43 protein-coding genes, 1 tRNA gene, 1 other RNA gene and 3 pseudogenes (1 of these 48 only partly in view) are annotated in these 43,484 nt (G+C 53.9%); 29 read left to right on the top strand and 19 right to left on the bottom strand.

Going from position 1 to position 43,484, the window contains the following annotated elements; translation table 11 throughout:
• The first annotated feature begins 150 nt into the window (after positions 1-150).
• From QZ725_RS11630 to QZ725_RS11590, 9 genes are all read left to right on the top strand, one after another.
• On the top strand, positions 151-1,152 hold the full coding sequence (locus QZ725_RS11630) for a glycosyltransferase family 2 protein (protein WP_293779675.1): 1,002 nt from the start codon (positions 151-153) through the stop codon (positions 1,150-1,152).
• Entirely contained in the window at positions 1,149-1,556 is a 408-nt protein-coding gene (locus QZ725_RS11625) for a GtrA family protein (RefSeq protein ID WP_293779673.1), read from the top strand. The genes QZ725_RS11630 and QZ725_RS11625 overlap by 4 nt, the downstream gene beginning before the upstream one ends.
• Entirely contained in the window at positions 1,553-2,377 is an 825-nt protein-coding gene (locus QZ725_RS11620) for a ChbG/HpnK family deacetylase (RefSeq protein ID WP_293779671.1), read from the top strand. The genes QZ725_RS11625 and QZ725_RS11620 overlap by 4 nt, the downstream gene beginning before the upstream one ends.
• A gap of 160 nt (positions 2,378-2,537) precedes the next feature.
• Positions 2,538-3,563, top strand: coding sequence for an AraC family transcriptional regulator (locus tag QZ725_RS11615; protein WP_293779669.1), 1,026 nt, complete (start codon positions 2,538-2,540; stop codon positions 3,561-3,563).
• Between the two features lie 38 nt (positions 3,564-3,601).
• The gene (locus QZ725_RS11610) at positions 3,602-4,156 is read left to right on the top strand and encodes a carboxymuconolactone decarboxylase family protein (protein ID WP_293779667.1); all 555 of its coding nucleotides are present in this window, start codon (positions 3,602-3,604) and stop codon (positions 4,154-4,156) included.
• Positions 4,156-5,229, top strand: coding sequence for an acyl-CoA dehydrogenase family protein (locus tag QZ725_RS11605; RefSeq protein ID WP_293779665.1), 1,074 nt, complete (start codon positions 4,156-4,158; stop codon positions 5,227-5,229). Before QZ725_RS11610 ends, QZ725_RS11605 begins: the two co-directional genes overlap by 1 nt.
• Positions 5,219-6,058, top strand: a complete 840-nt coding sequence (locus QZ725_RS11600; RefSeq protein ID WP_293779663.1) for an ABC transporter ATP-binding protein — start codon at positions 5,219-5,221, stop codon at positions 6,056-6,058. Before QZ725_RS11605 ends, QZ725_RS11600 begins: the two co-directional genes overlap by 11 nt.
• 19 nt (positions 6,059-6,077) lie before the next feature.
• Positions 6,078-7,319 carry an ABC transporter substrate-binding protein gene (locus QZ725_RS11595; protein ID WP_293779661.1) on the top strand — a complete coding sequence of 414 codons (1,242 nt, stop codon included), beginning with the start codon at positions 6,078-6,080 and terminating at the stop codon, positions 7,317-7,319.
• Positions 7,319-8,095 carry an ABC transporter permease gene (locus QZ725_RS11590; RefSeq protein WP_293779659.1) on the top strand — a complete coding sequence of 259 codons (777 nt, stop codon included), beginning with the start codon at positions 7,319-7,321 and terminating at the stop codon, positions 8,093-8,095. Before QZ725_RS11595 ends, QZ725_RS11590 begins: the two co-directional genes overlap by 1 nt.
• A 142-nt stretch (positions 8,096-8,237) precedes the next feature.
• Here QZ725_RS11590 and QZ725_RS11585 read toward each other — a convergent pair whose 3' ends face one another.
• Entirely contained in the window at positions 8,238-8,405 is a 168-nt protein-coding gene (locus QZ725_RS11585; protein ID WP_293779657.1) for a hypothetical protein, read from the bottom strand.
• 351 nt (positions 8,406-8,756) lie between these two features.
• Positions 8,757-9,911, bottom strand: a complete 1,155-nt coding sequence (locus QZ725_RS11580) for a DNA topoisomerase IB (protein WP_293779655.1) — start codon at positions 9,909-9,911, stop codon at positions 8,757-8,759.
• 219 nt (positions 9,912-10,130) lie between these two features.
• On the opposite strand from QZ725_RS11580, the pseudogene QZ725_RS11575 reads away from it, so the two are divergent.
• Positions 10,131-10,316, top strand: a pseudogene (locus QZ725_RS11575) (methyl-accepting chemotaxis protein); the annotation flags it as partial.
• 253 nt (positions 10,317-10,569) lie between these two features.
• On the top strand, positions 10,570-11,919 hold the full coding sequence (locus QZ725_RS11570) for an EAL domain-containing protein (protein WP_293779653.1): 1,350 nt from the start codon (positions 10,570-10,572) through the stop codon (positions 11,917-11,919).
• A 49-nt stretch (positions 11,920-11,968) separates the two neighbouring features.
• Here QZ725_RS11570 and QZ725_RS11565 read toward each other — a convergent pair whose 3' ends face one another.
• From QZ725_RS11565 to QZ725_RS11550, 4 genes are read right to left on the bottom strand one after another with little or no spacing between them, the layout of a single operon-like run.
• Complete coding sequence (locus tag QZ725_RS11565) at positions 11,969-12,514, bottom strand: lipocalin family protein (RefSeq protein WP_293779651.1); 546 nt, start codon at positions 12,512-12,514, stop codon at positions 11,969-11,971.
• Positions 12,515-12,546: 32 nt separating this feature from the next.
• The gene (locus QZ725_RS11560; RefSeq protein WP_293779649.1) at positions 12,547-13,329 is read right to left on the bottom strand and encodes a DUF1295 domain-containing protein; all 783 of its coding nucleotides are present in this window, start codon (positions 13,327-13,329) and stop codon (positions 12,547-12,549) included.
• Positions 13,326-14,369 carry a cyclopropane-fatty-acyl-phospholipid synthase family protein gene (locus tag QZ725_RS11555; RefSeq protein WP_293779647.1) on the bottom strand — a complete coding sequence of 348 codons (1,044 nt, stop codon included), beginning with the start codon at positions 14,367-14,369 and terminating at the stop codon, positions 13,326-13,328. Before QZ725_RS11555 ends, QZ725_RS11560 begins: the two co-directional genes overlap by 4 nt.
• Before the next feature lie 33 nt (positions 14,370-14,402).
• Complete coding sequence (locus QZ725_RS11550) at positions 14,403-15,014, bottom strand: TetR/AcrR family transcriptional regulator (protein ID WP_293779645.1); 612 nt, start codon at positions 15,012-15,014, stop codon at positions 14,403-14,405.
• Positions 15,015-15,132: 118 nt separating this feature from the next.
• On the opposite strand from QZ725_RS11550, the gene QZ725_RS11545 reads away from it, so the two are divergent.
• Genes QZ725_RS11545 through QZ725_RS11530 form a run of 4 tightly spaced genes read left to right on the top strand, consistent with a single transcriptional unit; the run spans position 15,133 to position 18,910 of the window.
• A complete protein-coding gene (locus QZ725_RS11545; RefSeq protein WP_293779643.1) occupies positions 15,133-15,621 on the top strand; it encodes a chalcone isomerase family protein in 489 nt (162 codons plus the stop codon).
• Positions 15,621-16,898, top strand: a complete 1,278-nt coding sequence (locus QZ725_RS11540; protein WP_293779641.1) for an FAD-dependent oxidoreductase — start codon at positions 15,621-15,623, stop codon at positions 16,896-16,898. Before QZ725_RS11545 ends, QZ725_RS11540 begins: the two co-directional genes overlap by 1 nt.
• Positions 16,891-17,709: a DUF1365 domain-containing protein gene (locus QZ725_RS11535; protein WP_293779639.1), complete on the top strand. Its 819-nt coding sequence runs from the start codon at positions 16,891-16,893 to the stop codon at positions 17,707-17,709. The genes QZ725_RS11540 and QZ725_RS11535 overlap by 8 nt, the downstream gene beginning before the upstream one ends.
• Complete coding sequence (locus QZ725_RS11530) at positions 17,693-18,910, top strand: cyclopropane-fatty-acyl-phospholipid synthase family protein (RefSeq protein ID WP_293779637.1); 1,218 nt, start codon at positions 17,693-17,695, stop codon at positions 18,908-18,910. Before QZ725_RS11535 ends, QZ725_RS11530 begins: the two co-directional genes overlap by 17 nt.
• An 87-nt stretch (positions 18,911-18,997) precedes the next feature.
• Here QZ725_RS11530 and QZ725_RS11525 read toward each other — a convergent pair whose 3' ends face one another.
• The 5 genes from QZ725_RS11525 to QZ725_RS11505 all read right to left on the bottom strand — a co-directional run bounded on the left by QZ725_RS11525 (position 18,998) and on the right by QZ725_RS11505 (position 22,298).
• Positions 18,998-19,363 (bottom strand): response regulator, encoded by a 366-nt coding sequence (locus QZ725_RS11525; RefSeq protein ID WP_293779634.1) that lies wholly within the window; start codon positions 19,361-19,363, stop codon positions 18,998-19,000.
• Positions 19,364-19,585: 222 nt separating this feature from the next.
• The gene (gene arsH, locus QZ725_RS11520) at positions 19,586-20,320 is read right to left on the bottom strand and encodes an arsenical resistance protein ArsH (protein ID WP_293779632.1); all 735 of its coding nucleotides are present in this window, start codon (positions 20,318-20,320) and stop codon (positions 19,586-19,588) included.
• Position 20,321: 1 nt separating this feature from the next.
• On the bottom strand, positions 20,322-21,359 hold the full coding sequence (gene arsB / locus QZ725_RS11515) for an ACR3 family arsenite efflux transporter (protein ID WP_293779630.1): 1,038 nt from the start codon (positions 21,357-21,359) through the stop codon (positions 20,322-20,324).
• A gap of 10 nt (positions 21,360-21,369) precedes the next feature.
• On the bottom strand, positions 21,370-21,876 hold the full coding sequence (locus tag QZ725_RS11510) for an arsenate reductase ArsC (RefSeq protein ID WP_293779628.1): 507 nt from the start codon (positions 21,874-21,876) through the stop codon (positions 21,370-21,372).
• An 83-nt stretch (positions 21,877-21,959) separates the two neighbouring features.
• On the bottom strand, positions 21,960-22,298 hold the full coding sequence (locus QZ725_RS11505; protein WP_293779685.1) for a helix-turn-helix domain-containing protein: 339 nt from the start codon (positions 22,296-22,298) through the stop codon (positions 21,960-21,962).
• 312 nt (positions 22,299-22,610) lie between these two features.
• On the opposite strand from QZ725_RS11505, the pseudogene QZ725_RS11500 reads away from it, so the two are divergent.
• The 3 genes and pseudogenes from QZ725_RS11500 to recX all read left to right on the top strand — a co-directional run.
• Positions 22,611-22,925 (top strand): annotated as a pseudogene (locus QZ725_RS11500) (helix-turn-helix domain-containing protein); the annotation flags it as partial.
• A gap of 356 nt (positions 22,926-23,281) precedes the next feature.
• Positions 23,282-24,373, top strand: coding sequence for a recombinase RecA (gene recA, locus QZ725_RS11495; RefSeq protein ID WP_293779626.1), 1,092 nt, complete (start codon positions 23,282-23,284; stop codon positions 24,371-24,373).
• Between the two features lie 62 nt (positions 24,374-24,435).
• Entirely contained in the window at positions 24,436-24,912 is a 477-nt protein-coding gene (recX, locus tag QZ725_RS11490; protein WP_293779624.1) for a recombination regulator RecX, read from the top strand.
• Between the two features lie 84 nt (positions 24,913-24,996).
• On the opposite strand, the gene QZ725_RS11485 is transcribed toward recX, so the two are convergent.
• Positions 24,997-25,806: a hypothetical protein gene (locus QZ725_RS11485; protein ID WP_293779622.1), complete on the bottom strand. Its 810-nt coding sequence runs from the start codon at positions 25,804-25,806 to the stop codon at positions 24,997-24,999.
• 161 nt (positions 25,807-25,967) lie between these two features.
• Here QZ725_RS11485 and QZ725_RS11480 point away from each other — a divergent pair, with 161 nt between their 5' ends.
• The 3 genes and pseudogenes from QZ725_RS11480 to QZ725_RS11475 all read left to right on the top strand — a co-directional run bounded on the left by QZ725_RS11480 (position 25,968) and on the right by QZ725_RS11475 (position 28,129).
• Positions 25,968-27,230, top strand: coding sequence for a hypothetical protein (locus tag QZ725_RS11480; RefSeq protein WP_293779620.1), 1,263 nt, complete (start codon positions 25,968-25,970; stop codon positions 27,228-27,230).
• Positions 27,231-27,611: 381 nt separating this feature from the next.
• Positions 27,612-27,689 (top strand): annotated as a pseudogene (locus QZ725_RS14970) (hypothetical protein); the annotation flags it as partial.
• A 50-nt stretch (positions 27,690-27,739) separates the two neighbouring features.
• Positions 27,740-28,129, top strand: coding sequence for a hemagglutinin repeat-containing protein (locus tag QZ725_RS11475; RefSeq protein ID WP_293779683.1), 390 nt, complete (start codon positions 27,740-27,742; stop codon positions 28,127-28,129).
• 539 nt (positions 28,130-28,668) lie between these two features.
• On the opposite strand, the gene QZ725_RS11470 is transcribed toward QZ725_RS11475, so the two are convergent.
• From QZ725_RS11470 to trxA, 5 genes are all read right to left on the bottom strand, one after another.
• Positions 28,669-28,753: transfer RNA gene (locus QZ725_RS11470), tRNA-Leu, on the bottom strand.
• Between the two features lie 90 nt (positions 28,754-28,843).
• Complete coding sequence (locus tag QZ725_RS11465; protein ID WP_293779618.1) at positions 28,844-30,580, bottom strand: glycosyltransferase; 1,737 nt, start codon at positions 30,578-30,580, stop codon at positions 28,844-28,846.
• Positions 30,581-30,723: 143 nt separating this feature from the next.
• Positions 30,724-30,990: a type B 50S ribosomal protein L31 gene (locus QZ725_RS11460; protein ID WP_293779616.1), complete on the bottom strand. Its 267-nt coding sequence runs from the start codon at positions 30,988-30,990 to the stop codon at positions 30,724-30,726.
• A gap of 252 nt (positions 30,991-31,242) precedes the next feature.
• Entirely contained in the window at positions 31,243-32,508 is a 1,266-nt protein-coding gene (rho, locus tag QZ725_RS11455; RefSeq protein WP_293779614.1) for a transcription termination factor Rho, read from the bottom strand.
• Positions 32,509-32,695: 187 nt separating this feature from the next.
• Entirely contained in the window at positions 32,696-33,022 is a 327-nt protein-coding gene (trxA, locus tag QZ725_RS11450) for a thioredoxin TrxA (protein ID WP_293779612.1), read from the bottom strand.
• Positions 33,023-33,319: 297 nt separating this feature from the next.
• Between trxA and QZ725_RS11445 the strand changes: the two genes are divergently transcribed.
• From QZ725_RS11445 to QZ725_RS11410, 8 genes are all read left to right on the top strand, one after another.
• A complete protein-coding gene (locus QZ725_RS11445) occupies positions 33,320-36,082 on the top strand; it encodes a PD-(D/E)XK nuclease family protein (protein WP_293779610.1) in 2,763 nt (920 codons plus the stop codon).
• On the top strand, positions 36,082-39,357 hold the full coding sequence (locus QZ725_RS11440) for an exodeoxyribonuclease V subunit beta (RefSeq protein WP_293779608.1): 3,276 nt from the start codon (positions 36,082-36,084) through the stop codon (positions 39,355-39,357). Before QZ725_RS11445 ends, QZ725_RS11440 begins: the two co-directional genes overlap by 1 nt.
• Before the next feature lie 150 nt (positions 39,358-39,507).
• The gene (locus QZ725_RS11435; protein WP_293779606.1) at positions 39,508-39,726 is read left to right on the top strand and encodes a DUF904 domain-containing protein; all 219 of its coding nucleotides are present in this window, start codon (positions 39,508-39,510) and stop codon (positions 39,724-39,726) included.
• Complete coding sequence (locus QZ725_RS11430) at positions 39,723-40,034, top strand: cell division protein ZapA (RefSeq protein ID WP_293779604.1); 312 nt, start codon at positions 39,723-39,725, stop codon at positions 40,032-40,034. The genes QZ725_RS11435 and QZ725_RS11430 overlap by 4 nt, the downstream gene beginning before the upstream one ends.
• 45 nt (positions 40,035-40,079) lie before the next feature.
• A non-coding RNA gene (gene ssrS, locus QZ725_RS11425) (6S RNA) lies at positions 40,080-40,259 on the top strand.
• Between the two features lie 121 nt (positions 40,260-40,380).
• Complete coding sequence (locus QZ725_RS11420; RefSeq protein WP_293779602.1) at positions 40,381-40,839, top strand: EVE domain-containing protein; 459 nt, start codon at positions 40,381-40,383, stop codon at positions 40,837-40,839.
• 142 nt (positions 40,840-40,981) lie between these two features.
• Positions 40,982-41,182: a hypothetical protein gene (locus QZ725_RS11415; RefSeq protein ID WP_293779600.1), complete on the top strand. Its 201-nt coding sequence runs from the start codon at positions 40,982-40,984 to the stop codon at positions 41,180-41,182.
• A gap of 27 nt (positions 41,183-41,209) precedes the next feature.
• Positions 41,210-42,364: an NDP-sugar synthase gene (locus QZ725_RS11410; protein ID WP_293779598.1), complete on the top strand. Its 1,155-nt coding sequence runs from the start codon at positions 41,210-41,212 to the stop codon at positions 42,362-42,364.
• A 118-nt stretch (positions 42,365-42,482) separates the two neighbouring features.
• On the opposite strand, the gene QZ725_RS11405 is transcribed toward QZ725_RS11410, so the two are convergent.
• Both QZ725_RS11405 and lgt read right to left on the bottom strand, forming a co-directional pair.
• Positions 42,483-43,133 carry a phosphatase PAP2 family protein gene (locus QZ725_RS11405; protein WP_293779596.1) on the bottom strand — a complete coding sequence of 217 codons (651 nt, stop codon included), beginning with the start codon at positions 43,131-43,133 and terminating at the stop codon, positions 42,483-42,485.
• 45 nt (positions 43,134-43,178) lie between these two features.
• Positions 43,179-43,484 carry the 3' end of a prolipoprotein diacylglyceryl transferase gene (gene lgt / locus QZ725_RS11400; RefSeq protein ID WP_293779594.1) on the bottom strand. It continues 522 nt past the right edge of the window, so only the last 306 of its 828 coding nucleotides appear in the window; its start codon lies beyond the right edge, outside the window — the gene reads right to left on this strand; its stop codon occupies positions 43,179-43,181.

Here is a 43,484-nt window from a genome sequence, read left to right as displayed (position 1 = left end):
CAACACGGCAGCAAGGTTATAGACTTGCTGCCTATGGCGCTGAATTATAATCTTGCTCATCGTCTACTGCGCATTTGCAGGTCCCGGCTATCCGGCTGGCCTGACGGATGTGCAGTGGGGCAGCCCTTTTCCTCCGAGGCGTTCATTCCCATGTCACAAAGTTCACCCCTGCCAGTTCGCCGTGCCGACGATGCGCTCATTTCCTGCGTGATTCCGGCGTATAACGAAGCGGCACATCTGGCGGATTTCCTGCGCGATTTGCGGGCCACGCTCGAATCCTTTGCCGTGCACTACGAAATCATCGTCATTAATGATGGCAGTGCCGACAATACCGAACAGGTCATGGCGCCGTTGTTGCAGGAAAGCGGCCTGCGTTACCTGAGCCTGTCGCGCAACTTCGGCAAGGAGGCCGCGTTATCAGCCGGGATCGACAAGGCACGTGGCGATGCGGTCATCCTGATGGATGGCGATTACCAGCACCCGCTGTCGCTGCTGCCGGAAATGGTGGCCTTGTGGAAGAACGGTATCGACATGGTCTACGGCGTCATCAGCGATCGCAGCAACGAATCGCGCCTGAAGCGTTGGGGCACGGGCATGTTCTATCACCTGATGGAATCCGGCGCGCCGATCACGATTCCGCGTAACGCGGGCGATTTTCGTTTGATGGATCGCAAGGTGGTCAATGCGCTGCGCCAGCTTCCCGAACGCAATCGCTTCATGAAGGGCTTGTATGCGTGGGTTGGATTCAGCAGCATTGCGCTGCCTTTCGTGCCGGCCGAGCGCGCAACGGGTGTATCGAGTTTCAGCTATCGCAGTCTGAGCCGGCTGGCACTGGCTGGCGTGACGGCATTTACGACGTTGCCTTTGCGCATCTGGAGCGGGATCGGGGTGCTGATCTCGATCTTGTCACTGCTGTATGCATTCTGGATCGCGGGCGATGCGCTACTGTTTGGCAGCGACGTACCAGGTTGGGCCACGCTGGCGGCGGGCCTGATGTTCTTTTCCGGTATTCAACTGATTTCGATCGGTGTGCTCGGCGAGTATCTGGGTCGCGTCTACGATGAAGTCAAGAAACGGCCGCTGTATATCATCGGCCGCGATGTCGATAATGGCCCGGCCAACGGTATTCCCGGCGACGACAGCCATCCATGAATCTGGCGGAACTGTGGCGCATTGCACGCTTCGGCGTGGTCGGCCTGACGGCGGCCGGTGTGCATTACTGGACGGTCGTGGCGCTGGTCGAGTTGCTGGGTATGCGGCCACAGCTCGCCAATATCGGCGGATTTGTGGTGGCGTTCTGGGTCAGCTATTTCGGTCATCGTCACTGGACGTTTTCCGATACGGTCGATCATGACGTCGGGCAGCGCACCTCGTTCCTCCGTTTCCTTGCGGTGGCATTGCTTGGTTTTGCCATGAATGCCTTTCTCTTTTTCCTGCTGCTGCATTTCACTACGTTGCCTTACTATGTGGCGCTCGCCATTGTGGTGCTGACAGTGGCCGCCATGACTTATCTATTGAGCCGCCTGTGGGCGTTCCGCCGGAGTATTGCCCGATGAATAGCAAGCTTGTCCCCATCACCTTGTGTGCCGACGATTACGCCCAGCATGCGGGTATCGATGAGGCGATTCTCGATTTGCTGGAAAAGAAACGTCTGACTGCTGTCAGTTGTTTCTCGACCGCGCCCGGATGGAAGCAGGCCGCACCTGCCTTGCTGCCTTACGGTACACAGACGGATATCGGCCTGCATTTCAATCTGACCGAAGGATTTGGCGTGGAAAAGGTGCCGGGTTTGCGCAGCACGATTCTGCGCAGTCTGTTACGCGGCATGCAGGCGAAAGAAGTGCGCAAAACGCTGGATCGCCAGCTCGATGTGTTCGAGGATGCCATCGGCCATGCACCTGACTTCATCGATGGTCACCAGCATGTGCATCAGTTGCCCGGTGTACGACAGGTCGTGATTCAGGTTTTGCAAAAGCGTTATGCCGACAAGGCGATCTGGGTACGCAACACGGTGCCGGCCGACATGAACTGGCGCGGCAAGCCGCAAATCCTGCGCCTGCTTGGCGGAAAGGTGACGGCCGACCACCTGTATTACGAGTCGATGCCGACCAATGACGGATTTGCCGGTGTGTATGGTTTCGATCGTCCCGATTACGACGCCTGCTTTCGTGAGTGGTTGCAAGCGGCTCGCCCCGGCATGCTGATGATGTGCCATCCGGGGACGGCCGTGCACCCACATGACGAGATCGCTGCGCAACGGGTAGTCGAGCATCGTTTTCTGCAATCCTACGATTGTGTGCGTGCGCTGGATCAGGCGCAGGTCAGGCTGGCAAAGCTGGCTGATTGTTTTCTGCAACAGGAAAGCGGCATTGCCTGAATTGGCGGTGACGTGCCGGCTGCCAGCAGGCATCGGCGCTGCTTATGCGAATTTCGCATAAGAGTATGTAAATCGATTCTTTGGTCTGGCGATGCTGCTCCGGTACGCTTTCCGTTTTGAATGTCAGTCAGGTGCCAGGAAAGCGGCACGATGCACACGCATGGAAACGCAGACTACGCATATCGATAGTAGTGCCGATCAACTGGTGCACTGGCTGCTGGGCAGTCTTGATCTGGCAACCACCGTGTTTCACGTCGGCCAGTATTGCGGTCGTTGGCGAGCATCGACTGCGGGACGCACGCTGGGGAGTTTCCATTTGGTTTTGCACGGCGATTGTTTCCTGCATGTGCAAGATTGCGAACCGATTGCTTTGCAGCCCCGCGATGGGGTGTTCTTGCTGCGTGATATTCCGCATTTCCTCAGTCCCGATGCGACGACGGAAACGTCGCCGTCGTCGGTCTCTATCCCGGTATCGATCATGCAGTCGCTCAAGCAGGTGTTGCCTGAATCGACGGGGCTGGCATGCGGCTTTTTCCATTTTCGCGGTGCAATCAGTGATCTCATCGTCGATTCATTTCCCGATTATCTGATTCTGCGTTCTGATGATCCTGCCTTGCGGGCAGCAAGTGTGCTGTTCGATTTGATCCTCGCGGAAGAACATGCCGATCCGGCGCAGCCTTCACCTCTGGTGGCGAGGTTGGCGGAACTTTTGTTCTTCTATGTGATGCGTCATGTGGCGCGTACGGATGCGATTGCTTTGGGTTTGCTGGCCGTGGCGCGTCGCACCGAGTTCAAGCCTTTGCTCGACAGTCTCATGCAGGCACCCGGCGAGAATTGGTCTACCGATGAAATGGCTCGCATGACGCATATGTCGCGCGCTAGTTTCTACAAGCATTTCGTCGAAGCCAGTGGCCAGCCGCCGGCGCAGTTTCTTTTATCCCTGCGCATGAAGATTGCCGCGCAACGCTTGCATGCAGGAGAATCCATCGAGCGTACGGCAGAACATGTTGGTTACCGATCGCACGCCGCGTTTTCGCGCGCATTCAAGAAAGTGATCGGCGAGCAGCCAGGCGCCTATCGTCGCGGCATTCAGCAACGAGCCAGCGTGCGTAATTTTAAATTAGGACAATTCCAGACGTTTGAGCATAAAACTGCGACGTCAATGGGTAGCATAAATTTCTCCTGATGCCATAATGTGCGCTCAAATAATTCAAGAGGAACGACATGTCCCGTTTGACGTTGCAAACCTTGGAGACAGCGCCAGTCGATAGCCGCCCGTTCGTGGAGCGTGCGATTGCCAACAATGGCTTTCTGCCGAATCTGATTGCTGTACTTGCCAATTCTCCCCAAGCGCTGGAAACCTATATGACGGTTTCCGGCATCAATGCCAAGACCAGCCTGACGCTGGCTGAACGTGAGGTCGTGCAAATTACCGCGGCGCGCATTCACGGTTGTGACTTCTGCATCGCCGGCCATACCGCTATTTCCCTCAAAAAGGCACAGTTTCCAGTTGAACAGGTTCGCGCCTTGCAGCAAGGACAGGACACGGGCGACGCCCGGCTGGATGCCGTACGTCACTTTGCGGAAGCGGTCATTGCACGCCGCGGTGCCGTAGTTGACGCCGACTATCAGGCTTTCCTGCAGTCTGGCTATAACGAACAGCAGGCATTGGAAGTCGTGCTGGGCATCAGTCTGGCAACACTGTGTAATTTTGCCAATTCGCTGGCTGGCAGTGAGATCAACAAGGAATTGCAGCCCTTCGCGCCGGGAGCGATCTGATGGGCGCCGCGCGCACCCTCAAGCAATGGTTGCAAGCGAATGCCGATGCGCTCGATCAATCGCAAGACCTGGCATCCGATGTCGTGCCCCGATTGGCCGAGGCGGGTTTGTTTGGCGCGGGTGTGCCGCAACAGCAGGGCGGCAGCGGTGGTGATGTGCGCGATGCAATTCATGCGATTGCCGAAGTCGCCGAGCACTCGCTGACGGCCGCCTTCGTGTTCTGGGGACATCGCACGTTCATTGAATATCTGCTGCAAAGCCCGAATCATGCATTGGCCGACCGCTGGGTTGCAGCGTTGGTAAAAGGCGAGCGTGGGGGGGCGACCGGACTGTCGAATGCGATGAAATTCCTTTCGGGGATCGAATCGCTGCAGATCACGTCAACGCCAAACGCCGATGGTTTCCGGCTCGACGGTTCGCTGGCCTGGGTAACCAATTTACGCAAGGAAGGATTCATCGCCGCCGCAGCCGTGTCATCGTCGGTCGATGGCTCGCCTGCCATCGTGGCATTCTGCAATGACATCGAGGGCGTGCAGCGCAGCGCGGATCTGGAATTGATGGCTCTGCGTTCCAGCAATACGGCGGCTGTCAAGTTACGCGAAGTACAGATTGCAGAGGATGATGTGATCCATGCCGATGCACGACAGTATTTGCCGAATGTGCGCCCCAGTTTCCTCGGTATGCAATGCGGCATGTCGATTGGCTTGGCGCGAGCTGCCTTGCGTTCTGCAGAGGCCTTGTGCGCGACCACGCGCGGTCAATTGTCTGACCGTGTCATGGAATTGCAGCGGCTGCTGGATGAAACGGTTGCACAGATGACGGCGGGTATTCTGGATGGCAGTTTCAAGAGCAAGGCTGCGGCCTTGTTTCGTATTCGTATTCAATTGGCGGACATCGTGCAGCAAGCCGTGATGCTGGAGCTGCAAGCCAGCGGCGGACGTGCCTATCTGCAGGATAACGATCGCAGCTTTGCACGTCGTTGGCGCGAGTCGGCGTTTGTGCCCATCGTCACGCCAAGCCTGACGCAATTGCAGCTCGAACTGCAAAAGCAGGCGGCACAGCATGCAGGATGAAGAACGCATGATGGATAACGACGCACAGTCATCGCTGGCGACTGGTGAAGCTGGCGATATTGCGCTGCAAGGGCGCGCATTGCACTTCGGCTACGGCAAGCGCGAGATATTCCGCGATGTCTCGCTGCATGTGCGCAAGCGTGAAATTGTCTGTCTGCTAGGTGGTAGCGGCTGCGGTAAATCGACCTTGTTGCGTGTACTTGCCGGCTTGGCGCAGCCACGAGAAGGCGCCGTGACGTTTCTTGGCAAACCGCTCGACACGCCGCATCCGCGTGCTGCGCTCGTGTTTCAACAAGCCAGTTTATTGCCTTGGCTGGATGTAACGGGTAATGTCGGTTTCGGTCTGGATTTTGCACGGCAGCCCGCCATCGACAAGACGACACGTGAAACCCGCATCACCAAGGCGATCGAGGCAGTTGGCTTGCGCGGTAATGAACGTGCCTATCCTGCACAGCTTTCCGGCGGCATGGCGCAGCGTGTTGCACTGGCACGTGCATTGGCGCGCGAGCCCGAACTACTGTTTGCCGATGAGCCGTTTTCTGCTCTTGATGCGATAACGCGTGCAGGCATGCAATCCTTATTGGTGGAACTGGTGCACCGCTGGCATACCGCGGTATTGCTGGTCACGCATGATATCGACGAAGCAATTCTGGTCGCCGACCGTATTCTGCTGATGGGCAAAGATGAAGGGCCGAATGCGCCGGGGCGCATTGTGCGGGAGTGGACGTTAGATATCGCAAGACCACGTGATGCCCACTCGTCCGATGTTGTGGAATTGCGCATGCAGATTCTTGCTGCGCTTCGTGAATTGCAAATCACTACTGACTGACATAAAAAGGGAGAAATCCATGAGCACGCTGTTGAACAACAAGAAAATACATATTTGCGCGTCTTCCGATTGCGATTGCGGCATGAGCCGTCGCGATTTCCTGCAGATGTCGGCCATGGCGACAGCCGGCGCAGCGGCACCGCTGCTGTTTGCCGGTGATGCGCAAGCACAGAATTTCAAGGGCGACGATCAGCCGGTCAAGATTGGCTATCTGCCGATTACCGATGCTACGCCACTGCTGGTCGCGCATGGTCGCAAGTTGTTTGAAGAGCAGGGGCTGAAGACGGAAAAGCCACGCCTGTTCCGTAGCTGGGCACAGATCATCGAAGCGTTCGTGTCGGGTCAGGTCAACGTGATTCACCTGTTGTCGCCTGCCACGCTGTGGGTACGCTATGGCTCGAAATTCCCGGCCAAGGTGGTAGCGTGGAATCACGTCAATGGTTCTGCATTGACGGTCGCCAATGATGTCAATTCGATCGCTGATCTTGGCGGTCGCACGTTTGCGATTCCGTTCTGGTATTCGATTCACAACATCCTGTTGCAACAGCTGCTGCGCAAGAACAACCTGACGGTCGTTACACGTGCGCGTGGCGAAGCGATCAAGCCCAACGAAGTCAATCTGGTGGTGCTGGCACCATCCGAAATGGTATCGGCTCTGGCAACCAAATCGATTGCCGGCTTCATCGTCGCCGAGCCATTCAATGCCACGGCCGAGATGACGGGTATCGGCAAGATTCTGCGCTTCTCTGGCGACGTCTGGAAGAACCATGCCTGCTGTGTCACCTTCCTTGCCGAGCGCGATCTGAACGATAAACCGGAATGGTCGCAACGCGTGACCAATGCCATCGTCAACGCCCAATTGTGGACACGTTCAAATCAGGTCGACACGGCCAAGTTGATGTCGTCTACCGGCGAACAGCGTTACACGCCGCATCCGTTGCAGGCACTGACCAAGGTACTGGCCGTGAGCGATTTCGCCAGTTATGAGAAGCGTGGCGTGATTGCGCATCCGAACTGGAATCAGCGTCGTATCGACTTCCAGCCGTATCCGTATCCGTCCTATACCGAAGCGCTGGTCAAGGCGATTTCCGAAACGCACGTCGAAGGCGACACGCGCTTCCTGCAGCAACTCGATCCGAAGTTCGCCGCCAAGGATCTGGTGGACGATCGTTTCGTGCGTAAAGCGATTACAGCTGCCGGCGGTCCTGCTGCCTTCGGTCTGCCAGCCGGTTATACGCGTACTGAAACGATTGCCGTCTGATGAAAAACCTGCTGCGCGATCGCTTCCTCCTGCCCGTGATTGGACTGGTGGTAGCGATCATCCTCTGGAGTTTCGGCGTCTCCCTGCTTGAGCAGAAGACGCCAATCGCCTCCTTGTTTGCACCGGCGCCGACGGCGCAGGCCTTCGTTGAATTGGTGTCGGGCAGCGATATCTGGCTGCATGTGTATTTGAGTCTCAAGCGCGTGGTGGTGGGCTTGGCATTTGCCTTTCTGATCGGTGTGCCGCTCGGCATCCTGGTAGCGACTTCCAAGGCATTTGCGCACAGCAGTACACCGCTGTTCCAGTTGCTGCGCATGATTTCCCCTTTGTCATGGATGCCGCTGGCGGTCATGGTGTTGGGTGTGGGCGATGCGCCTGTATATTTCCTGCTGGCTTTTGCCGCTGTATGGCCAATCATGCTCAATACGATTGCCGGTGTCATGCACCTTGATCCCAATTGGCTGATGCTGGCTCGCAGCTTGTCGGCTACACGAAGCGAACTGATCTTGCGTGTGATCTTGCCTGGCATTACTGCACACATCCTGACCGGCGTACGACTGGCGATCGGCATCATCTGGATCGTTCTGGTGCCGGCGGAAATGCTGGGTGTATCGGCAGGGTTGGGTTATTTCATTCTCGATACGCGTGATCGTCTGGCCTATTCCGAATTGATGGCAGCCATCATCTTGATCGGCATGCTGGGTTATATGCTCGATTATGCAGCTCGTTATGCGCATGCGCGCTGGTCGCATGTCAAACAGCGCGAATTTGGATAACCAAGTTCGAATAAACAATTAGATTGAAACATTGACCGCATATAGATCAAGAGCACTGATTGCCTTGTGCCGCATCAGAGAGCCAAACGTAGAAAAGCCGCATGTCTAATGACAATGCGGCTTTTTTTATTCAAGACAATACTTAATTCAGGTCATCATCGGCAGTGCTGGTCGCTGCTTTTTCCTTTTTCGATGCGTGAGATTTATCCTGGCGTTGTCCGGGAACGGTTTCATGGTGAATCGTTTTTTCATCGCCACGTGCTTTTGGCATGTCGTCTTTTTGACGCAGGTTATCCTTTTCCTGTTTCATCATCGTCTCCTGATTGTGAATGTGTGATTTTGGTGATGCCCATCGATTGTAGTAATAGAGAAAAAAACCTCTAGTCAGCCAAGCAGCTTATTTTTTGTGGGAAAACGAATCAACTTCACGGAATGAGAAAACTTTGCCTTGGCGGATAAAAGAGGCTAAAAAATCAGGCTAGGCTGACCGTTGTGGAAATAGAAACGCTCATGGCTTCTAACTAATATAAAGATGCTTTTCATATTCGGAAATGAAGCACCGTATTTTGTCTAGTTATGTACTCTTCCCCCTACTGCTTCAGTCCTTATCTGGATACATTGGTTTTTTAGAAAATGCGTCTACACCAGTCGAGGAAAAAGGCTATGCAGCAAGTTGCATTACCGTGCGAGATCTTCTCTGTCCAGCGCGTACTTTTTTGGAGGTCGCCTTTTCAAGTGCCTTGAGCATGCCGATGACCAGCATTTCTTCACGAGTCAAGGCGTAGTTTTTTCCAAACTCCGTTGAAGATTGAATACGGATGCGTTGCTTGGTCAGTGCGTGCAACTGACCCTTGAGGTAGCTTTCAATGACTTGGGGATGGACATAGCATTTGCGACAGATGGAGGGTGTATTACCGAGCTTGCTTGCTACATCCACAATGGCTTGCGTCACCATACGTTTGCCGTGCGTTTCCGATTGGCATGGTTCGCAAGCCACTAATGCAGACGCTGCCAGTACCGTGCCGGACCAAGTACGGAAATCCTTCGCTGTATAGTCTTCGCCACACAATTCGCGTAGATAATCATTGACGTCGGCCGATCCGATAGCATGCAGTACACCTTGCTCGTCTTCATACTGAAACAGATCTTGTCCTGGCAGTTCGCGCATGCGTTTGATGAGATTGGCCAGTCGCCGATCTTGCAGGCTGATGGAGTGGCGGACCCCGCTTTTCCCTTTGAATGAGAAGTGAATTTCACTGCCGTCCAGGCGCACATGTTTTTTGCGAAGCGTCGACATACCGAAAGATTCATTGTCCCGTGCGTATTCACGGTTGCCGACGCGAATTAATGTTGCGTGCAAAAGAAATACAACGGCTGCCAACACTTTCTCGCGCGGCAGGCCGGGCAATGCCAAGGCCTTGTCCAAACCGGCGCGCAGTTTAGGCAATGCAAGGCCAAACTGCAGCATGCGCTCATATTTTGCTTCGTCCCGGACAGTGCGCCATTGTGGATGATAGCGATACTGTTTTCTTCCCCGTGCATCGCGCCCGGTGGCTTGCAAATGTCCATTCTCCCAGCGACAAATCCACACATCTTGCCAAGCGGGTGGAATGACGAGCGAACGGATGCGCGTCAAATGCAAGGGATCTTTCAGTGGCTTGCCATCACTATCCGTGTAACGAAAGCCTTTGCTCGTGGGCAGACGACGATAGCCTTGAGATCCGTCCCTGACATAGCGCAACCCTGCCTGTTTTGCATCGAGACGCGCGGCGGCGGCAGCGTCGCCAAAATCGGGAGAAACGATCTTGCTGGGCATACCTTCCTCCACAGTGGTTTCAGATAGCGATATGGTACGAAGAAGTGAGGGGTAAGCGGCAGTCGGCATCTTTCGCCAATCGACGTCGGAGATATCTCACAGCGCACAAAACAATCTGCAGCCCCCTTAAGCATGCTTACAATGTTTCAATCAATTCACTTTCTGCTCGCTTAGCAATAGATTATGGAAAGCAGACCATTAAGGTGTATCGCTTGGAGAGAAATCATGGCCGTCAGTCAGGAGCAAAGTGCAGGGATCGAGCAGGTCAATCAAGCAGTTAGCCAGATGGGTCAGGTGACGCAACAAAACGCCGCTTTGGTCGAGGAAGCTGCTGCGGTTGCCGAATCGTTGCAGAAGCAGGCCTCGAAGCTGGCAGAAATTGTTGGCGTGTTCAAATTGGATCAATCTCTTGTAAAAAAGTCTGATCCGTCATCAAAGTCGATAGCGAAGCAGGTCACGTCGCCTGCATTGCCGAATGCGCTGCCAAGGTGGCTATTGCAAACAAGCCATCGAGCGCTATTGCATCAAGAGAACGTAGTGATGGCGATTGGGAACAGTTTTAAGATTTATACGCCCACGCCTGAATTGAGGGTTCACGAGTTTTTTGGAGGGAGTAAGTGATGCTTCGTATTTTCGACATTTCTTTTGTATCTCTGCTATGCCAACACTACTAGATAGCGAGGGGCATGTTTTCAGGCTAGAGGCGACGCTGAAATTCGGGATCGTTTCGCTGGGCGCGATCGCTTTGTTCTGGTCCGGATACGCACTGACCCATGACGAGTGGGCGATCTTGCCTTTCTCCTGCGCATTGATTTGCGCCGCAGTTTGGACAGAATGGCTACTCGCACGCGAGAAAAGGCGCTTGGCGAGCTACATTCTGTTTGCACTCGCCTCCACTATCGTGACCATCGCTAGCATCTTCATCGACTTGCCGACAGGCGATACGCCACGCGCAACCCATAATTATTTTCTTGTTCTGGGTATCTTTGCGTGGATCGTCTTCAAGGAGGAAAAGAGCTGGATTCGTTATCTGATGATCGCTTATGCCTTGTCTTTGTTCGCTTTTTTTGCCAGTCATTCATGGGGTGTCGAGACTGTCTACGCACTGACGCATGCCGGTCGCCTGACCAGCGTCTGGATACATAATTTCACTGTCATGGCTCTGCTACTGGCCTTGTTGTGGATGACACAAACGCGCATGCGCTTTGGTGATGTCGCGGTATCCAGTCTGAAAACGGCAATCTCGGAAAAACAGTTCGTACTTTTTTATCAGCCCCAAGCAGGAGATGATGGCAGGGTAGTCGGCGGTGAAGCTTTGCTGCGGTGGGCGCATCCGGAAAAAGGAATGATGTCTCCCGCCCTTTTCATGCCGGTGGCGGAACGAAGCGGATTGATATTGGAAATCGGTCAATGGGTACTGGATACGGCGTGCGAACAATTGGCGGTGTGGGCGAAAGATCACACCACCGCCCATTTACACATTTCCGTCAACGTCAGCGCATTGCAGTTCAAACAGCCCGATTATGTGGAAAAGGTTCTCGCTTCATTGGAGAAATCGCACGCCAATCCGAAACGTTTGACTTTAGAGCTAACGGAAAGCATGTTGGTCGATGACATCAACGATTTGACCAAAAAAATGCAGGCACTACGAGCAAAAGGCATCAAGTTGTCGCTCGATGATTTTGGAACAGGTTATTCCTCGCTCAGCTACCTGAAGACCCTCCCGCTTGATCAACTGAAAATTGATCAATCATTTGTGCGAGACATGCTAACCGACGATAGCGATAGGGCGATCGTTCGGACCGTCATCGAGTTGGCAAAAAGCTTGAATCTGCATTTGATCGCAGAGGGCGTGGAAACGGAACTGCAACGTCAGTTTCTGGCGAGCCTCGGTTGTCATTCTTTCCAAGGTTATCTACTCGGAAAACCGGCGCCTATCAGTTATTTTGATCAACATAACCGGGCGCAATCTGAATTGAATCGGCCGGTCATTGCAGATGGCATTTAGCGCGGCACCGGACTGAATCTTCATGGCAATGACAGGTTGCGTTGCTCCGCTATTTTGAGGTCGTTGGTGTTGCCTGATCATGTGGGACAACGCGTAGTTTTTTGATGTCGTAGCCGTATCCTTCAATCATCGTTAGTAAGCGCTGGTACTCTTTCTCGTCGATTTTCGGCTTTCTTGCCATGATCCATACGTAATCCAATTTGTCGCGCGCCACGATGGTGGTCGAGTAGTCTGGTGCGATGTAACTGATCTTGTATTGTGCCTTGATGGGCCAGACGAACTGCATGCCCCATAGCGCATTGTTGTGACCTTCCTTTACGAAACCGGTTGGTCGATAAGTCTTCAACGGTCCTTGCAAGCTTCCTTCATTGAACGTGAAGGTCGTGGCAATTTTTCCGTCTTTCTCTCGCTCATAAGACTCTATGGCATTGAAAGATTCCTTGTCGACCCACAGCGGAATATGCGCAATGACATACCATTTACCCATAAAGCGATCGATGTCGACCTGATCTGCAAGAGGAACTGTTGCCGTGGTTGTGCACGCAGAGAGGCTTAATGCCCCCATCAGTGTTGTCAGGAAAGTCTTGTGGGACATGCCATTCTCCTTGGTGGATGCAAGAAACGATTTCATTTAGGTGGCCACGGAATGAAGGTGCTGGTACGCGCAATATAGTCGCGGTAAGCAGGTCGTCTTTCATGTATGTTTTTTTCCAGCAGACTGACACCGCTGACTTTGAGCAATAGGGTCGTCATCACAATCGGGCTGAAGATGGTCCACCAATGCCCCGCTGCAGCAGCTATGAGGAAGAAACCCCACCACGTGGCACATTCACCAAAGTAGTTAGGGTGGCGTGACCACGCCCAGAGGCCATGATCAAGTACTTTCCCGCGGTTGGCTGGATCTTGCTTGAATCGATAGAGCTGCCAGTCTGCAATGCCTTCGTACGCAATGCCAAATAGAGCTACCGTCAGGCCAATAACATCCAGCCAGTTGAAGGTTGCAGAACTTTGTATGCCGGCGATTAAGGGCAATGCAATGCACCATGCCAGCAACATCTGAAACCCAAAGACCAGGTACAGACTTTTGATCCAGAAGTGGGGCGAATTGTTTTCACGAATCTTCTGGTAACGATGGTCCTCCGGCTTGCCCCAATTGCGCAGCGTGAGATAGCCGCTCAAACGTAGCGCCCATAGCGTCGCAACGAACAACACGAAAATGCTACGCGTCGTTTGGGTTTGCTGTAGTGCGACGACATACGCAGTAAGCAGGAAATACAGACTCCACATGCTATCGATGACATGTACGTTGCGACGCCACGTACCGTAAAGCCAGCCGATGATTGCGAACAAGGCCAGATAGGGCAGTGCATACAACCATGGCTGCCAAAACGATAGATCGAATGGAATCATTTTTGACGCTCGAAAAGATAATGGCTGACATACCATTCCTGACCGTGCGCGTAGCCAAACAGTTCAGCGCAGGACATGTAGAAGATGCGCCAGCGGTTAAACCAGCGCTGCGCATCTTCTCCATACGTTTTCTCGAAGAGGTGCATGATGCGATCGCTGTTGGCATCCATTTCTGCCAGCCAGGCATTCGCTGTTTTTTCGTAATGCGTGCCGCTCCAGCGCCACTGCTGTTGCAATGCAAGGTGCCGTTGAAAATGCAGGGGAAGCGCATCGCTTGGCATCATGCCGCCCGAGAAGAACAGTTCGCTCATCCAGTCGTCATCGCCTTGTGCAACGAATGCGTATGGCGTCAGACGATGCACAAAGATATGCATAAAGAAACGGCCATCCGGTTTGAGCCAGTCGGCAACACGCCCGAATAATGTCTGGTAATTGCGCATGTGTTCAAACATCTCCACCGACACAATGCGGTCAAACTGCGCGGGTGCCGTGGAGAATGCGTTCATGTCTGCCGTGATGACGGTTACGTTCTCCAGCTTGCGTTCGCGCGCCGCATTTTCAATATAGTGGCGTTGGGAGTGTGAATTGGAAACGGCAGTGATATGGCTATCGGGAAAGTGCTTTGCGATGTAGAGCGTTAGCGAACCCCATCCACAGCCGAGTTCGAGGATCTTCTGGCCATGTGCAATCCCGGCATGCTGGACGGTCAATGCGAGAGCGGCTTCTTCCGCCTCTGACAGCGTCGCAGTTTTTTCATCCCAGTAACAGCAGCTGTATTTAAGTTGTTGTCCCAGACTCAGATGAAAGAACTCACTGGGAAGCTCGTAGTGCTGTTCGTTTGCCAGCTCGGGTACAAGTGCAACCGGTGCCTGACACATCTCCTGTACGAACGCATGTTGCAGATCTGCGCTGGCAGCTGTTTCATGAGCTGACACGTCATGTAGGCGCGCCTTCAATAAATGACGAATGCCGGCTCGAATCAAGGCGTCCGGCATTCGGCCATGTTCGGAAAGCTCGATTGCGTATTTGATCAATTGCATTGTGCTTCTCCTCCGACGTGATAAGGGCAGGCGCTAGTTCGGCTGCAATCCGTTGAAACAGGTTGTGACGATGGCGGCGACGATTTCATCGTCGGTAAAAGCACCGCCCATTTTCAAAAAGTCGATGACCGGGTCGCATGGCCGTGCATAGATGGTGTAGAGCACAACCTCGCCAGGAAGTTGGGGATTGATTTGGCCAGCTTCCTGTGCGGTAATGATCCATGCGCCAAGTATTTCTGTCAGTTGTTCGAGTTTGCTGACGTAGGGCTGGTGCCGCAGCATGAACTCGTGAATGCTAGAGCGGGTAGAGGGGAGTGTTGGCATGCGGCCAGCGAGATGTTCGCGCACGCTCCACGCCACGACTGCCTTTAAATTTTCCAGTGGCGTCTCTTGTTGCGCCAGTTCTGCCACTTTATCCAGTGTGCGATCAAGCAGGCGCGTCATGGTCGCCGCTGCCAGCAACTCCTTGGAATCGAAGTGCTTGTAAAGACTGGCTTTGGAAATCCCCACAGCCTGCGCGACCTCGTCCATTGTGGTCAGGTCGAAGCCTTTGCTGGATAGCAGTGCGTCTACCGCATCGAGGATGGCACTCTCGCGCAAGGCAAATTGCCGTTCTTTCAGGCTGGGCTTGGTGGCTGTATTCATTGCTGCTCATAACGTTGTTTTGCCTATTATAGACCATAAGGTTAAAAATAAAACCAATTGGTTTTGTAAATGAACTTATGTGTTATATTTTGAACTTGATAGTAATATTGGTCTTTCCATGCAAGGCAAAAACTTTCTCGACGAGCACATGCCGATTAAAGGCGTATGGCAGCAACAAGGAACAGGAACGCTGACGTGGAGCGTTTTTTCGGTATATCACGCCACGCTGTGGACCGCAGGCGCGTTGCGGCTTGGTGCGAGCATGCCGGCAAATGACAGTTTCGCTTTGCAGTTTGCTTATTTGCGTAATGTGAGTGCCGAATCGATTCTGGATGCGAGTGAGCGCGAGATAACCCGCTTGAGCAAGCCTGCTTCCGAACAACTGACAGTCTGGATGCAAGCATTACGAGACATCATGCCTAATGCGGGACGTGGCGATGCGTTGTGGATGATTTTCCAGCGTGGTCGTTCGCTTACCTTGTTGAACGACAAAGCGACGTTGGGTTGTATTGAAGATGGTGCATTGACTGATGCCATGGCGCGTATCTGGTTTGATCCTGAATGCCACAGCCAGAATTTGCGTTTGGCTTTGTTGAAGGAAACGTGATGAGCGAAAAGCAGCGCATTGCGGTTATTGGTTCTGGTATTGCCGGCTTGGCTTCGGCATGGCTGCTTGCGCGCCAGCATCAAGTGACACTATTCGAGGCAAATTCCTATTTTGGTGGTCATACCCATACCGTGGATGTGACACTCGAAGGCATGACGGCACCTGTCGACACCGGTTTTCTTGTACACAACGATCTCACTTATCCCAATTTGATCGCCTTGTTTCATCATCTGGGTGTTCAGACGCATGAAACCAGCATGACTTTTTCGGTCGCGGTCGAAAAATGCGGCATCGAATGGGCGGGCAATAACCTCGATACCATTTTCTGCCAGCGTCGCAATCTGGTTCGTCCGCGTTTTTTGCGGATGTTAAAAGACATTTTGCGGTTCAATCGCCACGCAGAGATGTATCTGAAAGAAGTGGCAGAAACCGAATGCAGTCTGGGTGAATTGCTCAACAGGCAAGGCTACGGTACGGATATGCGTGAATGGTATCTGCTTCCGATGACAGCGGCGATCTGGTCTTGTTCGACGCAAGCCGTATTGGATTTCCCGGCAGCGACCTTCTTGCGTTTTTGTCTCAATCATCGCTTGTTGCAGATTAATGAGCGTCCAATCTGGAAAACCGTGCTGGGTGGCGCCCGCGACTATGTCAACCGCATGCTGCCCGATATTGCAGAAACTTATCTGGATTGCCCTGTATATGCGGTGCGGAGAAACGGGCAGGGCGTGATGGTCGATAGTGCTCAAGGAGCAGCGTGTTTTGATCAGGTCGTGATGGCCTGCCATGCGCCGAGCACGATGCAACTGCTGGATTGTAATCCCGAAGAGCGCGAGATCCTTGGTGCCTTTCGTACTCAGCCGAATCAGGCCGTGCTGCATACGGATATCTCGCAGCTGCCGCGCAACCGCAAGGCATGGGCAGCGTGGAATTATCGGATGGCCACCACCCAGCATGCCGATTATCCCGTTACGGTCAGCTATCTGCTGAATGCATTGCAACCATTACCGTGGCAAAGCCAGGTGATTGTGACGCTCAATCCTGATACGTCCATTTCTGATGAAGCTGTGCTCGGACGTTTTGAGTATGCGCATCCGCTGATGGACGCTGCTGCTATCAAGGCCCAACGCGCTTTGCCTGAGATCCAGGGGCGCGATCGTATCTGGTTTTGCGGAGCATGGAGTGGCTACGGTTTTCATGAAGATGGATTGAAATCCGCATTGCGGGTTGCACGCGGTTTCGGTATTCAGCCACCTTGGCAGGCTGTCTATGAATGATCGCGCTGTCATGGAAATCGGTATTGGTGAAGTGATGCATGCGCGCACGCGCCCATCCCGGCATCGTTTTGCCTACCCGATTTTCTGTTTGCGCATACCCTTGCACGCGCTGGAAGCAATCAGGAAAAAGAACAATTGGCTGTTTTCCCTCAACCGTCGCGGATTGCTTGCTTTTTTTGAGCGTGATCATGGTGATCGACAAGGCGATTTGCGACGCTGGATTGCAGGTGTCGTGAATGATGCTGGTCTCAAGCTACCTGATGGCGAGATTTGGCTGCAAGCCATGCCGCGCGTACTTGGCTATGTATTCAATCCTGTCAGTTTCTGGTATCTGCATGATCGCGACGGGCACTTACGCCTCATTCTCGCAGAGGTCAACAATACGTTCGGTGAGCACCATCAGTATCTGTTGTGTGCGGAAGGGAATGCACCTATTACGGCAAGCACGTCGCTCATCTGCAGCAAGAATTTTCACGTTTCACCGTTCTGCAAGGTCGGCGGGCATTATCGTTTTCGCTATCAGGGAGAAAATGGTCGACATCGCATGGCGATCGATTATTTCGATGAAGTGGAAGAGCACCATCCGTTGATTGTCACATCGATTGATTTGCAAACCTCACCGGCGACGGATAGCAATCTTCTCAAGGTGTTTTGTCAGATGCCTCTTCTGACTTTGGGTGTCGTCGTTCGTATTCATGTTCAGGCGTTGCGATTGTGGATCAAGAAGATACCGTTCTATTCGAAACCGGCGCCACCGTATCATTCGCTGACCAGAAACCAAAGGAATTCCGGCAATGAAAAGCAAATCTAGTCGTACACTTTCTTTTCCCAAGCCCGAGACGCTACCGCTAGCAGGACATTTGTTGTTTGCGATGTTCGAGCGTATCGAAGAAGGCACATTGGAGGTAACGACGCCAGATGGCGTCGTCCTGCGATTCGGAAACGGTTCAGGTATCCATGCGGATTTGGCGATCCATGACTGGCGCGCCGCGCGTCCGATGATGATGCAGGGCGACATTGGTTTTGCCGATAGTCTGCGACAAGGCTGGGTAAGCAGCCAAGGGCTACTGGAGTTGTTTCGTTTGGTAATACGTAATCAGCATGCGTTGGAACGTGCGCTGCATGGTAAATGGTGGGCGCTATTGCTACGTCGTCTCTCCCATCTATGGCTGAACAACAACAGCCGTTCTGGTAGCCGTCGCAATATTCAGGCGCATTACGATCTGGGAAATTCGTTTTATCAGTTATGGCTCGATTCGAGCATGACGTACTCTTCGGCATGGTTTGGCGACGATGAGCACGTGTCTTTGGACCGCGCGCAAAGCAACAAATACCAGCGCATTCTGGATGAGCTGGATGCACGGCCGGGCCAGCGTATTCTGGAAATTGGTTGTGGCTGGGGTGGTTTTGCAGAGCATGCGGCACGGCAAGGGATCAGTGTGCATGGCATTACGCTGTCTCCAGCGCAACTTGCCTTCGCCGAGCAGCGGATGCGCGAGGCGGGCCTCGACGACAGAGTCACGCTGACATTGCAAGATTACCGCGATGTTGACGCGCAATACGATCACATTGTCTCGATCGAGATGCTGGAAGCAGTCGGTGAGGCGCATTGGTCAACCTACTTTGCCATGTTGAAGCGCAGCCTAAAACCACAAGGCAAAATCGTCTTGCAATCGATCGACATTGCCGATGCACATTTCGCGCACTATCGCAGCAGCACCGATTTCATCCAGCAATTCATTTTCCCTGGCGGCATGCTGCCGAGTCCATCGATATTGCAGGCGCAGGCTGAGCGTGCTGAATTGCAATTGGAGCGTCATCAATCTTTCGGTCTAGATTACGCGCGCACCCTGCATCACTGGCGCCGTGCATTCATGTCACAACTTGATCAGGTACGCGCGCAGGGGTTCGACGATGCCTTCATTCGCTTGTGGGAGATGTACCTCACGTACTGCGAAGCAGGCTTCTTGGAACGACGTACGGACGTTGCTCTGTGGACGTTAAGCGAATGACCGACATCCAACGCTTCGTCCTGATGGATTTGATGTAGTCGACCGGCTGATATGGACGTTGCGCCAGGCGAGATTTTTCAGAGATGCTTAAGCTGCACGATGTCTGACGGTAGTAGCTGCTCGCACAGATGAGAGAACTTCTTCGATTAACAGCGGTTTTTGAATGACATCGAATACTGCTTCAGGTTGGTAAATGGGCAGCCTTCCACTTAACAGCACAACTGGAATATTTTCTAGGTCAGGATTCGCTTTGATCTGAAAGCAGAGACTAAGCCCGTCAAGACCTGGCATGTCTATGTCTGTAAGCACAACATCCGGTTTAAAAACCTTCGCTATTTCTATAGCGACTTGCCCATCTTGGGCTGCCAGAACTGTATACCCAGCTATTCTCAATGCCTCGGTAAGAGACTCCCGAGCGTCAGGATTGTCTTCGGCGATCAGTACTGTTGGCATCGGTGACCCACAAAAAAAACAGCATGTTGGCATTGGTTGAAAAAATAGAATGTACGCCAGCTCGCTCTGCGTACATGTTAGGTGGATTAATTTGGTTTCGTTTCAAAATAGCAGGCCTTTTCATGCCTAAAGCCATGCTAGATAGTTCTAGAGCGACCATTGAACACGTTTGCTGTTGATCAAGTTCGGACATCCACTATTGGCTAAAAAGCGGCATATTTCTTACTTCGATTCGTGACTCATGGCATTAGCTGCCAAGGTAGTCCGTTGTTTCTCTTGCTCTGCATTGCGTTCGCTGTATCGGTCAGTCAGATAATCCGACCGGTCGCGAACAAGTAGAGTGAACTTGTACAGCTCTTCCATCACATCTACCAATCTGTCGTAGTAACTGGAGGGCTTCATGCGCCCAGCCTCATCAAACTCTTCGAATGCCTTGGCAACTGAACTTTGGTTAGGAATAGTAACCATGCGCATCCAGCGGCCAAGTACACGCAACTGATTGACAGTATTGAAAGACTGGCTACCACCGCTCACCTGCATCACAGCCAGCGTTCGTCCTTGCGTCGGCCGTACACTCCCGACTTCGAGTGGTAACCAATCAATCTGGGATTTGAACACGCCTGTCATTGCACCGTGACGCTCGGGACTGCACCACACATGACCTTCGGACCATGCAGATAGATTGCGCAGTTCCTGCACTTTTGGATGGTCCGCTGGGCAGCTATCGACCATCGGCAAGCCAGCAGGGTCGAAGACCCTTGTTTCGGCACCAAAATGCTTCAGAATTCTTTCCGCTTCCAGCGTTAATAACTTGCTGTATGAACGCTCACGAAGCGACCCATACAGCAACAGAATTCTTGGTGGATGCGTGGATACGTTTGATGCGTCTAACTGTGCGTGCGTAGGTGTATCGAGTTGAGACGATACGTTGGGTAAGTCTGGATTGCTACTTGTCATGTCATTTCCCATTACTTGCAATACCTGCTTCGTACCAACGTTGTGACCGATTGACGATGCCGACGACGAGCAGCATGACCGGCACTTCTATCAGTACACCGACCACGGTGGCGAGTGCCGCACCTGATTGGAAGCCGAAGAGGCTAATGGCGGTCGCCACGGATAGCTCGAAGAAGTTCGATGCGCCAATGAGGCTGGATGGCCCAGCAACACAATGCGCTACACCAAGTTTGCGGTTTAATACGTAAGCCAGTCCTGAGTTCAGGAAGACCTGAATCAAGATAGGGATAGCAAGGATGCCGATAACAAGCGGTTGTTCGGTTATCGCTTCACCTTGGAATGCAAATAGCAAGACCAGGGTCAATAACAGCGCCGCTATCGAGAATGGTCCCAACTGCTGGCTCACCTTTGCCAAGGCATCAGGTCCTTGCTTAAGCAGTGCTTTTCGAATCATCTGCGCCAAGACAACCGGCACGATGATGTACAAGCCAACCGACGTGATGAGGGTATCCCACGGCACGGTAATGGATGCTATACCGAGAAGCAGTGCGACCAACGGCGCGAATGCCACCATCATGATGGCGTCATTCAATGCCACTTGCGACAGCGTGAAGTATGGGTCACCTTTGCATAGCTGACTCCACACAAACACCATCGCTGTACACGGCGCGGCAGCCAGCAAGATGAGTCCGGCAACATAGCTATCAATCTGGTCGGCGGGCAGCCAATCTGCGAACACGTGCCGAATCAAGAGCCAACCCAACAAGGCCATCGAAAAAGGCTTAATCAGCCAATTGATGACCAGTGTTACGCCGATGCCACGCCAATGACTTTTCACCTGCGAGAGTGCCGAGAAGTTGATTTTGACCAGCATTGGAATAATCATCACCCAGATGAGAAGTCCAACAGGCAGATTCACCTGTGCGACTTCCAGCTGCGCGATGAACTCAAACACGGATGGGAAGAGTTTCCCGAGGATGACACCTGCAACAATGCATAAGCCGACCCACAACGTTAGGTATCGTTCGAAGTTTCCCATCATCCCATCCTTAGCCAGCGACAGGCGTTGCCCCAATCTTCTGTATTTCTTGGTGGATGGAGTGCTTCTCCAATATGTTGTGCGGCAGGCTGACAAACGCGTTCACGCGAGCCATGATTTGCTTGAAGATGCGCTCAAAGGCTGCGCGCTTTTCTTCGTCAGTGCCTTCAACAGCTGCAGGGTCCTGAAATCCCCAATGTGCCGACGATGGATGACCTGGCCAGATTGGGCATACTTCGCCAGCCGCGTTGTCGCAAACCGTAATGATGAAGTCCATATGTGGCGCATCAGGGCCAGCGAACTCATCCCAGCTTTTACTGCGGAGGTTGTCCGTTGGATACCCAGTCTTTTTGACTTGTTCAATGGCAAACGGATTGACTACACCATTGGGATTGCTGCCTGCACTGTAACCCTTTAACAATCCATGACCCATTGTCGTCACGAGTGCTTCTGCCATGATGGAACGTGCCGAATTGCCGGTACAAAGAAATAAGATATTGAACTGCTTGTTAGACACGATTTTCCTTATGGGCGGGTAGTGCAGCGTGCGGATGCCCGCTGCTGATTAATTAGGGTGGACTGAATGTGAATGGCGTTTGATTACGCGCAGCCGCCTTCCGTTGAGCAGGCAACCTTTGAATCGGGGAAGCATGGATTGCCGCCGCAGCAGTTCTCGGTCAGATATCCAAGCAGTCCATTCATCGCGCTGAAGTTCGCTGCATAGATGAGTGAACGACCTTCGCGTACTTGCGTCACCAAGTCAGCATGCAAAAGCTCTTTGAGATGGAAGGACAGTAGGGATGGTGCAATGCTCACACCTTCCGCAATTAGAGATGCGGATAGTCCTGTAGGGCCTGCCTGTACCAAGAGACGGAAGACAGCTAAGCGTGTTTCCTGCGCCAGTGCACTGAGTGCGACGACAACGGATTTTTGGTTCATTTCAATAATCCTTGAAATATTAATTTCAAGATTAGTTGAAATATTGAATTTATGCAAGCAACCTGTCTTCCTAGGGCGATGGTGGAAAATTTGGGTCTCCCAAACGCAATGTCTTCATCATCCATACATACATACTGCTCCCATGGAAGCAGCCGCGCGTTTCTGATTGAGCTCACCGCATTCAAATTGGCCTAGCCGATGGTGATTGCACCGAAGCCGACACACTTAACGGGGTAATTTGTACCCAATGCTGACCAATGTATAGGCCACATTCTCACTTACTGAAATTAGTGGGGGGATGGAGTTATCGACGTGGCATTACTTGGAATCGTTCGACGCCGGCACCTACGTGACTGGGTCTCATTGAGAGAGATCGCAAGACGATTAGGGATCTCTAGAAACACCGTCAGACGGTATTTGAGGGCTGAAACCATAGAGCCCTCCTATGCTGGCAGGCGATCGAGCACATCTCTCGATACCTATGCATTGAAGCTGACTACCTGGTTAAAAACCGAGGCGGCGAAGTCGCGCAAACAAAAAAGGTCGTTAAAGCAGATGCATATCGATCTATGCGCACTGGGCTATGAAGGGTCTTACGATCGCGTTGCTGCCTTTGCTAGGCAGTGGAAAGTGGATCAGTTCGAGAGGGTCAATTTAGCGAGCAAATCTACAAGTAAGTAAATGGAATTACTGTACACGCGCTCTCGCGTATCAAAAACGGCCTAAATATTTGCGATAGCTCTGAGTTAGCGGATTAAATTCAGCCCCAAATGAAAATCGACAACCAGTTCACACTTAGCTGAACAAAATTCCCATTTAACTGAAAATCGACAGTCGGCAAGCTGTGCGAGTCGATCAAATATTCGCCATAATGCCGCAGCACAAAAACGACACTTGCATAAAGCACTGTTTTTTTATACAGTATGTTTGTTTTCGCAGGCTGCTTGGCCGGCATCCCTTACCTAACCGCCGAAAGAAACTTCATGGACGACAAAAAGAACGTACCGAGCTCGGAAAAGAGCAAAGCACTCGCCGCCGCGCTGGCGCAGATTGAAAAGCAGTTCGGCAAGGGCTCGGTGATGCGCATGGAAGATGGCGCAGTCGTCGAAGAAGTGCAGGTTGTCTCGACCGGTTCGTTGGGGCTGGATATTGCACTCGGCGTCGGTGGCTTGCCACGCGGTCGTATCGTTGAGATTTATGGTCCGGAATCGTCGGGCAAAACCACGCTGACGCTGCAAACCATCGCCCAGATGCAGAAACTCGGCGGAACATGCGCATTCATCGATGCTGAACACGCACTGGATGCTGTCTATGCGCAAAAACTCGGTATCGATATGTCGCAACTGCTGGTGTCGCAGCCGGATACGGGAGAGCAGGCGCTGGAGATCTGTGATGCGCTCGTGCGTTCCGGCGCTGTCGATCTGGTTGTCATCGACTCGGTTGCGGCGCTGACGCCAAAAGCCGAAATCGAAGGCGATATGGGGGATTCCCTCCCAGGTTTGCAGGCACGTCTGATGTCGCAGGCGCTGCGCAAGCTGACCGGCAGCATCAACCGTACCAATACGCTGGTGATCTTCATTAACCAGATTCGTATGAAGATCGGTGTCATGTTCGGCAATCCGGAAACGACGACTGGCGGTAATGCACTCAAGTTCTATTCGTCCGTGCGTCTGGATATTCGTCGTACCGGCTCCATCAAATCCGGCGATGAAGTGATCGGCAATGAAACCCGTGTCAAGGTCGTCAAGAACAAGATCGCGCCACCCTTCAAGGAAGCGCATTTCGACATTCTTTATGGAGAAGGCACGTCGCGCGAAGGCGAGATTCTCGATCTGGGTGCTGATAACAAGGTCGTCGAAAAATCGGGTGCCTGGTATAGCTACAGCGGTGAACGTATCGGTCAGGGCAAGGACAACGCACGCAACTATCTGAAAGAACGTCCGGAGTTGGCGCACGAAATCGAGAACAAGGTGCGTGATGTATTGGGTGTGCCGCAACTGCCGGCACTGAAGGCCGATGCCCCAGCCAAGAAGGCCGCGGCAAAGGAAGCCAAGGAAATCAAGGAAGTCGAATGATTGTCACGATCGTCTGATCGCATCGTGATAGTTCGTTCAGTAACGCCCGTGCGGAGAGCTCAATGGCAAAAATCCAGTTGAGTCTCAAGGCACGGGCGTTGCGCTATCTGGCTGCACGCGAACACAGCCGCCAGGAGCTAGGTCGCAAACTGGCACGCTACGCACAGGAAGACGACGATATCGAAGCCTTGCTCGATACGCTGCAAGCAGCGCGTTACCTGTCTGAACAGCGCTTTTCAGAATCGCTGATCAATCGTCGCGCTGCACGTTTCGGCAATAGCCGCATCCTGTCCGAACTAAAGAGTCACGGTCTTGATGCCGCGACGATCGACGATGCACGTACAGGGCTGGAAGATGAAGCGGTACGCGCTGCGGAAGTCTGGCAAAGAAAATTCGGTTCCCCACCAACCGATCCCAAAGAACGCGCGCGTCAGATGCGCTTTCTGTTGCAGCGCGGGTTTTCTCAGGGGACGATCCGCAAGGTGTTGCAAAACGCCGGGCGCGCAGATGACGGTAAGGAAGAAAACGAAGAGAGCTAACAGGGACGTGCCTGTAAAGACATGTTTGCTTCACTCCTTGAAACAAGAGAAGCGTAGCGGGGCATCTTCGTCTGAATGACGGAATCAGCCGCGCGCTTCGCTCAATGCAATCGTCAGATTCTGTACTTTTTTCTTAAGCTGATCGCGTTCTTCCACCAATTCTGCAACCAGTTTTTGCAAGCGATGAATTTCGATTTGCTCAGGGCTGGCATCTTCAGGCAGGGGCGGCAGATCGATGGAAGGTTTGCGCGGTGCTTTTGCCTGGCGTACCTGTCGTGCCGCTTCTCGCAATTCCTTTTTTCCACCTGCAACCGCCTCCACCTGTTTTTCTTCAGGCAAAGTGGCAACGGCTGCTGCCGCATTGATTGAAATGGTGCCGGTCTTGACCGCTTTGACCAGTTCCGGCGCGGCAGATTTCTGGATCTTCTCAATCTGGTTCAGCGTGGTACTGCTGAGTCGTGCGGTACGTGCCATCGACTCGCGCGACGGCACACTATCCTTCTTCGGCCTTTCGATTCCTTCTTGCGACCCTGTTGTATCAGCTTGCGATGGCACAGCAAGTTCTTCCTGCCGCTGCGACAGAATTTCCTTCTTGCGCAATGCGAGTACACCCCGTTGGAAATCCGATACGCTGCGCCGCCCCAGATGATTGTCGATCATCCATAGGTACACATCGTCCATTGACTGAAATTGCGTGTTTTGCACCGTATTGAATGGCAAACCATGTTGTTGACAAATGCCATAACGATTGTGCCCATCTACCAGAACGTTTCCCCATAAAACCAGTGCATCGCGACAACCTTCGGTGAGCAGACTGCGTTCGAGGGCTGCATGTTCATCCGCCGTCAGTGGATCGATGTAGGCACGAAGTTCTTCCTTGATGAGGATGTTCATAGTGAATAGAGAAAATCTGAAGGGGCGTTAGTTTAACTCTCGAATCTATATGTTGCGCACTTCAAAAAAGTGTAGGCGGTAGTTTCACCTATGCATGGAGCACCGGAGCATCAGGAAGCCTCAACTTTAGCAAGAGCAACATCAGCAGTGACTACGCCAGCGTGACGGAAACCAGCGGTATCAAGGCAGGCGATGGTGGATTCCAGGTTGTGGTGGGCGGCAACACCGACCTGAAAGGTGCGGTCATCGCCAGTACGGAGAAAGCTGTTCAGGACAACAAGAACAGCCTCCAGACAGACAGCCTCACCACCAGCGATATTCAGAACAAAGCTGATTACAAGGCTGATGCTAAGGGCATATCGTTAGGTGCTGGCAGTTCAGGAGGTGTTCCCAACATAAGTGGTGGAGGGGTTGGCTCGGATAAGGGGCATTCGGCTAGCACCACACAATCCGGTGTTAGTGGTATTGCGGGTAACAAAAATGTTCGAACAGGTGATGCAGAGGCTGGTATTCCGAAGATATTTGATGCGGAGAAAGTACAGAAGGAAATCAATGCACAGGTCCAGATTACGCAAGCCTTTAGCCAACAGGCAAGTAAGGCTGTTGCTGATTATGTTCAAAGTGAAAGAAAGGTATTAAGAGACGCATTTGTAGAGGCATCTAAGGGTGGGGATGAGGATAAAAAAATCATCATTCAAAAGCAGCTTGATGATCTGCTATTGCAAGAGCGCATCATGAATGTGTTGATTGGCGCCGTAACGGAGATGGGGACATCTGCATTAACGAAAGAATCTTTATCGGTAGCCGCAGATAAAATGCGTGAAATTGCCATCGAAAACTCCTTGTTATTTAAAGGCATCATCGATGGGGAAGACGAGTTCAGCAATTTCCGAGAAGGAAAAAGCACAGGGATACGTGGTGATGGAAAGGGAACAGGAGGGACACGTGCTGATCTGGATAATATCTGTGGACTGAGTAACGAGCGATGCATCACAAAAAAAGATGAGAATGGAAATGAAGTTCTCGCTCTAAAGGATGGGAAGATTCAGTGGAAGAGAGAGGGGGCGAATGGAAAGTCACTTTATAAGTATCTTCAATCCCCAGAAGGTCAGGCAGCAGCAGGAAAAACGGGAGGTATTCAAGGTTGGACAGGAACATTGTTTGGCTATGAGTATGCAGCAGGAAGTTGGCAAGACAAGCTGATCGAAGCTTTTGGAGGCACGCACGACTTCATTGGTGGACAGATAACAGGACTATATGATGAACAAGGGAATACTAAGCGAGGTATGTCAGATACGGAGCGCCTTGTACGAGATCGGATATCTGAGTTGGCCTTGATTCCATCAGCCCCATTTGCTGCGGCAGAACTACTGCCACCGGAAGTTTGGAACGCCATTTCTATTTTTTTAAAGGCTTCAAAATGAAGAATGGATTATGTTGGGCCAGCACAATATCTTCCTGTTTATTGCTGCAAGGCTGTTTCTGCATGGGATGCTTTGTGCCGCAATTGCCATCTCCACCAAAACCTTATAGAGACTATTGGATTAAACAATCCATGACAGACGAGGCACGTAAGGTTGATTGGATAGAGTGTGGAGGAAGTGCTAACGGTAATTTTTCTTGGCACGTCAAAAGAATGCTTCCTGGTGAGACGGATGACGCTTCATATCATCGCCAATCTTCAGAACTGAAGGCTTGTTTGTCACAACGTGGCTACACCTATCAAATCGATCGTAAATAGGAATTTTGAATGACTTCAAAAATCTGATCGAAACGAAAGCCCGTTTCACCAACTGCGGTAGTGGCTGGGCATTGACTACACCTTCGCCGCAGAAAACAACATCAACCTTCTTTCCGCAAAAAGTACCGCTAAACAACACAGCACCAACAAAAGCAGCAGCGGCAGTATCGGCATCAGCTTTGGTACGGACGGATTCCGTATCACTGCCCTGCCAGTGCCGGTCGCGGCAATGCCGACGGCAAAGACGTCACTTGGACCAACACCCATGTCAACGCAGGGAATCAACTGGCACTCGTATCAGGCAAAGATGCCAACCTGATCGGCGCTGTCGCCAGTGGTAAGCAAGTCACTGCCGATGTCGGAGGCGACCTCAACATCCAAAGCCTGCAAGACACCAGCGAATACGACAGCAAACAAAAGAATGTCGGTGGCAGTATCACCATTGGTGCCGGTGTCTCAGGCAGTATCAGCTACAGCAAAAGCAAAGTCAGCAGCGACTACGCCAGGGTGACGGAAACCAGCGGTATCAAGGCAGGCGATGGTGGCTTCCAGGTTGACAAGTTCATGCCTATTCAGCGATGACCACGCGAACGGCGATTGAACATGCCGCGGAATTGCCGGCTCTATTGCGGTAGCCTTCATGCCCTCGCTTGCGATGCCTGGATGCAGTATTCGTCTTCACACGAGATGCAGGTTTCAGATATCAACAGTTGCAGATAACTTCGCGGTCAGTATTTGACGTGTTTGGGATTTGGGTGTGATGAAAACAAGTTCTCTGTGATGACGCGAATAATTTCGGACAAGTATCTGCCAATATTTATACCAACGAGCTGTTAGCTTGCACGATCAGTTCGGATGGATGCTCTATGGTTGTGCGGCTGCCAAGCGGGATCAAATGCCGGCAGAGTCACTAGCGAAGCCCGAAGTACTAGCGTCAGCAGCGAAAAGCAAGCCATTCGTCTCTGACCGCAAGCATTTGGATGCTTGAATGGGGCATCATGTCATGCCTGAGTAAATCGCTGGTATTGCCAAGAATAAAATTGGCTTTTTGTGGACCCAGGAAAGAATTGCGGAAAAAAACAAAACGGCTCTCGAATTATCGAGAGCCGTTTTTTTATTGATGGTGCCCGGGGCCGGAATCGAACCGGCACGCCTTGCGGCGGCGGATTTTGAGTCCGCTGCGTCTACCAATTTCACCACCCGGGCTTGTTGGATTGGCCGTCAGACGGCGCAATGTGCAAGCCGCATATTATGCTTGAAACCCATTGTTTCGGCAAGATCAACGTAACTTTTGGATCATTCTTTCTTGGCAGGGTTGTCGCTGATGCGTTCGTACAGACGGAAACGTTCATTGCGGTCCGCAGGGCGGCGGCCAAGCCAGATCAGTTTCCATTGCTTGTTGTCACGCGTCATGGTGGTGGGCGAGTCGTCGCCGCGATGATGGTCTTGCAGCAGGTAATAGCTGCAATTGCGTTCACCAACATGCGCAAAATGCAGTTTGCCAAAGTAGGCGAAGGAGGACCGTTGCGAAGCGCCGACATTGGTGGAAACGCAGAGATGATCGTCCGGCAGGATCTTGTCCACTTCGCGTGCGACGCTTGCATAGCTCTTGATGTAATTACCCCATGGCAGCCAGAGCGTCATCAGCAACAGCCAGCACAGGATGATGCCGCCTGAGGAGAGAACAACGGCGCGCCACATAACCGTCGGGCGGCGCGAGACGCGCCAGTAGACGATCCACAACCAGGCTGCAGTGGCGATGGCGGCAAACAGCAATGTCCAGAAGCTGAAATCGGGTTTGAAGCCTGGCGCGATCTTGAATGCATTCTTGGCGATCTGTGCCGGCCAGCCTGTTTGTTTGGCCAGCCAGCCAAGCCAGATGAAGACCGCACAGGTTGACAGCATCATGACCGAGAACCAGTCCACGGCGTTGATGGCGCCGCGTTTCATGGTCGGCAGACCGAAAGCCGCGAGAATGGCGAGCATCGGCAGCAAAGGCAGCAGGATGGCTTCTTCGCCAGAAGGATTGAGCAATGCCAGTATCACCAAGGCACTGAAGAATGCGAGCGGCAAGGTGATGTGCAGCGCTTCATACTGGCGACGCCAGGCGTAAACGGCCCAGATGGCGAACGGCCAGGCTGGCCAGGCAAACCAGATCGCATTCTTGAAAAAATACTTGGTGGTCGAGAGTGTCGGAATGCCGAGTTGTTGCCAGTTCCAGTCCAGCCAGCCTTGATTGGGCAGCCCGCCGAATGGTTGGTAAACCTGATTGGCAAACAGCCACAGTGCGGGGATGCCGACAGCAAGTGGCAGGGAAAACAGCACAAGTCGCAGCGAAATCAGGCGTGCATTGACCAGCGACAGCGCGAGTACGGCAAACCAGATACCGGCAGGGATGACCCAGCCGCGCGTGATGGCAAGCAAACCGAGGATCAGACCCAGCAGCAATGCGCTACGGAAGGAGCGCGATTCAAACAGGCGGGCGGCGGCATACAGCGAATACGCAATCAGCGAGACTTGCAAGGCTTCGGCGGTGGTGCTGTGCGCATGCACGAGCAAGCCTAGGCAGCCGAGGTAGATCAACAGCGCGCCATCGGCCAGCATGCGACCGAAATCCTTTGGTTCCGGCTGGCCGCCAAAAGCCAGGCGCATAGGTTGCGCTTCGGGGCGACGACCCAGCAGATAGGTGGTGTACCAGACGGCGGTCGAACCGAGCAGGAAGAACAGGATAGGGGCAATGCGCGCCGCCATCGGGTCGCCGACAATACTGCCGAACAGCATGATGCAGATTGCACCCAGCCAGTAAGCGAATGGCCCTTCCGCTGTCATTGGCAGGCCGACGATGTGCGGCGATAACCAATCGTTGAACGAGCCATGCGCCATCGTCCACATGATGCCGAAACCCGATGCGTCATCCGGTTTCCACGGATCGCGGCCTACCAGTCCCGGCAGAATATAGAGCAGGCACAGCGCGAACAGTGCCCAGCGCGGCAGAGCCTTGGCGGCGGAAGCGGGAATGCGGACTGGCTTCATGAAGGGGAGAAGGTTGATGTTCTTGTTTCGGCGTTATTGTGCCGCAAAAGTTCTGCCATGGTCGTGCGGTTGATGTGCGTTTCCAAAGCGGAGATAACAAAAAAGGCAGCCGCAGCTGCCTTTCGTGCTTTCGAACCAGTCGATTATTCTGCGACTTGGGTCTTGGAACCGACGGAACCGAACTTCTTACGGAACTTGTCGACGCGGCCAGCGGTATCGACGATCTTGTGCTTGCCGGTGTAAAACGGATGCGATTCCGACGTCACTTCAAGCTTGATCAGTGGATATTGCTTGCCTTCGAATTCGATGGTTTCCTTGGTCTGGATGGTCGAACGCGTGATGAATTTCCAGTCGTTGGACATGTCCTGGAACACGACTTCGCGGTAATCTGGGTGAATGCCTTCTTTCATGCTTGCCTCTAAATGTGTGAGTAGCCAATCGTCACTTCGTCGGTCTGCACAGCCTCTTGACCCGATTGTCGATCACTTGCCCGGTTGGAAATAGCCGCAGATTATACAATGAAATCAGGACCTTGCGACAAAGCATGCGCGCGTTTTGCGCCTTTGTACGTATGCGCAATCCGCCATTACGTGGCATTTTGAACACTTCTTTTACGAAAAAAGCCCGTAAAACCGGGCTTTTGTATATGTAGTGTCGGTCGATCAGGAATTGCCGCGACGCATCATGTCGAAGAATTCGCTGTTGTTCTTCGTCGCCTTCATCTTGTCGAGAATGAATTCCATCGCCTCGATTTCATCCATGTCGTACATGAGCTTGCGCAGCACCCAGATTTTTTGCAGTTGATCCGGTTTGATCAGCAACTCTTCGCGGCGCGTGCCGGATTTGGAGAGGTTGATTGCCGGATAGACGCGTTTCTCTGCCAGGCGGCGTTCCAGATGCACTTCCATGTTGCCGGTGCCCTTGAATTCTTCGTAGATCACGTCATCCATGCGCGAGCCGGTTTCGATCAGGGCGGTGGCGATGATGGTCAGCGAGCCGCCTTCCTCGACATTACGCGCAGCACCGAAGAAGCGTTTCGGGCGTTGCAGGGCGTTGGCGTCCACACCGCCGGTCAGCACCTTGCCCGAAGCCGGGATTACGGTGTTGTAGGCGCGCGCCAGACGGGTGATCGAATCCAGCAGGATGACCACATCCTTCTTCATTTCGACCAGGCGCTTGGCTTTTTCCAGCACCATTTCGGCGACTTGTACGTGACGCGTAGCCGGTTCGTCGAAGGTCGAGGCCACCACTTCGCCGCGCACCGAGCGCTGCATCTCGGTCACTTCTTCCGGACGTTCATCGATCAACAGCACGATCAATGCCGAATCGGGATGGTTGGTCGTGATGGCATGCGCAATGTGTTGCAGCATCACGGTTTTGCCGGATTTCGGCGGTGCCACCAGCAGACCGCGCTGGCCCTTGCCGATTGGTGCGATCAAATCGATGATGCGGCCGGTGATGTTTTCCTCGCCGCGCATTTCGCGTTCGAGGTGCAGCAGTTTGTTCGGATGCAGTGGCGTCAGGTTTTCGAACAGGATGCGGTGCTTGGACGCTTCCGGTGGTTCACCGTTGACCTTGTCCACCTTGACCAGCGCAAAGTAACGCTCGCCGTCCTTGGGAGTACGCACTTCGCCTTCGATCGAATCGCCGGTGTGCAGATTGAAGCGGCGAATCTGCGATGGCGAGATATAGATATCGTCGGTCGAGGCCATGTAGCTGGCATCGGGCGAGCGCAAGAAGCCGAAACCGTCAGGCAGCACTTCCAGTGCGCCGTCGCCAAAAATCTGTTCGCCGGCCTTCGCGCGTTTCTTGAGAATCGCGAACATCAGTTCCTGCTTGCGCAGGCGCGCAGCGTTGTCGATGTCGAGGCTGATGGCCATTTCCAGTAGGGCGGAGACGTGGAGGGCCTTTAATTCGGATAAATGCATAGTCGTGCGTGTGTCCCGGACGGGAAAAATAAGAGGTGGGGGAGGGAACTGCGGTGAGTGCTACTGCTGTCTCGTTAAAACTTGTTGGACTGTTTGTGCTGTGATTGCTCTTTGAGCCATCTGTGCGATGCGGTATTCGTTCAACGGCGATGCGGGCGCATCGCCGTTTCCTGCAACCGTCGATCGATCAGATATTGCTGTCGATGAAGGCCGTCAATTGACCTTTGGCCAAAGCGCCGACTTTCTGCGCTGCAGGAGCTCCATTCTTGAACAGGATCAGCGTCGGAATGCCGCGAATGCCGAATTTGCCTGGAACCGCTTGATTGGCGTCCACATCCATCTTGGCGATCTGGATCTTGCCGGCATATTCCTTGGCAACTTCTTCCAGGATCGGCGCAATCATCTTGCACGGACCGCACCATTCCGCCCAGAAGTCCACGAGGACTGGCAGATCGGATTTGAGAACGTCGGTTTCAAAAGACGAATCGCTAATGTGTTTGATGTTTTCGCTCATGTTTGCCTCGGTGGGAGGAGTAGGAAAAATTAGGGAATGAATCAACGCCTTGATGACGTACCGTGTAACGGTCCTGTTCGCGTACTGTTGATGCAACAACAGATGGCGACGATACGGTTTGGTTCAAGTATTTTTGGGGAGCGTACCGGAAGTAGTCAGGCGGGGTCTGCGCAAATCATAACCCAATTTCATCAAAAGTGTGGGATTGCCTATAAAATTTCAAAAGCACTGTGAGCTACATCACATAGAATGCGCGGACGGCCCTTTGCCGCGCCACTTTCTCGACCTTTCCACCGCGTGAATCCAGCCGTCGCCCAACCGATCGATACCGTTTATTTGCCATCCTCTGCCCGCTTCTGGGACGAGGCTGCGCGTACCGTGCTGGGGCAATCGCTGCCGGACTATCGGAATAAGGCGACAGTCGTCGATTTATCCGGCATACGCGTTCTGGTTTCGACGTTCGAGCACATCCAGTTGCTGCGGCAAGCCCTGGCACGGGAAGTCGGCCGCGCCTTCATCCCACCCGTGATCATGACGCCGGGCGCAGCCATCGGCATGCTGCCGCCGTCTGTCGGCGTGACGGCGACCGCATCGAGCGAGCGCCTGATGATGTTGTATGCCTCGCTGCGGCAGCATGGCTGGCTCAAGAAACTTTTCACGGCACGCCGCAATACCGATTTGTTGCCGCTGGCCGAAACGCTGCTGACCTTGTCGGACGAGTTGACGCAGACATGGTTACCGGCGCTACAGGGCAGCCCCGATGCGGCCGATGCACAATGGCAGGCAGCACTCGCGCAACTGTCACCGCAGGCCCGCACACTGCTGTCGGATGAAACGCAACTGGTATGGACTATCTGGAAAAGCCAGCTTGACGCCAGCGATGCGATTGCGCTGCGCTTTGCGCGCATGCGCGAACTGGCTACCCATGCCGATCAGCCACTGTTCTGGATCAGCCCGGTTGCAGCGGATGCCATGGAGCAGGCATTTCTAGCGGAATGGCAGGCGCGTCAGCACGTAACGATCATCACGCTCGATTGGCGTGCCGCTGCCATCGCACCCATATGGCAGCGTGCGTGGCAGGAAGTCGCCGAGCACAGTGATGAGCAGAATAATGAGCAGGCGCGCGGCGACGAACAGGGCATGATGTGCGAGCACGATCAGCTCGCTCACGCTGACATCGCGACACCCGGCCACCTGCAGCTTTTCGAGGCCGACAGCCTGGAAGACGAGGCACGCGGTGGCGCGCAGGCCATCATCGCGTGGTTGCAGCAAGGCTTGCAGCATATTGCGATCGTCGCGCAGGATCGCGTGGTGGCGCGGCGCATGCGCGCACTGCTGGAGCGTGCGCAGATTCAGGTGGCTGACGAAACCGGATGGAAACTGTCTACCACGCGTGCCGCCGCTGCCGTAGCCGCCTGGGCCGAACTCGTGGCGTCGCAGGCGGAAACCGTAGGCCTGCTCGATTTTCTCAAATCGCCTTTCGTGTTTGCCGAGTTGGCAGACAAGGGCGACCAACTGATCTTCATCGAAACCGTCCTGCATCGCGCTAATGTCTTGGGTGGTTGGGATGCCGTAGTGGCTGCCTGCGCCCGCGCGCCGGAGGCGCAGTGGCTGCTGCAGCGCTTGCGTGCTGAAGCGATGCGCCATGCCGGTCGTCGTCGTCTCTGCAACTGGCTGGCCGACACGCGCGCCACATTCGATGCCATCGGCATGACAGATGCCTTGCTCAAGGATGAAGCCGGCCGTCAGGTGCTGGATCTGTTCGATCTGATCGAGCGCGATTGCGCTGCAGTCGATCAGGATTTCTCGTTTGCCGAGTGGCGTGCTTTCCTGAATCTGCAACTGGAAGCCACGGCATTTGTGCAACCACGTCGCGATAAACGCGTGGTCATGCTGCCACTCAATGGCGCACGCCTGCGCAGTTTCGATGCCGTGCTGCTGGTGGGGGCCGATGCTGAACATCTGCCGTCGCGACCAGTGGAAACGTTGTTCTTTGCCAATGCCGTGCGTGCCGAACTCGGGCTTGCCACGCGTGAAAGCCGCCAGCGCCAGCAACTGCGTGATGTGGTGGAGCTGCTGTCTGCCAATCCGCGCATCATCATGTCGTGGCAGGCGCATCGCAATGGCGAACCCAATTTACCCAGTCCGTGGCTGCAAAGACTTGAGCTGGTATTGCAGCAGGCGGGATTGCCGCTGCTGGTGCGTTATCAACCTGTCTTGCCTCTGCGCAGTTTAACGACAGCGCTGCCTCGCATGCCTGCACCGGCAGCGCCTTTGTTACGGCCTCAGAAGTTATCGGCCAGCGGCTATAACAGTCTGGTTGCCTGCCCGTATCAATTCTTTGCAACGCGCATGCTCAGGCTCTCGGGGCTGGATGAGTTATCCGAATTGCCGGAAAAGCGCGATTACGGTGACTGGCTGCATCGCATTCTTGCCTTGTTCCATGAGTCCTTGCGTGACCATCCTGTGTCTGGCGAGGCACGTGCAGCATTGCTGCAGGCGATTTCGGATCGCGTATTCGGCGAAGAACTCCAGCGCAGCGCCGCAGCGTTGGGCTTTCAGGCGCGCTGGCAAAAGAACATGCCGGCCTATCTGGAGTGGGTGGCGGCGCGCGAAGCTGAAGGATGGCAATTCATGCTTGGCGAAGAGCAGGCACAGAAAGTCCTGCAATGGGCCGAGGGCAGCATCGTGCTGCATGGTCGCATCGATCGTATCGATGCCGATGCGCAAGGCGCACAGGTCGTGCTCGATTACAAAAGTACGTCGGCTGAAGTGCTGAAGAAGCGGCTCGACAAGGGAGAAGATCAGCAGTTGCCGTTTTACGGTTTGCTGTCGCCAACGCCCTTGGCAGGCGCCGCCTACGTGCCGCTAGAACAAAGCCGCGAACGCATTGCCGAAGTCGCCGCGGAGGAATTCGATGCCTGGCAGCGTGCGCTCGAACAACGCATCGTCGCCAGCATGCAGGCGATCGATCGCGGTGCGGCGATGCCAGCCAGCGGGCCAGCGTCGGTTTGCCAGTACTGCGATGTACGTGGCTTGTGTCGCAAGGGAGCATGGTGATGCACGATATGCCTCGCGCCTATGAAATCAACCAGCAGCCGGTTGATGCTGCGCAGTTTGTGGCAACGGCGTGTGATCCTGCACGTTCCGTGGTGGTCGAGGCGTGCGCCGGTAGCGGCAAGACATGGCTGCTGGTTGCACGCATCCTGCGTTTGCTGCTGGCCGGGGCCGAACCGGCGCAGGTACTGGCCATTACCTTCACACGCAAGGCGGCGCAGGAGATGCACGAGCGCTTGTTGCAGCTACTCGAAGAACTCGCCGTTGCCGATGACGACAAGGCCAGGGTGCTGCTCTGCGAGCGTGGTATTGCCGAAGCCGAGCTACCGACCATGTTGCCGCAGGCACGTGCTTTGTATGATCGCGTGTTGCGCAGTCCGCAGGGTTTGTCGATCGATACTTTCCATAGCTGGTTCTTGCGCCTGATCCAGATTGCGCCACTGGCGTCCGGCGTGCCGCATGGTTACGGCTTGGCGGAATCGACAGGCGAGCTGGCGGCCGACACCTACGGCCGTTTCATGCAATTGCTGCAGCAGGACGAACAGGCGGCCGTCAAGCAAGCCTTGCTGACCTTATATGCGCATGTGGGCGATGGTCGTGTGCGTGATTTGCTGAACAGCTTTATCGACAAGCGTGCCGAATGGTGGGCCACGATCGAAGCAGGCGAAGCACCGCTTGAGATGTTGCGCACCTTGTGCGGTGACGATCTTGAGCAGGATGCACGCCTGGCTGTCTGGCAGGATGAAAGATTGCATATGCGCCTGTTGCGCGTGGCAAGCCTGCTCGGTCAGGGCAGTAGCGAAAACCAGAAACGTGCCACAGCCATCGAGAAGCCCTTGTCCGAAGGCGCAAGTCTGGAGAACTTTGCGCTGCTGGCGAATGAATTCTTCGATACCAGCGGCAAGCCGCGCAAAAATCGTGTGACCAAAGATTTGACCAAGGCGGTCATCGCGGCGTTGGGTGAAGACGGCATGCAGGCATTCCAGACAGAATTTGAACAACTGGGCCAAGCGCTTATGCATTGCATGCAGCGCAGCAACGAGAAGCGCGTCTTCGCCTTCAACGAAGCCCTGTTCACTGTCGGCAGTGCATATCTCGATATTTATCAGAGTGTGAAGGCCGAGCAGCGTGTATTCGACTTTGCCGATCTCGAATGGCATGCGTGGCGTCTGCTGGCCAACAGCGAGCATGCAGCCTATCTGCAAAGCCGTCTCGATGCCCGTTATCGCCACGTGCTGCTTGACGAATTTCAGGACACCAATCCGTTGCAATGGAACATCGTGCAGGCATGGCTGGCGGCTTACGGCGACGATGTGCAACGACCCAGCATGTTCGTGGTCGGCGACCCCAAACAATCGATTTACCGTTTTCGTCGTGCCGAACCGCGTGTGTTCCGCGCCGCGCTTGATCTGCTGACGCAACAGGGGGCCGCCGCTCTGCGCACCAACCAGACGCGACGCAATGCGGCCGGTATCGTTGATGCCATCAATCTTGCCTTGCAAGACAATCCGCTTTATCACGCACAGACGACACTGAATGCAGACGAAGGCACGGTATGGCGTCTGCCGCTGATCGAGCAAGAAGATACAGAAAAAGCAGTCTGGACGCCTGCGCAATTGCGCGATCCACTGACCACGGCGCGTGAAGAGGAAGAGGATGCGCGTCGTCTGGAAGAGGGGCAACAGGTAGCGCGCGCCTTGAGGGAAGCCATGATGCAACGGCCTGGTACGCGCTGGTCCGATGTCATGTTGCTGGTCAAGAAACGCACGCATCTGAACGCCTACGAAACCGCGCTGCGCGAAGTCGGGATTCCTTTTGCTTCCGATCGTCGCGGCGGTTTGCTCGATTCGCTTGAAATCGCCGATCTGATCGCCTTGTTGACCTTCCTGATCACGCCGCATGACGATCTGGCATTGGCGCATGTGCTGAAGTCGCCGATTGTCGGTGCCGACGACGAAGACCTGATTTCACTGGCGGAGAGAAATGACAAAGCGGAGCGCAGTTGGTGGGACCGTCTCTGCCAGGCAGTAACGGGCTTGACATCGCCCGCATTACAACGCGGCCAGGCCTTGTTGCAACGTTGGCTGGAAGTAATGCCGCATCTGCCCGTGCATGATTTGCTCGATCGCATCCTGCATGAAGGCCAGATTGTCGAGCGCTACGTGCAAGCAGCTTCGCCGCTGGTGCGCAGTCAGGTGTGCGGCAATATCGAAGCATTTACCGAATTGGCGCTGAACATGGATGCCGGTCGTTATCCGAGCCTGCCACGTTTCATCGATGCGCTGCGACGCTTGCGTTCGTCGGCGGAAAGCGATGCACCGAACGAAGCGGATATCGATGCAGCGGCCGATGCCGTACGCATTCTGACGATTCATGGTGCTAAGGGGCTGGAAGCATCCATCGTCGTCATGCTGGACACGAATCACAGTACGGATGCGGCAGACAGCCTCGGCATCCTGTGCGACTGGCCGCAGGGCAGTCCGCATCCCACACATTTCTCTGCCTATCATCGCAAGAACGAGCGCGGCGCCGCCCGCAATGACTTGTTTGAAGAAGAAGAACGTTTGGGGGAGCAGGAAAACTGGAATCTTCTCTATGTAGCTGCCACGCGCGCGCGCCATCTGTTGATCGTCAGTGGCGTCGCCAACGGCAGCAAAGGCATCAAGGAAGACAGTTGGTACGCGCGCTTTGCCGCAAGTGAAACGCGTGCACCGGTTGATCAGGGTGCAGAAGAGTTTGCAACCGAGCAGGGCATTGAATTTGACTGGCCGGTTTTTGCGCCGCCGCCCATGCCGCCTGAGACGATGGCGATGCCCGCGCCCGTTGCATCCGAAGAAATCGACGAAGGCATTGCCTTGCATGCGTTGATGGAAAGACTCACGCATCGTTCGCAATGGCCGCTGGCTGCGATCGATCCGGCAATCGTTGCAGCCTGGCTACCTTGCAAACCGGCGCTGGCAGAAATTGTCAGCGCACAGGCACAAGCCATTGTGTCGCAGCCGGCTTTGGCACAGTTTTTCGATCCGGCGCAATATCGTTTTGCGCGCAATGAGATGGAAATCGTTACCGATGACGGCACTGCGCGTTTCGATCGCATTGTCATGTTCGACGATGCGCTGTGGATTCTCGATTACAAACGCAATCTGCTCGACAGCGAGCGACTGGCTTATGCGCAGCAACTGGCGCGTTATCGCACGGCTGCTTCGCTGGTATTTCAAAACGTGCCGATTCGCACGGCGTTGATTACCGTGGACGGGCAGTTGATCGAAATCGATTGACGGAAATGGATTGAGGCTGTGGCAACGCTCTTTGCAAGAACATGCAGACAAGTCGAGTGATTTCTCAACAATTGTCAGCATTGTGCAAAAAAGCGGGTGCGTCTCATTGCATCTATTGCGCTCGCCAGCCTGCGCCACTATAGTTGCGGCATGATTTCCGACTTCCATACCCTTTCCGAAAAGATCGAACAACTGGCCGCGCTGACACAGTCGCTGCGCAGTGAAAACGCCGAGTTGCGTTTGCGTTCGTCTGCATTGTCCGAAGAAAACGCCGAACTCGCGCGACGCATGCAGGAAGCGCACGATCGCGTGGCAGCGCTGCTCGAAAAAATCCCCGCACCAGAAGAACAGAAGGAAGAGGCAGCATGATTCAGGTCAATGTGTCCATCATGGGCCAGCCATACAAGCTCGCCTGCAAGGAAGAGGAAGAGCAAGCCTTGCGCGAAGCGGTTGCCTACCTCGATGAAAAGATGTGCGCCATTCGCGATGCCGGCAAAATCAAAGGGACCGATCGCATCGCCGTCACGGCAGCACTTGGGGTGACGGCAGAATTGCTTTCTACCAAGACGCCGGAAGGGCCTTTGTCCGAGATGACGATGGCGGAAGTTCATCAGAAAATTTCCGCGATGCATGCGGTGTTGGATACCGCACTCGCACCACAAGAAAAACTGTTTTAATCACGCTGCGACGCTTTCTTTGAAGGGGCGATTGCGGTAAACTGCAATTCCCTGCGGTGTTCGCCATTGCCATATATTCCTTGAACCATTTATGCGCAGCGGTCGCGGAATTTTGTTCGATGGGAGTGATCGTCGCTAGTCCGATGAACCCGAAGTTGAACTAACTGCGGCCACCTTGAACCTCTTGGTTCGGGATGCCGGCAAAGCGGCACAGGCGGGGACTAATTGATGAACGGCTGCATGTAAATGCAGCCGTTTTTTTATGCGCGTTTTATCATGGTCCGGCTTTTGCATGATGCTTGTGCAATTAGCCATGCACGCGTTCTTCATCTCGCAGGAAACTATCATGCGTTACTGGCTCATGAAATCCGAACCTGACGAAGTCAGCATTGACGATGCCCTTGCCGCGCCGGGCCAGACCGTGCCGTGGACCGGTGTACGCAACTATCAGGCACGCAACTTCATGCGCGACACCATGCAGATCGGTGATGGCGTGTTGTTCTACCACTCCAGTTGCCCCGAGCCAGGCATCGCCGGGCTGGCCGAGGTGGCGAGCACACCCTACCCTGATGAAACGCAGTTCGATCCTCACAGTCCTTATTACGATCCCAAAGCCACGCGTGAAAATCCGCGCTGGATGCTGGTAGACGTGCGCGCGCTCAAAAAAACGCGACTGGTGCCGTTGGCCGAGATGCGTGCTGCGTCAGCGCTGGAGACGATGCAGGTACTGCAGAAAGGCAGTCGTCTCTCCATTACGCCGGTGACGAAATGCGAATGGAATTATCTTGTCAAAAAAATGCTGTGAGGGAAATTGCCAGACGCCGATGATGCTGCAAATGCGAAACAATTTCCCTTGCAAGCGTGCGTTAGCGCACGGCAGAATGAACTTTGTGCTGCTTAAATAATCTTTATAGAAGTATAACGATGCGGTTGATCAGGTAAGAAACATGAACATTCCCTTGGCCAAGACCAGTGTGGAGCAGCAAAGGCGTTATCGTGACGCTGCTACTGGCTTTTTCGGCAAGGGTCTTATTTCATCTCCGGTTATCTTCCCTTCAGAAAGCGCCGCCTCTGGCGTATCACACAATTTCCCTGTCGTAGCAATGACGCCGTTATGCACGGCTGATGCTATCGATTTGTATTCCTAACCTATTGAAAAAAAGCAGAGGGAGAACATGAAAGCAATGATTCTTGCAGCAGGCAAGGGCACCCGTGTCCAGCCTCTCACTTATGAACTACCCAAACCGATGATTCCCATCCTCGGTAAGCCGGTGATGGAATATCTGGTTGAACATCTGGTGAAGTTCGGCATTCGCGACATCATGGTTAATGTCAGCTATCTTCACCACAAGATCGAGGAATATTTTGGTGAAGGTCAGCGTTTCGGTGCGCAGATCGGCTATTCCTTTGAAGGTTTCATGGATGAAAACGGTGAAGTCATGCCGAAGCCGATCGGCTCTGCCGGCGGTATGAAGAAAATTCAGGAATTCGGCAATTTCTTCGATGAAACGACGCTGGTTATTTGCGGTGACGCGTTGATCGATCTGGATATCAAGTCAGCCTTGTTCGAACATCGCCGAAAAGGGGCCATGGTCAGCATCATTACCAAAGAAGTCGAGCGCGAAAAAGCGGCCGACTACGGTATGGTCGTGATGGATGAACAGGGTCGCGTCCAGTCATTCCAGGAAAAACCAAAGCCGGAAGAAGCCAAATCGCTGTTTGCCAGTACCGGTATCTATATCATGGAACCGGAAGTGCTGAAACTGATTCCACCTGATACCGAATTCGACATCGGCTCGCAGCTTTTCCCGCTGCTGGTGGAAAAGGGCATGCCGTTCTACGCACAAAAGCGTTTCTTCAACTGGATCGACATCGGCAATATTCGCGACTACTGGGCAGTATCGCAAAGCGTGTTGCAAGGCGAACTGGCACACATGACGATGCCTGGTACGCAGATTCGCGAAGGTTTGTGGGTCGGCCTTAATACGCGCATCGATTGGGAAGGCACGACCATTGAAGGTCCTGTCTACATCGGGTCCGGCACCCACATTGAGGCAGGGGCGACGATCATCGGCCCAACCTGGATCGGTCATGGCAGTCAGATTTGTGCGGGTGCACATGTCGAGCGTAGCGTGTTGTTCGAGTACACGCGCGTGTCGCCGGGCTCTAAGATGAACGAGTTGGTTGTGCATCGTAACTACTCGGTCACGCGCGAAGGCAAGATGCAACATATTTCGGAAAGTGAAACCGAAGCATGGCGTGATGCACGCGATCGTCGTGGCAGTTCACGCACGGCAATCAAACAGGCCAAGGCGGTTGCCGTAGCCTGATCTTCTCTGGTGCGATCGGCGCACCAAGAGACATTTTCATAGAAGCCCGCTCACGCGGGCTTTTTGTTTTGGAGCTATCAATTATTGCGGGATTGATCGATGGTGTGTGAATTCAGGTTTAACGCTGTATGGCGGTGTCGGGCGTATCATTTGGAGGCAGTTTGCCCATGCGCTGAAGAATGGCGTCGCGATTCGCTTCTCCTGCCAAGTGCGTTGCGACGTGTTCGATCCAACCTTGAGTCGGTGCCGGGCGAGCATTCAGAATTGGCAGTAACAGCAACGCGCCCAGGATCAAGTACTGGCGTGTGAAGGCAATGCCTGCATGGCGTTGGCTGATGGCGATGAAAGTGAATGCAAGCAGGAAGCCGAGCAGCAAGCCGCTGATCGCTTCGGAAACCGAATGTACGCCCAGTACGAGTCGCGAGACGCAAATGGCGATGGCAAAGACGATGGCAGCGATGACTGCCGTGGCGCGCACACTGCTTGTGCACCGTTGGGCCAGCAGGTAGGCAAATGGTGGCGCAATTGTTGCGGCACGCATTGCATGACCGCTGAAGCCGTGGAAGTCGACGGCAGCAATGCCGATACCCCAACCGACGTAAGCCACCTTGGTTGCCGTAACGAGAAACAGGCCGAAGCCAAACAGCATCAACCACCACGTTGCCAAGCGCCACTCGCGTGCGGCGGCCAGCCATACACTGATCAGCAGCGCGACCGGCAGCGTGAAGTTGGTATCCGCCAGCCGGGTGAAGAAAGACCAGAAATCCATGAGAGGAAACAAACCGGTTTCGTTGTTCTGGGTTGCGTTGCCAGATCAGCTTTTGGCTGGTTGTACGCGGGTGGCCGGATACTTTGGCGTGCGATACGCAATGATCAGCATCACGATACCCAACGCAATCAGCGGTATAGACAGCATCTGCCCGGCTGAAATTGTGACAGGACCAAAATGGACTTCGTAATCAGGTGTGCGGAAGTATTCGGTGAAGAAGCGCGCACAACCGTACAGCAGCGAGAACATGCCACCGACCGCCATGCGCGGACGTTCCTTGCGCGAGAACAGCCACAGGATGATAAACAGCAGCACGCCATCGATGGACGCCTGATACAGCGGCGACGGGTG

This window comes from uncultured Oxalicibacterium sp. (assembly GCF_913776015.1).
GTDB lineage: Bacteria > Pseudomonadota > Gammaproteobacteria > Burkholderiales > Burkholderiaceae_D > Oxalicibacterium.
Note: the sequence above shows the minus strand (reverse complement) of the source record. Positions and strands in the feature narration are given on the sequence as shown.

Bases quoted from the DNA above. Each gene is read 5' to 3' on its own strand.
- QZ725_RS11630 (WP_293779675.1), top strand. From the start codon at position 151: ATGTCACAAAGTTCACCCCTGCCAGTTCGCCGTGCCGACGATGCGCTC.
- QZ725_RS11625 (WP_293779673.1), top strand. From the start codon at position 1,149: ATGAATCTGGCGGAACTGTGGCGCATTGCACGCTTCGGCGTGGTCGGC.
- QZ725_RS11620 (WP_293779671.1), top strand. From the start codon at position 1,553: ATGAATAGCAAGCTTGTCCCCATCACCTTGTGTGCCGACGATTACGCC.
- QZ725_RS11615 (WP_293779669.1), top strand. From the start codon at position 2,538: ATGGAAACGCAGACTACGCATATCGATAGTAGTGCCGATCAACTGGTG.
- QZ725_RS11610 (WP_293779667.1), top strand. From the start codon at position 3,602: ATGTCCCGTTTGACGTTGCAAACCTTGGAGACAGCGCCAGTCGATAGC.
- QZ725_RS11605 (WP_293779665.1), top strand. From the start codon at position 4,156: ATGGGCGCCGCGCGCACCCTCAAGCAATGGTTGCAAGCGAATGCCGAT.
- QZ725_RS11600 (WP_293779663.1), top strand. From the start codon at position 5,219: ATGCAGGATGAAGAACGCATGATGGATAACGACGCACAGTCATCGCTG.
- QZ725_RS11595 (WP_293779661.1), top strand. From the start codon at position 6,078: ATGAGCACGCTGTTGAACAACAAGAAAATACATATTTGCGCGTCTTCC.
- QZ725_RS11590 (WP_293779659.1), top strand. From the start codon at position 7,319: ATGAAAAACCTGCTGCGCGATCGCTTCCTCCTGCCCGTGATTGGACTG.
- QZ725_RS11585 (WP_293779657.1), bottom strand. From the start codon at position 8,405: ATGAAACAGGAAAAGGATAACCTGCGTCAAAAAGACGACATGCCAAAA.
- QZ725_RS11580 (WP_293779655.1), bottom strand. From the start codon at position 9,911: ATGCCCAGCAAGATCGTTTCTCCCGATTTTGGCGACGCTGCCGCCGCC.
- QZ725_RS11570 (WP_293779653.1), top strand. From the start codon at position 10,570: ATGCCAACACTACTAGATAGCGAGGGGCATGTTTTCAGGCTAGAGGCG.
- QZ725_RS11565 (WP_293779651.1), bottom strand. From the start codon at position 12,514: ATGTCCCACAAGACTTTCCTGACAACACTGATGGGGGCATTAAGCCTC.
- QZ725_RS11560 (WP_293779649.1), bottom strand. From the start codon at position 13,329: ATGATTCCATTCGATCTATCGTTTTGGCAGCCATGGTTGTATGCACTG.
- QZ725_RS11555 (WP_293779647.1), bottom strand. From the start codon at position 14,369: ATGCAATTGATCAAATACGCAATCGAGCTTTCCGAACATGGCCGAATG.
- QZ725_RS11550 (WP_293779645.1), bottom strand. From the start codon at position 15,014: ATGAATACAGCCACCAAGCCCAGCCTGAAAGAACGGCAATTTGCCTTG.
- QZ725_RS11545 (WP_293779643.1), top strand. From the start codon at position 15,133: ATGCAAGGCAAAAACTTTCTCGACGAGCACATGCCGATTAAAGGCGTA.
- QZ725_RS11540 (WP_293779641.1), top strand. From the start codon at position 15,621: ATGAGCGAAAAGCAGCGCATTGCGGTTATTGGTTCTGGTATTGCCGGC.
- QZ725_RS11535 (WP_293779639.1), top strand. From the start codon at position 16,891: ATGAATGATCGCGCTGTCATGGAAATCGGTATTGGTGAAGTGATGCAT.
- QZ725_RS11530 (WP_293779637.1), top strand. From the start codon at position 17,693: ATGAAAAGCAAATCTAGTCGTACACTTTCTTTTCCCAAGCCCGAGACG.
- QZ725_RS11525 (WP_293779634.1), bottom strand. From the start codon at position 19,363: ATGCCAACAGTACTGATCGCCGAAGACAATCCTGACGCTCGGGAGTCT.
- arsH (WP_293779632.1), bottom strand. From the start codon at position 20,320: ATGACAAGTAGCAATCCAGACTTACCCAACGTATCGTCTCAACTCGAT.
- arsB (WP_293779630.1), bottom strand. From the start codon at position 21,359: ATGGGAAACTTCGAACGATACCTAACGTTGTGGGTCGGCTTATGCATT.
- QZ725_RS11505 (WP_293779685.1), bottom strand. From the start codon at position 22,298: ATGAACCAAAAATCCGTTGTCGTCGCACTCAGTGCACTGGCGCAGGAA.
- recA (WP_293779626.1), top strand. From the start codon at position 23,282: ATGGACGACAAAAAGAACGTACCGAGCTCGGAAAAGAGCAAAGCACTC.
- recX (WP_293779624.1), top strand. From the start codon at position 24,436: ATGGCAAAAATCCAGTTGAGTCTCAAGGCACGGGCGTTGCGCTATCTG.
- QZ725_RS11485 (WP_293779622.1), bottom strand. From the start codon at position 25,806: ATGAACATCCTCATCAAGGAAGAACTTCGTGCCTACATCGATCCACTG.
- QZ725_RS11465 (WP_293779618.1), bottom strand. From the start codon at position 30,580: ATGAAGCCAGTCCGCATTCCCGCTTCCGCCGCCAAGGCTCTGCCGCGC.
- QZ725_RS11460 (WP_293779616.1), bottom strand. From the start codon at position 30,990: ATGAAAGAAGGCATTCACCCAGATTACCGCGAAGTCGTGTTCCAGGAC.
- rho (WP_293779614.1), bottom strand. From the start codon at position 32,508: ATGCATTTATCCGAATTAAAGGCCCTCCACGTCTCCGCCCTACTGGAA.
- trxA (WP_293779612.1), bottom strand. From the start codon at position 33,022: ATGAGCGAAAACATCAAACACATTAGCGATTCGTCTTTTGAAACCGAC.
- QZ725_RS11440 (WP_293779608.1), top strand. From the start codon at position 36,082: ATGCACGATATGCCTCGCGCCTATGAAATCAACCAGCAGCCGGTTGAT.
- QZ725_RS11435 (WP_293779606.1), top strand. From the start codon at position 39,508: ATGATTTCCGACTTCCATACCCTTTCCGAAAAGATCGAACAACTGGCC.
- QZ725_RS11430 (WP_293779604.1), top strand. From the start codon at position 39,723: ATGATTCAGGTCAATGTGTCCATCATGGGCCAGCCATACAAGCTCGCC.
- QZ725_RS11420 (WP_293779602.1), top strand. From the start codon at position 40,381: ATGCGTTACTGGCTCATGAAATCCGAACCTGACGAAGTCAGCATTGAC.
- QZ725_RS11415 (WP_293779600.1), top strand. From the start codon at position 40,982: ATGAACATTCCCTTGGCCAAGACCAGTGTGGAGCAGCAAAGGCGTTAT.
- QZ725_RS11410 (WP_293779598.1), top strand. From the start codon at position 41,210: ATGAAAGCAATGATTCTTGCAGCAGGCAAGGGCACCCGTGTCCAGCCT.
- QZ725_RS11405 (WP_293779596.1), bottom strand. From the start codon at position 43,133: ATGGATTTCTGGTCTTTCTTCACCCGGCTGGCGGATACCAACTTCACG.